The organism is Actinomycetota bacterium, from assembly GCA_014360655.1.
In the GTDB taxonomy this organism is placed as follows: Bacteria; Actinomycetota; Geothermincolia; order Geothermincolales; family RBG-13-55-18; genus JACIXC01.
Genome location: JACIXC010000011.1, coordinates 1 through 57,671, shown reverse-complemented (window position 1 = coordinate 57,671; position 57,671 = coordinate 1). Strand labels below are relative to the sequence as shown.

The window sequence follows — 57,671 nt, the reverse complement described above, 5'->3', positions numbered from 1 at the left end:
CCGCCGCCTCCTCGAGCAGGAGGAGCAGCTCCTCCGCCCCCAGGTCGGCAACGCTTAGAAAATCCCTTCCCTTGAGAACCACTTCCCTCACCTTTTTTCTCTTTCCGATCCGACCTCTCTTCTTCCTGATATGACCGCCCTCAAGATCTCAGCAGCTCCTCCAGCACGGCGACGAGGCCGTCCACCTCCCGGGTGGAGACGGAGAGGGGCGGCAGGAAACGCAGTATCCTCTCCCCGATGTTGTTCACCACGTATCCCCTCTCCAGGCAGGAAAGGGCCACCTGCGCGGCGTCCTTCCCCTCCAGCTCCACGGCGAGCATGAGCCCGAGACCGCGCACGTCGGCCACGCATGCGGCCTTTCCCTGCAGCTCGCGCAGGCGTGCGATGAAATGCCGTCCCACGCGCGCGGCGTTCTCCACCAGTTGTTCCTCTCGCAGCACGGTGAGCACGGCCAGCGCTGCGGCGCACACTACCGGGTTACCGCCGAAGGTGCTCCCGTGATCCCCGGGCGAGAAACCCCTGGACACCTCCTCCGTGGCCAGCAGGGCTCCGATGGGCAGGCCGCCGGCCAGCCCCTTGGCCACCACCATCATGTCGGGCAGCACCCCGAACTGCTCGTGGGCGAACAGGGTGCCCGTCCGTCCCATGCCGGTCTGCACCTCGTCAAGGATGAGGAGCGCTCCCTTTTCGTTGCAGGCTTCCCTCGCCGCCTCGAGGAAGGAGGGCTCGGCCACGTATACCCCTCCCTCTCCCTGCACCGGCTCCAGCAGCACCGCGCACGTGCTTTCGTCCACCGCGTCCCTCAGGGCATCCTCGTCGTTGAAAGGGACGTGCACGAAACCTTCGAGCAAGGGCCGGAAAGGCTCCGCCTTCTCGGGCTGACCCGTGGCCGCGAGGGAACCGTAGGTGCGCCCGTGGAAGGACCTCAGGGCGGAGATGACCTTGTAGCGGTCCTCGCCGCGCACCGTGCGCATGTACTTCCTGGCCAGCTTGATGGCGGCCTCGTTGGCCTCAGTGCCGCTGTTGCAGAAGAAAACCCGGTCGGCGAAGGTGAGGCGCGTGAGCATCTCCGCCAGCTCGGCCTGGGGCAACGTATGGTAAAGGTTGGAAACGTGGATGAGCTGGGACGCCTGGCGGGCCACCGCGGCGATTATCTCGGCGTGACAGTGACCTGCCACGCAGGGCCCGAGCCCGGAGACGAAGTCCACGTACTCCTTCCCCTCGTGGTCCCAGAGCCGGGTGCCGTGCCCCCTGACGAAGAGAACCGGCAGTCGGCGGTAGGTCGACATGAGGCATTCAGCGTCCGTTTTCTCAACCCACTCCAGGTCGTACATCAGATGCTCCTTCTTGTCCTGGTTCCCTCTATTCCTGTTCGGTTCCCGTTCGTCCTTAGCCTTTGTCGCCGTTCGTCTTTAGCCTTGGCAGCCGTTTGGCTTTCACGGTTCCCTTTTACCCTCTTCCTGTTCTTACCAGGTCCCCGTTCCGTCCGGGCTCCCGTCTCGCATCACCCATCCGACCCCGCGCGCACCATGGTCCCTATGCCGGCATCGGTGAAGAGCTCCAGGAGAAGCGCGTGTTCCACCGTGCCGTTGATGATGTGGGCCCGGCGCACTCCCGCGCGCACTGCCTCCACGCAGCTCTCGAGTTTCGGCAGCATGCCGCTGCTCAGGATGCCGCTTTGCGCCAATTCCCCGGCCTCCGCCACATCCAGTTCCGGTATGAGGCTCTTCCTGTCCTGCAGGTCACGGTAGATCCCGTCCACGTCGGTAAGGTAGATGAGCTTGTCCGCCCGCAGGGCTCCGGCCAGCGCCCCCGCCACCAGGTCGGCGTTGATGTTGTAGCTTTGGCCGGACTCGTCCACCCCGATGCTCGCCACCACGGGGATGTACTCATCCCGTATGAGGTTGTGCAGTATCCCCGGGTTGATCTTCTTCACCTCTCCCACGAAACCCAGGTCCACGTCCCCCTTTTCCGCCCGGTGCCGGCGCTTGGCGGCGATGATGAGGTTCCCGTCCTCGCCGGACAGGCCCACCGCGAGGGTGCCGTGCCCGTTGATGAGGGACACGATCTCCTTGTTCACCTTCCCCACCAGGACCATCTTGGCCACCTCCATGGCGGCGGCGTCGGTGACCCGGTGGCCGTCCACGAACTGCACCTCGAGCGAGAGTTTCTCCATGTACTCGCTCACCTGCGGCCCACCGCCGTGCACGATGACCGGGTTGATGCCCACGTAGCGCATGAGCACGATGTCGGAGGCGAAGCTCTCCTTGAGCGCCTCGTTCTCCATGGCGTTGCCGCCGAACTTCACCACCACCGTCTTGCCGTAATATTCCTTGATGTAGGGGAGCGCCTCCATGAGCACCCTCGCCTTTTCCTTGGCCGCTTTCATCTCCTTCTCCTTTGGGTCGCCTTTCACCACCCGTTTCCTCGTGCGCCTCTTCCGCCGACTGCCGCCTCAGGTGTGGTACTCCGCGTTTATCCTCACGTATTCGTAACCGAGGTCGCAGGTAAGTACCTCCTCCTCCGCATCCCCCCTGCCCAGGTGAATGTCCAGCTCCACCTCCTCGGACGACATGACCTTCTTCAAGCCTGCCTCGTCCGCGTGCACGGGATGTCCGCCCCCGGCAACCTCCAGGCCGCCGAAGAGGACCCTTACACCGGCCTCGTCAAGGTCGCGTATGGCCGCTCCCAGCGCCTGCACCACGCGCCCCCAGTTGGGATCACGGCCGAAGAACGCCGTCTTCACCAGGGGGGATTCCGACACCGCCCTGGCGGCCAGCAGCGCTTCCTCCAGGTCGCGCGCCCCGTGCACGCGCACCACGATGAGGCGCGTGGCCCCCTCTCCATCCCTGACGATGGCGCGCGCGAGGCGAGAACAAACGGGCAGGAACGCCTCCGCCACCTCCTCCGCGCCCAGAGATACCCCGGACCTGCCGCTGGCCATGGCCACCACCATGTCGTTGGTGCTGGTGCACCCGTCCACGGTGATGCGGTTGAAGGTGCGGTCCACCGCCCTGCGCAGGCCCTCGGCGAGCTCCGGAGGGGATGTCTTCGCATCGGTCGTCAGGAAGGCCAGCATGGTGGCCATTTCGGGACGGATCATTCCCGCCCCCTTGGCGATGCCCCCCACCGTGAAACCGCCGAAGCTCACCGCCGCCTCTTTGGGGCCCTTGTCCGTGGTCATTATTGCCTTCGCCGCCTCGTGGCTGCCATCGCGCTTCAGGCCGGACGCCGCCGCCCGGATGCCTCTGTTAATCTTTTCCATATCCAGGTGACTCCCGATCACCCCCGTGGAGGCCACGGCAACGTCTTCCGCCGGGATGCCCAGGCATTCCGCCGCCAGGGCCGCCATGAGGGCGGCGTCTTCGCGGCCGCGTTCGCCCGTCCAGGCATTGGCGTTGCCGCTGTTGGCCACCACCGCCTGCAGGTAACCGTCCTCCAGGTTCTTCATGGTCAGCAGCACGGGGGCCGCGCGGAACGCGTTGCGGGTGAAGACTCCCGCCGCGGGACAACGTTCCTCGCAGACGATTAGGCACAGGTCGAGGTCGCCGCTCGCCTTCAGGCCGCAGGACGCCCCAGCGGCCAGAAAGCCCTGCGGTGCGCACACCCCGCCTTGCTGCTCAAGATGATCCACGGTCATGCTCCCGTCACCAACTCTCTTCACCGGGCCTCTCTTTATTCACCGGGCCTCTCTTCGGCGCGCCAAACAGCTCTCAGGGAAATATTCCCAGGGCCCCGAGCCCGGTCGCCTCCTCGTATCCCAGCATGAGGTTCATGCACTGCACCGCCTGCCCGGACGCCCCCTTCACCAGGTTGTCGATGGCCGCGGCCACGGTCAGCGTCATCCTCGCTTCGTCCAGGTGCCATCCCAGGTGGCAGTAATTGCTGCCCGCGACGCACTTGGTCTCGGGAAAGCGGCCCCTCTCCAGCAAGACGACGAACGGGGAACCGCCGTAGAACTCCCGGTAGGCCTCCTCCACCTCCCGCTCCGTGATGCCGCCCGCCGTCCGCACGTAGCACGTGGCCAGGATGCCGCGGCTCATGGGCACGAGATGGGGCACGAAGACCACCTTCACCTCTTTCCCGGCAAGGGCGCCCAACACGTTCTCGATCTCCGGCATATGGCGGTGGGAGCCCACGCCGTAAGGCTTCACGCTTCCCTCCGCCTGGGCGAAATGCGCGGCGAGAGAGAGGGTCCTGCCGGCGCCGGAAACCCCTGACTTGGCGTCGATGACCGCCCCTTCCAGGTCGTATCCCCGTGCGACCAGTGGCGCCAGCGCCAGGAGGGCGGCAGTGGGGTAGCAGCCCGGAACGGCGACCAGGCTCGCACCCGCTATCTTGTCAGCGGCCAGCTCCGGCAGTCCGTAGACCGCCTCCGCGAGAAGGCTCGGCGAGGTGTGGGCGATCCCGTACCATGATTCGTAGAGCCCGGGATCCCTCAGGCGGTAGTCCGCCGAGAGGTCCACCACCCTTGCGCCTCCCTCCAGAAGGGAAGGGACCACTTCCATGGCCTTCCCGTGCGGAAGCGCCACGAAATGGAGGTCGGCCGCCTCCAGCGCCTTGGCGGCGTCGAACTCCTGGAAGTCGAGGCCGCCCAGGGGATGCAGGTGGGGATAAAGGTCAGCTACCTTATTCTCTGCATAAGTATGCGCTGTTATGTAAGCAATCTCGATATGCGGGTGCATGAAGAGGATGCGCATCAATTCAGCGCCTGTATACCCGGATGCGCCTATGATTCCTACTTTCACGATTATCACTCCCATCTACATTATATTGCATTATAATGCATATTTATGTCCTCATGTCAAGCCCCAGCCATGGATATGCGAGCTTACGTCATGTCAATGCCCGTGTCTCTTATTCGCTCTGCCCAGCCTGTCGAAGGCGTAGGTGATCAGCATATATCCCGGGTTGAGGCGGGAAAGCTCCTGCCAGCCGTAACGCGGGGAGGGGGGCTGAGAGGACCTCTGCGCCTTTGCCCGGGCTTTTCTGCCGTTCTTCACGGAGAAGGTTATCGCCATGTCCTGGTCCATGTTTATCTTGAGGGGGATGGGCATGCCGGTTACGGCCAGGCCCAGGGCGATCTCGGGGGAATACCCCTGGGCCAGCCAGCCCTCGTCCCCCATGTAGGTCCTGCCAGAGGGGTCGGAGTTGTACACCGGGTCTCCTCCGCAGTAGGCGTAGGGGAGCCTTGCCTGGGGGTCCTGCGCCTCCCCCATCTCCGGGTCGGGGGAGAGGAAGGAGGAGGAGCAGGGGTCGTACCAGCGGGCCTGCATGTTGTAGAGGGAGGTGGCGGGGTCCAGGTAGTCGTCCTGGAAGAGGAAGGGGGTGCCTTCTTCTGAGTATCCCTCCTCCGTCTCCCCGTAGGGGGAGTAGGCGTAGGCCCGGGTGGGGTTCCCGGCCCGGTCCAGGAGGGCCAGGACGTCCCCGCGGGGGGAGCGGAAGGGGTGGGTGGTCTCCGCGGGGTCTTTCGTGTGGTCGGTCTGGGCAAGGCGGGTGCCGGAGGGGTCGGAGAGGAAGGGGCGGCGTTCTACCATCCAGTCCCCTCTGAACGTGAACGCGGGCGACCGAAGCCCTGTCCTTCCCTCCCCACTCTCTTTCCATGGACTCTATCCTGCCACAGGGGTCGCAGGATTGGGATGCCCATTTTGCTTTCCTGCCGTGATGAGCATTGACGGCCTTAATCCTTCCTGCCCTTGTAGATGCTTCCGCTTTCCCCCACGGCAAGAATCTCATCCTCGCTTAATGCTTTTATTCCTATCAGGGACTCGTCGCACTCTTCCTGTATGCTCCACTCCCTTCCATCGAAGAAGAGGATGGGGCATTGCTTGCCAAAGGCGTTGCCGCAGCTCGCCCAGACATGTTTTTCGTCCAGCGCATGTATCCCCGTGACCACCATGGTCCTGGGCAGTTCCAGCTGCTCCTCCCAGGACGAGCCGTCGAAGAAGAATATCCTGGTTATCTCCGATTCCGTGTCGTAGAGGGCTGCCCATGCGTGACTTTCATCAAGCGCATGCATCCGTGCGTGGGATATAAAGAATCTCTCATTGGGGAAATGCAGCCTCTGCTGTTCGCTCCAGGAGGAACCGTCGAAGTGATAGATCATCCCGCTTTCGCTGACCGCCCAAGCGTCGTCAGCATCCAGGGCATAAATGCTTTGAAGCCGCTCGGCTGACTCAAACTGCTTTGACCACTCCGACCCATTGAAGAAATAGATGCCTTTTCCGGCCGCCCAAACGTGATTCTCATCTAAGACGATTACGCTTATCAGCCCTGATTTATCTTGAGTTTCAAATCTCATCTGCCAACATTGCCCGTCATAAGAAAATATCCTTCCTGGGTATAAGCCTTCTTCTAACTTGTAGCTTCCTACAGCCCAAATGTTGGGCACGTCACAGATATATATATCGGTTAACATTGAACCTTCAAATGAATACTGTTTATCCCACCCTTTGCCATTAAAGAATGGTGCTTTTGAAAATAAGCCATTTACCTCATCCACCCAATCGATGGCCCAGATATTGCTTTCGTCAAGAATCGATATATCAACGAGGCTTAACCCCTGGTTTTCAAGCACCTTTTCCCATGTATAGCCGGAAGATTTCTTTCCTAATCCCCCGCATGCCGCCATCGCCGTACAGGAATAAGCAAGGATGAACATAAGGATGATTGCAATAAACCTTCTATCCCTATTCATATAAGACATCATCAGATCACCCCTTATCTCAATCAGTCCAACTTGCCCTCTTTATAGAACACCTTAAAGAGTTCAGATGCCCAATCGGCGGTAACACTGAGCACAGTATTTTCAAAACGTCGATACACGGGGTCGTTGAAAAGCACTCCGCCTGTACTGGGGGAGTCTCCAAGCGTGCTTATTTGTGCGGCTGCTTCCTCCCACCTATCTTTTTCCACCACCGCATAGTTCAGGAGTTGTGCTGCTTGCATCATCTTGCGCAGAGTGGTGGGCCCGTAGGTGATGTTCACGGCCCGGTGGGTCAGGGTGGACTCTACCCACCTTGCGGGAGTCATGGCTTTACGGAACAGCCAACCCAAAACAGGTGTTCTACCCGCCCAGGATTCCTCGGTAAGTTGCTTTATGTCGTATACCTCCCGCATCATGCAGAACTCGGTTATGGCCCCGAACTTCTCTATGTCCAGCTCCTGGGTCATCGGGTTGTAAAAGGAGCTGACAAGGATCTTCTCCTGAAAGGAAAGCATGGTGAAATTGACTCGCACTCTATTCAGGAATGTCCCCTTGCCGCCGGCGATGTTTGCGAGGAACTCGGGTATGGTCTCTCCCCCCTCCTTTTCAACCCCAAGAAGCTTGAGGAAGGGGTCCAGCCTTTCTCCCCTTCCCGTGCCCAGTGCCCACATCCATATGAAAGACAACTCCGCTTTTCCGAACCTTCCCGCTATCTCGTTGGGTATGAAGGGGGCGTTTAGTTGTTCCTGCGTGCGAGGCTTCACATCTATCAGGGGCCAACCGGACCTCTCCGCTTTCTCCTCCGCCCTTCTCCTGTTGCCGAGGAGGCCGCCCAGAAAGGAGCCTTTCCTTCCGCTGCCGGGCTTCAAGAGGATGGCGAGCATGAGGGCCCGGTTCTTCATGATCATCCCGGCCAGGGCGGGGTTACGCATGGCCAGGGCGAGGTCCCTGGGGGTCTTTCCTTCCGGGTCGGAGTTGTACACCGGGTCTCCTCCGCAGTAGGCGTAGGGGAGCCTTGCCTGGGGGTCGGAAGCCTCCCCCATCTCCGGGTCGGGGGAGAGGAAGGAGGAGGAGGCCGGGTCGTACCAGCGGGCCTGCATGTGGTAGAGGGAGGTTCCGGGGTCCAGGTAGTCGTCCTGGAAGAGGAAGGGGGTGCCTTCTTCCGCGTATCCCTCCTCCGTCTCCCCGTAGGGGGAGTAGGCGTAGGTCCGGGTGGGGTTCCCGTCCCGGTCCAGGAGGGCCAGGACGTCCCCGCGGGGGGAGCGGAAGGGGTGGGTTCTCTCCCCGGGGTCTTTCGTGTGGTCGGTCTGGGCAAGGCGGGTGCCGGAGGGGTCGGAGATGAAGGGGCAACGTTCTACCATCCAGTCCCCTTGAACGTGGACGCGGGTGACCGAAGCCCTATCCTTCCCTCCCCTCTCCCTTTCCATGGACTCTATTCTGCCATAAGGGTCGCAGGAGTGGGAGAGGGAGGAGGTGGGCGTCCCCTCCCCCGCGGGAGCAAGGGGGAGGGTGAGGGGGCGGGAGCAGGGGTAGTACGAGTAGCAGCAACACTTTGCTCTTTGGAAAAGCTAGAATACAAGGCGCTCATTTGGGTGGCACTATCTCAAATCTGCGATCGTATTCCGAATACGATATGTCCAAATACTGCACATAGCTGTCATCATAGGCTTGGTCAAAATATCTAATCGGGTAGTCTTCCACTATCAATCTCCTTAGGAGATAGTCTCTTTCATCAATATAGAATTTTGCGAGCAGATAACCGTTGCGAACATCCACTAAATCATGGGGCATTTTAGCGTTAATTACATAGCAATTTACACCTTCTAAGTTTTCTACTCTTTCAAATTCTGCTTCTTGGGCCATCTCTAATAGTTTCAGCTCGGGGAAAATGTCATTGTCTTCTGCTATTGAAGTTTCGATCCTTTCGTCACCATAACGCACATATTTCTCTTTCCCGAAGCGCCATACCTCAACAATATCATCGGGGTAGATTGGCCCCTCATGCTCGTAGACAGTATGGCTGGTTTCTGGAAAGGTCCTATATACTTCTGATTTCTTCTGAATACCTATATCTCCATTACTTCTGAACCATTGTTCACTAATGATTTTCATACTCTTCTTTTCTCTCATGGCATCAACGCATTTTAACAATATATCCTCTGTTGATACTTGAGCCTCATTGCTTAAATCCTGATGCTTGGAGCAACTATTCATTAGCGCCATGGGTAAAATAACCATAACTATCGCCAAGAGGACAGGGATTCCCCTTTTATGCCACTTTATTCTCATCTTATCAACCTCCGTTATTGATCAGTTTACCCTCAACAGCGAGCCATCGGGCTGTACGATGAAACTGGGGTTCTGTGACATCTTCTCCTGCACCCCTGTTTCGTCCGGGGTGAAGCTTGGCGGATAGGCATAGGCGACAACATTCTTAGGGTTGCCGTAGGGGTTTAGGAAATCCTCCAGGCCCTGGTAGACGATGATACGCGTCCCGGGGGGCAATTCGTAGGCATAGTCGGTTTCGCGCGGGTATTGTTTGAAGGGTTCCTTGGTATAGGTATCGCTGGGGCCCATAGGGTAATGAGTTATTTCGGCGTCTGGGGTAATTTCGGCTAAGAACTTATGCCACCCCTCCTCGGCGCGTAGAAATAGGGGCACCAGGCGATGCCCACCGGCTGGAAATAGGTGACGGCATAACCGACATCCTCGATGGCGGAAGCTCCCACATCGAGTGCACCCTGGTAAAGACCTACCCCCGCTGCAAATACTGCGACTACGCCCTTAGCGATTGCCGAAAGGAGACGGAGTGATGTCCTCCAGTCTCGCGAGGAGGTGTTCACGGGAACCGACTTCCATTCCGTGTAGGTGTTGGGGTAACTTTCATGTTTCGGCTCGTTTTCAAAGAACCAGGGATCATGCCAGAAATACCGATCGTAATCGGGTTCAAATATCGTCCGCTCGCGCGGACCAATATACGTCCCTTCCGGGTTGGGGGCAGCAGCGCTCTTTCCCGCTCTCTTTTCAGCTTTTATCTTGTTTATCTTCTCGCGTACGGCCTGTGCCAGCGGGCGCTTGTTGCCTTCGCTTTGGCCCATGAGCATGGCGGCAACTGAAGAGTATCCCAGGAGCGCGGCGAGCCTTCCCAGGGGGGTCTTGTTGATCTCATCATCCTCGTCCCCCATGTAGGTCCTGCCAGAGGGGTCGGAGTTGTACACCGGGTCTCCCGCGCAGTAGGCGTAGGGGAGCCTTGCCTGGGGGTCCTGCGCCTCCCCCATCTCCGGGTCGGGGGAGAGGAAGGAGGAGGAGCAGGGGTCGTACCAGCGGGCCTGCATGTGGTAGAGGGAGGTCTCAGGGTCCAGGTAGTCGTCCTGGAAGAGGAAGGGGGTGCCTTCTTCTGAGTATCCCTCCTCCGTCTCCCCGTAGGGGGAGTAGGCGTAGGTCCGGGTGGGGTTCCCGTCCCGGTCCAGGAGGGCCAGGACGTCCCCGCGGGGGGAGCGGAAGGGGTGGGTGGTCTCCCCGGGGTCTTTCCTGTGGTCGGTCTGGGCAAGGCGGGTGCCGGAGGGGCCGGAGAGGAAGGAGAAGAGGAGGGCGCCGGGTCCCTCCCCCTCCGGGTCGTAGAGGGCCGCGGTCTCCCGGGTGAGGGCGAAGGGCAGAAGGAGGGTGGAGGAGGAGGCGCCGTCTTCCCTCTCCTCCCTTGCGAGCATCCTTCCCAGGTGGTCGTAGGCGTAGGAGGAGACCCTCTCCGTGCCCCCGTCCCCGGGGGTGGCGGCGGAGACCAGGCGGGAGAGGCCGTCCCAGGCAAGGGAGGAGATGCCGCGCTCGCCCGAGGCCGAGACCATCCTCCCCGCGGGGTCCCAGGAGTAGTCGGTGAGGTGGGCGGCCGGGTCCGAGGGACGGTATTCGAAGGAGAGCCTTCCCGCGGCGTCGTAGGCGTAGGCGGTCACGACGGGGTCCCCCGCCGGCGGGGTCTCGGTCTTTCGCGACAGCGGCCCCCGGGGGTCGTAGGCGTAGGAATAGTCGGGCATGGCGGAGGGGCCATCCGCCCCCGTGAGCCTGCCCAGGCGGTCGTAGGCGTAGCTCCCAGAAAGCTCCGGAGAAGAGGGGGCTTTGCTGTGCTCATCTCCTTGTGCCTTAATCCGTTCCCTATGAATTCGATATTCTTCCCCTAAGCTCTGTATATATTTTCTTTGCAATATCCTGATTATCAAATGCAAATGATAGTCGGTTCCCATCAGTTGTGCAAATGCGCAGTCGCGGCGTAAAAGGTTTTTGGTTATAAATCTTCGATACGATCAAAGGAATAATTAGGCCAAGCTTATACCGCACGGCAACAATGTCTTCATAATCTATATAATCCATTTCCTGGTATTCGCTATAACGTTTTGCCAGCCAAAGAATAATAATCTGCGAATTAGTGATGCAAACAAAACAGCGTTTTGGCCCTCGCCAACCCATCAAAGTAGCATATCCTTGACTTAATATTATGGATGTGTCCTTCAACTGTATAGATACATATTCCCTGAGCTTAGCTTCCTCGCTCTCGATCTTGACCTTCTGCATGCTTTATAGCACCACCTTATCATTAAATATTGCGGGTTGACGATATTATCTCTCTAACTCATCAAGATGTCTAGGATTTCCACGCCATCCAAGATCAAATCCCCATGTTGCTCCACCGCTCACGATGATACCCGTGCATCCATCTTCGTAGGTAACGAATTCCACACCTCCGCCCGCGAAATATCCGGCATGCATACTTTGCGCCCTTATGATCTTCTTCTCAGGATATGGATCATACGAGGCCGTAAAGGATGCACCTGGAACGCTGGCGCACCATGCCATGTCAGTATCCCAACCTCTATGTGATATGTTGATGTTGAATTCCACAAATCCGAGGTTAGCGGTCAGGTTGAGCGATAGCCTGCCTGACCGCCAAGCACCTACGAAATCCAGGTATGGGGTATCGAAGGCCCCTTGTTCGGCCTCGTGGAAGACCTGCACGTAGGCCTCCTGCATGGCCCGGTTCATGTTCGTGCGGGAGAGGAAGTACCTCAGGTCCTGCTCGGTGAAGAGGTGGGATTCCCCCATGTCGATGACCATGCTATGTACCTTGCCAAGGCGACCGTCTTCCACGGCTTCCTGCAGTTGGGAGAACATGTGCCTCTTGAACGACAAGGGGTCTATCCCCGCCGCCGTGAGGCCGGCGATTGTCTGCTCGGAGAGATCGGAAGGCCGGGCGAGTCCTGTCAGGGCGGCTGTGGCCTTTGCTAGGGCTTTCCTTATGTTGCGCTCCTGCGTCTTCCTTCTGTAGTAACCGCTCATGGTCTCCCCGCGCCCGGCGGTATATTTCCGCAGGAACGAGGTGGGTGCCCAGGTGATCATCCTGCCCGACTCGTCCTCGCCCTCGATGAGCCTCCTGCCCGAGGGGTCGGAGTTGTATACCGGGTCTCCCGCGCAGTAGGCGTAGGGGAGCCTTGCCTGGGGGTCGGAAGCCTCCCCCATCTCCGGGTCGGGGGAGAGGAAGGAGGAGGAGCAGGGGTCGTACCAGCGGGCCTGCATGTGGTAGAGGGAGGTCTCAGGGTCCAGGTAGTCGTCCTGGAAGAGGAAGGGGGTGCCTTCTTCTGAGTATCCCTCCTCCGTCTCCCCGTAGGGGGAGTAGGCGTAGGTCCGGGTGGGGTTCCCGTCCCGGTCCAGGAGGGCCAGGACGTCCCCGCGGGGGGAGCGGAAGGGGTGGGTGGTCTCCCCGGGGTCTTTCCTGTGGTCGGTCTGGGCAAGGCGGGTGCCGGAGGGGCCGGAGAGGAAGGAGAAGAGGAGGGCGCCGGGTCCCTCCCCCTCCGGGTCGTAGAGGGCCGCGGTCTCCCGGGTGAGGGCGAAGGGCAGAAGGAGGGTGGAGGAGGAGGCGCCGTCTTCCCTCTCCTCCCTTGCGAGCATCCTTCCCAGGTGGTCGTAGGCGTAGGAGGAGACCCTCTCCGTGCCCCCGTCCCCGGGGGTGGCGGCGGAGACCAGGCGGGAGAGGCCGTCCCAGGCAAGGGAGGAGATGCCGCGCTCGCCCGAGGCCGAGACCATCCTCCCCGCGGGGTCCCAGGAGTAGTCGGTGAGGTGGGCGGCCGGGTCCGAGGGACGGTATTCGAAGGAGAGCCTTCCCGCGGCGTCGTAGGCGTAGGCGGTCACGACGGGGTCCCCCGCCGGCGGGGTCTCGGTCTTTCGCGACAGCGGCCCCCGGGGGTCGTAGGCGTAGGAATAGTCGGGCATGGCGGAGGGGCCATCCGCCCCCGTGAGCCTGCCCAGGCGGTCGTAGGCGTAGGCGTAGGTCCCCGAGGCGGGGTCGGCGGTCTCCATGTGCCTCGTCATGGTCACCACTTTACCGTATGCGTCGTAGGAGTAGGAGAGGGAGGCGGAGGGGGAGGCCTCCCCCCGCGGGGTCAGGGACACGGAGGAGGGCCTCCCGTCCAGGGTGTAGGTCCAGGCCATCTCCCCCGCCTCCCCCGGGAGGGAGAGGGCCTGGAGCAGGCCGCGGCAGTCGTAGTGGAAGCGGTAGAAGGAGCCCTGCGGGCCCTCGGCGTGGGCCAGGCGTCCCTGGTCGTCGTAGCCGTAGGAGGTGGTGCCCGCGGGCAGGGTAACGGAGGAGAGCGCCCCTCCCTCGGTGTAGGAGAGGGTCTGCGAGTAGGTCTTTCCGCCCATGGCGAAGGTGAGGGCGCGGGGGCGGGAGCAGGGGTCGTAGTCGGAGTAGGAGAGGGTGACCCCGGAGGGGCAGGAGACGGAGGTGAGCCTGCCGTAGTCGTCGTATTCGTAGTCCTCCTGCGCGTATCCCCCCGCCCCGTCCGAGAAGGAGCGGGTGTCCACCTCCCCGGTGGGGAGCCAGGTGAGGGAGAGGGAGGAGACGATGTCCGGGGCGGTCGCCCCGTCGGAGACCACGCTCGCGGTCATCCTCCCCTCCCGGTCGTAGGCCATCCTGGCGGCGTAGGGGTGGGTTTCCTCGTCGTAGAGGGGGTCGCGGGACTCGGCGAGCAGGCCCAGGCGGTTGTAGGCGTAGGTCCAGGCGTTGCCCGCCCCGTCGGTCTCCCTGGTCATCCTCCCCGCGGCGTCCCAGGCGTAGGTGACGGTGATGTCCTCCGCGGGGCCGGGGTGGGAGACGACGGCGAGGGGGTGGCCCAGGCCCGAGTAGGTGATCTCCCTGACCGGGGTGGTATCCGTGGCCAGGGAGAGGGAGAGCATCCTTCCCGCCCGGTCCCTTTTGTAGTTCTTGACGAGGACGGTGTCCCCGTCTATGGGCCGGGCCTCCGCCGTGAGGTGGTCCAGGAGGTCGTAGGAGAAGGCGGCGGGGCGGCCCGCGCTCGCGGCGTCCCACTCGGAGACCTTTCTCCCGAAGATGTCGTAGGCGAAGTAGCGGGGCTCCATGGGGTTCCCCTGGCCGTTGTAGCCCCGGCAGGTCATGGTCTCGCGCGCCAGGTCGTCGTAGGCGTGGCAGGTCACGGCGGTGGTGTCCTCGTCCACCCTGACCGTCTCGCGGGTGAGGAGGCCCCGCTCGTTGTAGGTCCTGGCGGCCTCCCCTCCCGCGGCGTCGCTTACGCGCGCCACCCTCCCCGCGGCGTCGTATTCCCTCCTGGTCCAGGCGTCCGGGGCGGGACCGTGGGAGGTCTCCACCCTCAGGTTGTCGCCGTCCGCCTCCCCGTACTCGCCGATGGCGGTCCAGATCTCGCGGGCGGGGTAGCCCTCGGGGCGCAGGGTCCTTTTTATCTCCCTTCCCCGCTGGTCGATGAGCATCTCGGTCAGAAGGCCCTCGGGGGAGACGACGGCGTGGGAGACGGCCGCCCCCGCCCCCACCACCTCGTATTCCCAGGCGTGGGAGGTGACGGCGTTTTCGCCCTCCAGCTCCTGCGTAACCCGCAGCTCCCGGGAAAGGCCGTCGTAGGCGTAGGTGGTGAGGGTGCCCTCCCAGGATGCCCCCGAGCCATATGGGGCGCGGGAGGAGGCCTTCCTCCCCGCGGGGTCGTAGGCGTATTCCTCCAGGGTGAGGTCGCGCAGCATGGGCTCTCCCTGCCCGTCCCTCTCCCCCAGGTCCACGCCCCTCGCGGTGACCTTGAGCAGCCTCCCCGCCAGGTCGTACTCCTTCACCTTCTCCGCCGTGTCGGGCTCCCTCAGGGAGACCTCGTTGCCGCAGCGGTCGTAGGCGCGGAGGGTCTCCGCCACCCCGCCCTCGTAATGCCTCTTCTCCGAGAGGAGCCTTCCCAGGGGGTCGTAGAGGTAGTCCACGGCCTTTTTCAGGGAGGGGTTCTTCTCCTCGTAGGTCTCGGCACGCTTGGCGTTGGCCCCGTAGGAGTAGGAGGTGAGGATGGGCGAGGAGGGGTCGTCCGGGTTGGGGCGGGTGACCATAACCTCGCGGGAGAGGGCGTCGTAGGCGTGGGTGGTCACGATCTCCCCGCCCTCCCATTTCTCCACTATCTCGCCGGTGAGGTTCCCGGCAAGGTCGTAGGAGTAGCGCTTCACCGCGCCCGAGGGGTCAGTCTCCTTCACCACCCTTCCCGCAAGGTCGTATTCCCTGCGGGTTCCGGGGCCGGAGCCGGGGGGCCTTTCCAGGGTGCGGTTGCCGGAGGGGTCATAGGCGTACTTGGTCACCACCTGGCGCGTCTCCAGGGTCCCGTCTCCCCGGGCGTAGGTCACCTGCTCGAAGCGGGCTGTCTCGCGGAAGAGGGAGTCGTAGCCGTAGACGCTCTTGTTCACCTCGGCGCCTCCCACCACCAGGCACTCGTATGCCGGCAGGCCGTTCAGGTTCCAGGCGTAGCGGCGGCGCTCCAGCTCGCCCGAGATGAGGGCGCCTCCCTCTCCCAGCTCCCTGGGGCCCGTGGTCACCTTCTCGTGGAGCCTCCCCGCCTGGGTTCCTCCCCCGTGGTAGGAATAGGAAACGGTGAGCTTCTGCGAGGAGTCGTCCACGACGAAGCCGCTCCCGGAGAAGTGGCCCAGCTCGGCCGAGGTCTCCGCCGCCGTCTGCCCGTCGTAGAAGAAGGTGGTGGTCCTTTTCTCGTAGTAGACGGTGCTTCCCTCCCGGTGGTGGGAGAGGTATTCGCATGCGGGCTTGAAGCGGGATATCCCCTCGTTCACGTAGGAGAGCCTTCGCTCCTGGGCCTCCGCATCATTGCGCCACTTACGCTCGAGGGTCATCCTGCCCTGGGGATCGTATTCGTAGGTGACAAGGGAGCAGATCACGTCTGCCCCATCTCTGACCGTCTCGGAGGCCAGGTCCCCTTGGGGGGAGAAGGCCCTCTCGGTGACCTTGGCCACCCTGTAGACGCCTCCGTCCTTCAGGTACTCGATTATGCGCGTGGGCTGCCCCAGGAGGTTGTAGTCCTCGTAGCGCACCTCCTTCATGCCCAGGTTGCATCCCCGGTCATAGGTGCCCGGGTCGTAGGAAGCCGCGGGGATAGCGTACTCCGTCTCCGCAAGGCGCCCCAGCTCGTCGTAGATATGGCGGTTGACGTAGTAGGCGGACCCGTCGAGGCTGTTCACCGAGGCCGCATGGGGGCTTCCATATTCATGCAAATGAGCAGTAAAGAGATCATGCCTATCTCCCTGTATCTTGCAAGAAAGGGTGGCTGGCCAAATATAAATATCTCATGCGGATTCAGGCAGCTTTCTAGACTCTCGGAAAACCGCTACCGATCCAGCAAGAATTGCTAGCGTACCAATATACATGAAATAAAGCCCTAATCCGGTATCAATTGTCTTATCGATAACCCCTGCAGTCCAGGCCACCGTTTCAACAGTGCCAGCAATCGCAAGAAGGATTGAGAGGAACAAGAAGCCTAGGGCAAAGTATTTCGAAATCCTTACATTCTGCATGTATAAGGACAAAGCAGAGAGAACCACGAGAAAAAGCAATATTGCCACAAGGATAAAAAGGGCTTTCGCATTGTTCAAGAAACTGCGCGGTTGGCCATAGAAATCATATTCTATTGGAATCACCGCCCCGATAATTATTAAAAGGACCCCCATTGCCGTCATCGCAAGCCCCTTCTTGCTTCTTAAGGAATCACGGGTTGACCGGAACCATGCATTTGCATCTTCTTTCATGGCAACCTCCCTTGTTAAAATATTATGCCAAGTTTGTATTGCCTCATCAGGCTTTGCTGTAACTTTCAGGCAATAGTGCCTTGTGCGTTTTCAAGAACGTACCAGAATCTGGATGCTCTTCTGCTTTCTTCTCTACAGAAATATGTGCTTACGTTCCCATTACCCCCTGGGCAGAACTTCGTATCCTATCTCTTCCAAACCAGCTGTTCCCTTAAAATTTATACCTTGATCCCAAGAATACAAGTTGTATGAATAGATGCGGAAGGGCATATCTTCGGGTGTCACTTCTATGATATAGGAATGGTAATTGGCCCGCCCGCTGATATCTCCAGGTGGTACGATGCGTGTTCCGGGATCAAGGGGGGACATTTCGTACCTTCTCCCTTCCCTGGTTACGACATCCGTATGCTGAAGCACCTCCACATTGCCATAGGGGCTGTGGGATCCCCCTCCAGGCTCAGTGCTGGTTTCCACAACGAGCTTTAATGAGCTGCTTGCACTTTCATACATCAGCGTGGCTCTGTAAGTAAATCTTCTGCCGAGTGGAAATACCCTGTAGCTTCGGAAAATACTCTTAAATATATCTGTTGCGTATTGGTACCATTTATATTGTGTATTTACAATTCCTTCCTTCACATAGGGATCTCCGAGATTAATTGTTACCGTTTTGTCGCCGGAGGAGTAAGTGACAAATACAATGCCCCTTTCGTCCTTGCATATACCGGTTGTTTTCTCCTGGCTGGGTCTTTCGGCATTTCCCAAGATTCTTTCCGGAAGTCCCGGGATATTCCGCAGAAACTGCGTTTCGATGTTGTTTGCTTGAGGACCGCCATTGGATCTTGCCGCTTTCTCCTCCGCCCTTCTCCTGTTGCCGAGGAGGCCGCCCAGAAAGGAGCCTTTCCTTCCGCTGCCGGGCTTCAAGAGGATGGCGAGCATGAGGGCCCGGTTCTTCATGATCATCCCGGCCAGGGCGGGGTTACGCATGGCCAGGGCGAGGTCCCTGGGGGTCTTTCCTTCCGGGTCGGAGTTGTACACCGGGTCTCCTCCGCAGTAGGCGTAGGGGAGCCTTGCCTGGGGGTCGGAAGCCTCCCCCATCTCCGGGTCGGGGGAGAGGAAGGAGGAGGAGGCCGGGTCGTACCAGCGGGCCTGCATGTGGTAGAGGGAGGTTCCGGGGTCCAGGTAGTCGTCCTGGAAGAGGAAGGGGGTGCCTTCTTCTGCGTATCCCTCCTCCGTCTCCCCGTAGGGGGAGTAGGCGTAGGTCCGGGTGGGGTTCCCGGCCCGGTCCAGGAGGGCCAGGACGTCCCCCCTCGGGGAGCGGAAGGGGTGGGTGGTCTCCCCGGGGTCTTTCCTGTGGTCGGTCTGGGCATGGGCTTAATATTCTTTTTTTGAATGGAAACCCTGGCCCTTTACCACCTCGCATGCTCATCGACCACCCGGTGAGGGGCACACGATCAAACCGCTCAGGTGGCCTCTCCGCGCCCAGGCCTCCTGGAAGTCAACGCCATGTCCCGGTTACATGGACCGCTTCCTTGCAGGTAACACGGTGGGCGCGTGTGTTCACGCGGCGGTTTCACCGGTATGAGCGGCTTTCTTTATCGTGATATGGCTTCGTCGCTTCGCTCCTCGCCACGAGAGAAGATGGCGTCCACGTTTCATTGCGCAGATGACTTACGTGACGCGGGAGCGTGCTTGTGGGAACATGGGCCGGTTTGCCGGTCAAGCGTGGTCTCCTCAACGGTGAAGGTGGTAGCCCCCTGCGTCATCCCGGCCCGAGCGAGGGCCATGTTCCCCGGGGCGGGATCAGCCCCCGCGCCGGGAAGCGGGGATGCCGCACAGCGAGGCGGTGACCCGCAGGAGGACGTCCTGCTCCCCCAGGCGGCCCGTCTTCATGTCGTACTCCGCCTCGATGAGCAGCGTGAGCGCCTCGCGCAAACGCTCCTCGTCGAAGGTGGCGGACTGCGGGCGTAGTTTCCTTTCGATCACCCACTGGCGACTGCCCGTGAGGTCCATTCGTGAGGCTATCTCCTGGTCTGTGCGTCCCTCCTCCCGCAGGGCCCTGTAGAGCAACAGGCGCAGGAAATGGGCTTCCAGGGCGTAAAGCACGTTCCCCGCCCTCTCCCCCTGCTGCAGTAGGCGGCGCAGGATCTTCAAGGCCTGGTCGGCATCCCCCACCGCCACCCTGTCCACAAGCTCGTAAACGGTCCTCTCCGCCGAGGGCGAGACCAGGGACACCACCTCGTCCAGCTCCACCATGCCGCGACCCTCGTGAAACAGGGATATCTTCTCCACCGCGGCCTCTATGGCCATCAGGTCCTCCCCCAGCGATTCCAGCAGGTAGGAAAGGGCCCTGCCGTTCACGCGCAATCCCCTCTCCTCGAAGCGGCCCTTGATCCAGAGGGGGATCTCCCTGCGCGAGAGGGAGGCCTTCCTCACCCTGCCCCGCTTTCCCACCTCTTTCACCAGGGAGGAACCGTCTTTCAATCCCACGCCCACGAGGATGAGCGTCGCGCTCTCGGGTGGATCCTCGAGGTAGCGGACCAGGCTCTTGATCTCCGCGGGAGTCAACCTCTGTGCCTCCTTCACCACCACGTACCTCCAGCCGGAAGCGAAGGGCAGGGTCTCGGCGGCGCGCAGTGCTTCCTCGAGCCTGTCCTCGCCGGCCCGGAAGAAATCGAGGTTGAACTCGGGGTCTACCTCCTTGCCGATGCGCGCGAGTACCTTCTTCAGCTCCTCCTCCACCAGCAGGGCCTGGTCGCCGTAGATGAGCAGGGCCTTCCCCTTATCCATGAAGCTTTCTCCCGTTAGTTACCATATAATTCCATGTAACCGATTCCCGGGAGTAACCCGTGGGCCACTCCTTCGGCCACGCGCGACAGGACCTTCCCCGGTTCCTCCCCCACCGGCAGGGCCCGCTTCCCCTTAGTTGAGCGGGGCCTTCCCTTCGCGGCAACGGCCGCTTACGATTGTCGCCTCCACGGGGCCACGCCCCGGGCCGGCATAACGCCCTCAGGGTCCCCTCTCGCACTCCACCCAGTATCCCCTTCCTTCCCCATCCACACGAATAACTATATCACCGCGCTCATCGGTGCGATAAACGTCGCACCCCAGGCGGCGCAGGGCCTGCAGCGTCCCGGAGGCGGGATGGCCGTAGGGGTTGTCGGCTCCCACGCTGATGACGGCAACGGAGGGGCGCAGCAGGCGGAAGAACTCCTCACCCGTCTCCGCGTAGCCCCCGTGATGCGGCACCTTGAGCAGGTCGCAGGATAAGCTCCCGGGAGGGTTCCCGCGCATGAGGTTCTCCTCTCCCGCCTCCTCCACGTCGCCGGGCATCACCGCCTCCAGTCCCGGAAGGGATACCTTCAACACCAGCGAGCGGTCGTTGAGGGGAATTTCCGCGTCCGGGGGAGAGGGCGGTGCCATGGCCTCCAGCCTCACCTCCGCCAGCTCGAGGACCATGCCCTCCGACATGGGGCGCGTGGGCACCCCCATCTCCTCCGCCCGGGCAAGGAATCCCGCCTCCGCCGCCTCGCCATCCGCGAGGGGCGGGTGCAGGACCAGACCCACGCCGCACACCTTGAACGCCGCGCCCAGCCCGCCCGCGTGATCGGCCTCCGGGTGGCTCACGGCGATGACGTCAAGGTACCTTATGTCCCTCTCGCGCAACTCCTGCTCCAGCCTCCACTCGTCCTTCCCACCGTCCACCAGCACGGTGGCGCCCGACTCCGCCTGGATCAGGGCGGAATCCCCCTGTCCCACGTCGAAAAAGGTTATGCTGGCGCCGCCGGCCGCGGCGTGCAGGGGCAAATGCAGGTGCAGCCCCGCGAACAGGGCGAGCGAGACCAGCGCCACCAGCAGGACCCGTCCCCGACGCCTGATCTTTCCCTCCGCCAGGAAAGCCGCGAGAAGCGCTGGATAATAGAGGAGCATCCAGGCCGCGTTGAAGGAAAACAGGCGCACCATGGCCCAGCGCTGCCCGGCGACGACCCGCGCCACCAGCAGGGTCCACCTGGCAACGGGGTAAGCCGCCAGCATCAACAGGCGGGCCAGGGGCATCCATAACCAGGAGAACAGCGTCCCGAGCAGCGAGGCGCCCATGAGGAGGGGGAGGAGGGGGAGCACCAGGAGGTTGCTCAAGGGGGCCAGGAGGGACACCTCACCGAAGGAGTGGAGCAACACCGGCGCCACCGCGAGCTGCGCGGCCAGGGTAGTGGCCAACACCGCCGCAAGCGGGGATCCGCCCGATGCCACCAAGCCTCCAAGGGGCCGGAAGAGAAGCACCACGCCCAGGGCGGCCGCGAAGGAGAGCTGGAAACTGGTGGAGGTCGCGATGTTGGAGTCCCGCAGGAAAAGCACAAGCGCGGCCGACCCCATGGCGGAGAGAGAATCGTAATCCCGTCCCAGCAGAAAAGATGCCCCCGCCGTGAGTGCCAGAAGCGAAGCCCGCAACACGGGGACGGACAAGCCGGTGGCCAGGGCATAGGTCAGTAGCAGGGGCAGGGTAAGGAAGAAGGCGCCCCTCCTTGAGGCGGAGAGCTTCCTCCATGCCCACAGAAGCCCCGCCACCAGCATGCCCACGTGCAGGCCCGATGCGGCGCAGACGTGGATGAGTCCCGAGGCGCGCAGGGAAAGGAGGTCGCGCGAGCCGAGGCCGTGGTAGTCCCCGAGCACCATGCCCCTTGCCAGGGCGGCTTCCCCCTCCGGGAGGGAGACCGTTACCTCCCCCACCCGCCCCCGGAAGGCCAGGGCCGCGCGCAGGAGTAGGCTCGCACGCGTTCCCCTGCGCTCCACCGACTGCGCCCAAAGGGTCCCCGATATCCCTCCACTGACGGTGTCGAAGATCCTCAGGTAGCCATGCGCCTCCACCACGTCTCCCCAGCGCGGCGCCTCCGCACCCTGATCCGGGAGGTGAAAGAGGTAGCGCTCCCCCTCGCGGGCGAGGGCGCTTTCCCCGCTTTCCTCCACCCGCAGCACCATGACCTCTCCGCTGGAGGAACCACGATTGCCCACCTCAACGTGCCCGGTCAGGGTGACGTAACCCGATTTCCCGCGCCTGCCGTCCAGCCTCGAGCGGTCGCGGAACCCTACCGCCACCCCCACGTGCACCAGGAGGAGCGCGAGGAGGAGGAAACAAAGGGTCTTGCCATGCAGCCGCGCCACCGCGGCCAGGAGGAGCATAATAACGGATGGTAATAATATCCAGATGAAGTCAATGCCGCCCGCATTGCCCACCGCTCCCCCCAGTATGAGCGCGGAGGCGAGCACCAGGAGCCTGGCGCGGTAGAAAAGTTCCCGAGGCGTGCACGTCCCCCGCATCTCCCCCGTTCCCCAGCCACATGTAAAAAGAAAAAGCCGCTCTCGCCGCCGGAGAAAGCGCCCGCGCGCTTCCCTCCTAGATCTCCACCAGGTCCCTGAGCTCGGCGAATTTCTTTTCGCCGATGCCCGATACCTTCTTCAAGTCCTCGACGCTCCTGAAACCGCCGTTGTTCTCGCGGTAGGAGACTATGCGCTCCGCCAGGGTCGGGCCGATGCCGGGAAGTTTTTCCAGCTCGTCCGCGTCCGCCGTGTTGATGTTCACCTTGCCGCTCGACTTGCCTCCCTCGCCCTGGGTCGACCCCCCGTTCTCTCCCTTGCGGGGAACGCTTATCTTCTGGCCGTCCTGCACCGGTTGGGCGAGGTTCAGCGCGTCGAGGTCGGCTTCCGGGAGCGGCCCTCCCGCCCCCTCCACGGCATCCAGCACCCGGGCCCCTTCCTGCAGCCGCACCACGCCCGGCCGTGCCACTGCCCCCGCCACGTGCACGGTCAGGACGCGGGGTTCCGCGGCCGCTTCCTCCCCCGCCACGTGCAGCTCGCCACGTGGCCGCGGCGCGGGGCGCAGGAGGAAAAAGCCCCCCGCCAGCACGCCCACCGCCAGCACGGCGATGAAGGCGAGCTGCCAGTGGGGCAGCGCGGACAGCCTGTCAAGGAGATCTGCGATCTTCTCCAGCATGCTCTGAAGTGCTTTCGATACGGTCTGCGGAAAATGGGTGAACCCTCAGCCGGTGACGATGTTCACCAGCTTCCCGGGGACGACGATGATCTTGGTGACCTGCCTGCCCTCGAGGTGGCTCTGAACCCGCATGGAGGCCAGGGCGACGCGTTTCATCTCCTCGCTGGGCATGTCCGCGTCCACCTCGATGCGGTCCCTCACCTTCCCGTCCACCTGGGCCACCAGCGTGATGCGCTCGGACCTGGCCAGCCGGGGATCGTACTCCGGCCACGGTTGCGTGTGCACGCTGAACTCCCCTCCCAGTTCCTGCCAGAGCTCCTCGGCGATGAAGGGGGCGAAGGGCGCCAGGAGCAGCACCAGGGAGCGGATGGCCTCGTGACCCTCGAAGGTGTTGAAGGCGTCGGGTGATTCCTCTATCTCCCTGTAGAGGCCGTTGGTGAACTCCATGATGGCGGCTATTGCCGTGTTGAAGGCGAAGCGCTCTATGTCCTCGGTGACCTTCTTGATGGTGCGGTGGGTGAGGTGGGAGAGGCGCTTGAGCACCTGGGCATCCTCCGGGACGGGCTGCGTCTTGAAGGTGAGCACGTCAAGGTAACGATACACCAGCCTCCAGACGCGGTGCAGGAAGCGATGGGCTCCCTCGATCCCCGCATCGCTCCATTCCTTGTCCGCCTCGGGGGGACCCAGGAAGAGGATGAAGAGCCGCAGGGTGTCCGCGCCGTACTTCTCGATGAACTCCTCCGGGGTGATCACGTTGCCCTTGGACTTGCTCATCTTGGCCCCGCCCAGGACCACCATGCCCTGGCACAGCAGGTTGCTGAAGGGCTCGTCGAAATCCACCAGCCCCAGGTCCTTGAGGACCTTGGTGAAGAAGCGCGAGTAGAGCAAGTGCATGATGGCGTGCTCCACGCCCCCGATGTACTGGTCGACGGGCAGCCAGTAGCGCACCGCCTCGGGGTCGAAGGGCCGTTCTTTCTCCCGCGGGCTCGCGTAACGGATATAGTACCAGGAGGAATCGACAAAGGTATCCATGGTGTCCGTCTCCCTCTCCGCGGCTCCCCCGCAGCGAGGACAGACGGTGTTCCTGAACTCCTGCGAGCGCTCGAGTGGAGAGGGGCCCTCGAAGATGAACTGCACGTCCTCCGGCAGGAGCACGGGAAGGTCCTCCTCGGGCACGGGGACCGTGCCGCAGCGCCCGCAGTAGACGATGGGGATGGGGACCCCCCAGTAGCGCTGGCGCGAGATGAGCCAGTCGCGCAGCCGGTAGTTCACGGTCCTTCTCCCCCATCCCTTTTCCTCCAGGAGATCGGGCACCCCGCGCACCCTGCCTTCCTCGCTGTCCCACCCCTCGAAGGGGCCGGAGTTCACCATGGTGCCGGGATCCACGTAGGCCTCCTCCATCTCGTCGGGATGCAGCTCCCCTCCCGGAGGCTGGATGACCACGCGGACGGGAAGGCCGTACTTGCGCGCGAACTCGAAGTCCCTCTGGTCGTGGGCGGGCACCGCCATCACCGCTCCCGTCCCGTATTCCATGAGCACGAAATTGGCGGTCCACACGGGCACCTCCTCCCCGTTCACGGGGTTGACGACGTGCGCCCCGATGAAGACGCCGTCCTTCTCGCTCTCCAGGGAGGTGCGCTCGATGGCGGAGACGCCGCGCAGCCTCTCGCGGAAGGCGGCCACCTCCGCCTCGTAGGGAGTCCCCCGCGTGAGCTCGTCCACCAGGGGATGCTCCGGCGCCAGCAAAAAGAAGGTGACCCCCCACAGCGTGTCGGGCCTGGTGGTGAAGATGGGTATCTCCCGGCCGCTTTCCTTCAGGCGGAAGACCACCTCGCATCCCTCGGAACGCCCGATCCAGTTGCGCTGCATGGCGAGCACGTTCTCCGGCCAGCCCGAGAGCTGCTCCATGTCGGCCAGGAGCCGCTCCGCGTACTCCGTGATGCGGAAGAACCACTGCGAGAGGGCCTTCTGCTCCACCAGGGTGTCGCAACGCTCGCAGCGCCCGGATACCACCTGTTCGTTGGCAAGCACGGTGCGGCAGCTCGGGCACCAGTTGGCCCAGGCCAGCGCCTTGTAGGCCAACCCCTTCTCGTAGAACTTCAGGAAAAACCACTGCGTCCAGCGGTAGTATTCCGGGTCACAGGTGGCCAGCTCGCGGTCCCAGTCGTAGGAATAGCCGAGGCGCCGCAGGCCCTCCTTGAGGAGGGCGATGTTGTCCCAGGTGTACCTGGCGGGATGGACGCCCGAGCGGATGGCGGCGTTCTCCGCGGGAAGCCCGAAACCGTCCCAGCCCATGGGATGAAGGACGTTGACGCCGCACCGGCGCAGGTAACGCGCAAGCACGTCGCCGAGGTTGTAGTTGGCCACGTGGCCCATGTGCGCCGGACCGGAGGGGTAGGGGAACATCACCAGGACATACTTCTTCTCCCTTCCCGGCTCCTCCACGGCGCCGTAGAGGTCGCTTTCCTCCCAGCGCTTCACCCACTTCTCCTCCAGGCGGGCGAAGTCGTATCTCTCCTCCATGCTCACCTCTCGCCGCAGTCTGTCTCGTCAAACCTTTACAGCCCCCAACGCCCCGATCGCCTCCCGTGCCGCCGCGGGCCGTCTAAACGATACGTTAATTTATGCGGCGGACCGGCGCAAGCGGTTGCGCGCCTGCTCCCTTCCCGCGCGCCGCCATTATAGTACAGTTATATATCTTGTGCAATATATCACATGTACGGGAAATGGGCCCCGTGCGTGTTTTCCCGCCGCCGTCAGGCGCCTCCCGCCGCCTGCCCGCCACCGTCATCCCCGGGCAGCTCCCCGCCGTCGTAGACCACAATATCGGCGACCTCGAGGGGTGTCTTTCCTTTACCATATATCCCCAGCAGGCGGGCGGCCTCGGCGAGGTCGCCGGGACTGGGGGAAGCCCCGCGCGGGAAGGTCCTCAAGAGGGCGGTGGGGCCGGGCCTATCCCTTTCCCTGCACAGGACGTCGCTCGGTAGGGCCGTCTCCTGCAGGAGCAGGTTCTCCTCGTGCCTGCGCCCCAGCACCAGCAACGTCTTCCCTCTCCACACCTGCCGACCCAGCTTGATCAGCTCCACGTCCCGGCGGTCGCACTCCGGGACCCTGCCCAGGAGCTCCCGGAGGCGGGAGCTGAAGCCGGGGTCGGTGAGCAGGCAGCCCCCTGCGGGCGTCTCGTACTCCCGTATCCCCCAGGCCTCGGCCAGCTCCATCTGGCGGCGGCGCGAGCGCCCGCTGATATCCAGCATTTCCTCCCGCCGCACCCAGCCCTCCCGTTCCGGCAGCGTCTCGGGAAGGAGGCGCGCCGATAGGGGGCGCAGCAGGAGCTCCCCCGCTCCCGAGGCGCTCGCCACCAGGTCGAGCGCTCTGCGGTTCTGCGATTTCGGCCTCTCACCCAAGACCTCGCCCGTGGCTATGAAGTGGGCTTCGAGCTCCCGCAGCATCGCGAGGGCCTGCGCCACCATGAGGGCGTGGCAGTCGATGCAGGGGTTGAGGTTCCTCCCGTATCCGAAGCGGGGCGCCTTCACCACCTCCAGGTGCGGCCCGGTGATATCCCTGACCACCAGGGGAAGGCCGAGGTATGCCGCGGCCTTCTCCGCCTTCGCGCTCCCGAAAAAGGGGCTGGTGAAGGCGATGCCGACCACCTCGACGCCGCAACGCCGCAACAGCTCCGCGGCGAGCATGGAGTCCAGTCCCCCGGAAAGAAGCACCAGGGCCCTGCGGCCGCCGCGTCCCGCTCCACTCTCGCCCATGTCCTCGGCACCTCCAGCACTTCACCGGCGACCGGCGGTCTTACCCGCTCGCTCCTCATTGGATGCGCCGCGCAGGCCGGCCCCGCCGTCCGCGGCGTTCCCGCCTTATCCGCGTCGCCCCCGATCGTCGCCCCTAATTATCGCCTTTTGGCCGCGCATGGTCGATAGCGGGTAAGCGATGGTAAGATGGCATCATGGACGATGAGATCCACCTGGTCGATAACGTCGATTACAGGGACCTTTTCTCGCGGTCCCTCACCCTGGTGGGAAAGGGCGCGTCCATCCGGAACTCCCTGGAATCATGCGCGCGGGAGAGGTATCCCCTTGCCTACAGGGACGTCCTGGACGAGGCGCAGTGCATTCTCGAAAGGCTGAAGGAGGAGAGGGGATGGGGCACGCTGCGCGCCCTGCGCGAGCTGGCGGAAGACGGTGAGCTGGTCGAGGCCCTGCGCGCCAGGAGGGTCACCCCTTCCGGCCCGAACCGGGGCGGCACGGGCCGATCGGAGGTCATCGCCAACTTCCCGCGTGTCTTCTCCCTCGCACAACGCAAGCGCCAGGCCGGCTTCTCGCTCGAGGACGCAATTGACATGGCGGTGCGGGAACTCTACCCGCAGACCCACCGCAAGGTAAGGGAGGCGGCCCTTGCCCACGTGCGGCAGGCGGCGCGCAGGCTACGGGTGCACGAGCTGCGCGCCCTGCGTGAGCTGGCGGAAGACCCGGAGCTGTTCCGCGAGCTCTGCGAGGGAGGATGGGAATGACCGCGGTGGAGCCGCGGCAAGGACGCGGCGGCTCCTTCCCGCCCCCCGGGATTCTCACTCGTGGTCGTCTATCTTCTGTATCAGCTGCAGGAGGAAATCGACGTGACGCGCCCGCTCCTCCAGCCTCTCCTCGTACGAACGGTCGAGCACCCTCCTTATGGCCTGAACCAGCTCACGCGGATCGAAGGGCTTGGTCACGTACTCGTCCGCCCCCCGCCTCCATCCCTCGAAGATGTCCCTGTCTTCCGTCCTCGCCGTGAGCATGATCACGGGAAGCCTCTCCGTCTTCACATCCCCCCGCAGCCTGGCCAGGACCTCGAAGCCGTCCATGCCCGGCATCATGATATCCAGGAGGACGACGTCGGGGGGGTCGCCGTTTATGCTTTCCAGGGCTTCCTTTCCGGAAAGAGCCTTGCGAGTCTCGTACCCCTCGAACTCGAGAACGGTGGCGAGGAGGTTTACCATGGTCGCGTCGTCGTCTACGATAAGGACCTTCTCCGCCATACGGCCAACCTCCAAAAGACAGATTCCTCACGGTTATTTCTCGTCCGCAACCTCCCCCCGGCTTTAGCGTCACCTCCGGCGGATCTCCCGGCCCGGCATCGTTCCGGGTAACCACCGCGGTCCGCATCCACTCCGCCCACGGTCACGGGACACCTCGCGGGCTTCCGGCAAAGGACGGTTACGGCCTTCCTCCCCGCCCGCCCGATTCTTCCATCCTGTGTTAACCTAATGTGGTCAGGGATAACGCGAGGGAAGGGGTACGAGTATGATCGCACTGCTTTTCGCCACGCCGAAGGAGGCCTCCATCGTCTCGCCTCCGCTCCCCGAGCCGGTTTCCTGCGACTCCCCGCGACACATGCGGCTGCAGCGGAGCGAGTTCGCGGGCGAGGAGGTAATCGTGCTCACATGCGGCGTGGGCAAGGTGGCGGCCGCCGCGGGGACCATGCTCCTCCTGGAAAGGTACCGGCCGTGGGTCCTGCTGGTCTGCGGCACCGCGGGAGCGCTTACTCCCCGTACCGGGGCCGGCGATCTTGTGCTGTCCACCGCGCTGCTGCCCGGTGACGTGGGAGTGGCGCACTCCGGCGGCTTCGGGAACACGGGCCCGGGAGTCTACGAGGAGGGGCGCGTGGCCTTTTCCCCCACCTTCACCTCCCCGCATTGGCTGCTCGAGCTCGCGGCGGACGCCGCCCGGGCGGCGGGCCTTCCCTTTCACCTGGGTCCGGTCCTCACCTGCGACCAGGTGGTCCTTGACCCGGAACTGCGCTCCCATCTTGGGGAAGTCTTCCAGGCGCTGGCCGTGGAGATGGAGGGAGCCGCAGCCGCCCAGGTGGCCATGCAGGCCGATGTGCCCTGCATGGCCGTCCGCGCCATCAGCGACGAGCTGGGACACGATTTCGTGGGCATGGAAAAGCTCCTCCGCTACCGGGGCCAGTCCCGGCGTAACCTCTGGGAGAAACGTTTCCACCTATCGGTCAGCGACCCCGGGGTCATCTCACGGGCGCAGGAGCTGCTGCGGGGCAGGGACCTGGCGCTGGCCAACCTGGGGCGTTTCCTGGAGACGTTCCTCCCCCTGCTCTGCGGCCGCGGTCCCGAAGACACGGATGCGGTAAGCACGCATGCGGATACATGAACGTCCCGGGGGTCACGCGTGTTAGGGGGTCGCAACGCGATTATCTTCCGGAAAACATGCCTGTAGGTGCGCCCCGAAACGCGCGGGGTGGAAAACGCGGCGGCCGACCCTTTTCCCGTGCAGTTCCGCGGCCGCGCGATACGGGCGTCCGATAACGCTCCGGCCGACAACCCGCGCGCTCCCGCAGGCAGCCGCCCGTGACGTCGGCGCCCCCGGCGTGGCTACTCCTCTCCGCCATCCACGGCATCGCAAAGCGGAACGGTGAAGTAGAAGGTGCTCCCCTCGCCCGGCGAGGAGTCCGCCCACACGCGACCGCCCCACCCTTCCACCAGCCGCTTCACGGTGGAAAGGCCTATGCCCAGTCCCGGTTCCCCCCGGTTGGAGAGACGGCGGAAGGGCTGAAAGACCTCCTCCAGGTCCCCCTCGTCGATGCCAACCCCGTTATCATGGAAGGAGAAACACGCCATCCCGCCCTCCGGGCGCCATCCCACCGCGATGCGCGGATGCGGGTTGTCCCCTCCGTATTTCAGGGCGTTGTCGAGGAGGTTGGCGAAGACCTGCTGCAGCCGGTCGGGGTTAGTCCTTACGCGCGGGAGGTCCCCGGCGACCTCCACCTTCACCCCTCCCCTTTCCAGGTCGAGCGACCTCTCCGCCAAAACCTCCCCCAGCACCTCCCCGGCATCGGCCGTTTCTTCGCCGCCCGCTGTCCCCGCCCGCGCGTAATCCAGGAGGGATCTGGTCATGCGCCGCATGCGCTCCGCCGCCTTCTCAATGCTCTGCAGGTATGCCATCCCCTCCTCTCCCAGGGATTCGTGGCCCTTCTCCTGCAGCAGTTCCACGTAACCCTGGATGACCACCAGGGGGGCCGTAAGGTCGTGGGAGATGGTGTGGGCATAGGCCTCCAACTCGCGGTTCTTCTCGTGCAGCTGCCTCGTGCGCCGCTCCACCGCCTCCTCCAGATCGCGGGCATGGGCGGCGATCTCGCCCCGGAGCCTTCTCTGGCGGCGGCTCAAAGCGGCCACCGCCGCGCCCACCGTCAGGAAGGAGGCGGAGCGTGCCAGGTCCGGCCACAGGGCTTCCTCCACCCCGCCGAGAAGGTGGGTCACCACCAGGGCCAGCGTGAGGATGAGGGCGACGGCGTATCCCCTCCAGTCCCACCACATGGCGCCGAGCACGATGGGAACGTAGAAAAAATGGGTGAACACGATATCGCTGCGCCGCAGGAAATGGAACCAGTAGAGGAGGAAAAAGCATACGGCGCACAGGGCAGACACAAGCGGGAGGCGCAGCCTTCTTCCAACGATCTGCCCGAAAGCGGCCGTCTTGCGGGCGGCGTTCTTTTCCAAAAGCCCATTCCCCTCATGCGCGCATGGACGGGTTACCTGCGGGAGGATTTCCCGCGCGGCCGGCGCCTTTCGTCCCCCTCCCCGTGCCGTGCTTCCCCGTGCGGCCTTGCTTGCGCCCGAGGTCAACTGCGTCGCGCGGGAGCCGCTACACAATATTTGTACGCGAGGAAAGGGCTCCGTTTCAAGTGCCGCCCCACTTCGCGCATCCCCGATCCGCGATCACGACCCGTACGCGAGTGCGGACCTCGTTTCAAGTGCCGCCGGCATGATATCCGCACGAGAGGGAGAGCGGGACACGCTACCATCACAACCGCCCACGCGAGACCCTTAAAGCGGCTGCCGTGACGCGCGCAACGCCCCCCGGGCGGTCCCTTGCCCGGCAGCCCCATCGCCCCGGCCGGGGGCGCCGGGGCGCCTAGCGCTTCCCGGGCGCCTTCTTCGCCGTGACCTTCGTCGCCTTCTTCCCGGCCGTCCGCGCCTTTCCCGCCGCGGGCCCCTTCACGCTCCCCCGGCCGACCCCAACCGTCCGCGGGCAGCGCTCCAGGAGCCAGGACGCCACCCGCGGCGCCAGCTCCTTCTGGGAACGCGAGCTCACGTAGATGCCGATATGTCCTCCGGGAAAGCTGTACAGGGTCTTGTCCTCGCTCCCCACCAGGTCGTTCAACGGGAGGGAGCAGGCGGGCGGCACCAGGTGGTCCTCGGTGGCGTAGATGTTCAGCAGCGGCATGGTTACCCTCTTCAGGTCCACGCGCCTGCCGCCGATCTCCAGCTCGCCCCTAACCAGCTTGTTCTCCTGGTAGAGGTCCTTCAGGAACTTGCGGTACGCCTCCCCCGCCTGTGCGGGGCTGTCGAAGATCCACTTCTCCATGCGCACGAAGTTTGCCACCGTGGCCGGGTCGTCCAGGTTGTCCATGAGGCCCACGTACTTGTCCACCATGAGCTGGAAGGGCTTGAGCATGAGAAAGCCCACGTTCATGAACTCGCCCGGGATGATGCCCATCGTGTCCACCATGTTGTCGATGTTCATGTACCTGCTCCACACGTTGAGTAGGCCGTCCGTGGTGTGGAAATCTATGGGGGTGACCATGGTGATGAGGTTGCGTATCTTCTCCGGGTAGAGGGCTGAATAGATGACGGTGAAGGTGCCTCCCTGGCACACCCCCAGCAGGTTTATCTTCTCGCACCCCGTGCGCTCGCGCACGAAGTCCACGCAGTCGTTCAGGTAGACGTCGATGTAATCGTCCAGTGTGACGTAGCGGTCACCGTGGTCCGGGTATCCCCAGTCGATGATGTAGATGTCCAGCCCCTGGCCCAGCAGGTTGCGGATGAGGCTGCGGTCCGACTGCAGGTCCATCATGTACTGGCGGTTTACCAGTGCATAGCAGATGAGCAGGGGCACCTCGCAGCGCACCTCGCCTCCCGGCAGGTAATGGAAGAGCTGCAGCTTGTCCTCCTCGAAGACCTTCTCCTTGGGGGTGGGCTCCACGTCCACCTCGGGGATGGAGGTGAGTATCTCGGCGCCCTTCACCAGCTTGCGGTTCACCTCCTCAAGCTCGCTCAGGAAAAAACTGGGATCGAGGAATTCCCGGAACATGATCATCCCTCCCCCGCGGCGGGCTTTTCCCCGCCCTTCAACCCGCCCAACTCCCTCTTCAGGAGCCTCACCTCGCGCTTCAGCCGGTCCACCGTCCTGTAGAGATAATCCATCTCCGTGCGGTTGGGGAAGGGCAGCTCCTTGGTGGCTTCCTCCACGTAAGCCCGGAAGGCGGCCCGGAACTGCATGCCCTTGTCCACCAGCTGGCCCAGGAGGCGCGCGAACTCCTCGCTGCGGAAGAGCTCCACGTAGATGTCCTCGTTGGTCTGCCACCATAGGCGGTAAAAGTCGCGGAAGGACATGGGTTCGCCCCCGCCCTTGCCTTCCATGTCCGCCAGGCGTTCCTGCAGCTTCTCGAAGCCCATGGCCCCCGCCCCCTGCAGGTAGGCGTAGAACTGCGCGAGCACGATGCCGAACTCGTTGAGGGAATCCATGGTCTTGGTATATTTCTCCATGGATTCCCGGTAGTAGCCCATAACGGGAGCCCGCAGCAGGCGGCCGAAGCTCTCCTCGTAGGCCCTTCTCCACTCCTCGTACACCTCCACCGCCTCCCGCGGCGAGGGTTGTTTCATGTTCACACCCCTCGACGCCATGCGCTGCGCGAAACCCGCCCAGGGCGCCCAGAGGTGCAGCATGAAGCCCCCGGCCGTGAGGGGTATATCCCCGCTGTAAAGCTCGGCGATCCACCGCAACTGCTCCGGCAGGGCGGGGGCGAACACCTCGTTCACGATCTCGCGGTACCTCTCCCCCCACCTCGCGAGCAGGTCGCGCACGGCCTCGGGGTCGTAAGCGCCGCCCTCGCCCGCCGCCTTGCGGTAGTCCTCGTACATCTGTATCCAGAGCGAATGGAGACGGGAATAGACCTCGGCGCCGTGGAACATCCTGGCAAAGGTCTCCGGTCCCACCCCCGACGCGGGCGGGACGAACCTGTCCACCATGTCCCGCATGTTATCCATCCAGCGCCGGTATATGGAGAGGGCGTCCTGCGCCGAACCCTCTCCGCCCCCTTCGCCGGCGCCGGGCCGGCCGGAGAACCAGCCGGATAGCGCAGCTCCCCAGCTCTCCATCCACGCCCGGTAGGCCTCAGCCTGCATCTTCTGCCACCTGCCCCAGGCATCCGTCCAGTCGAACGGCGCGGGACCCTTCTCTTCCATCTTCTCCTCCTCACCCCCGACCCGGGACCGACACCGGCGCGGGACGCCGGTCACTGCTCCTTCCCCAGGATCTCCTCCATCTTGCGCAAACCGTCCTCCAGGTTGCGCCGCACCTCTTCCCGCCCCTTGCGCAGGTTCTCCAGCCATTCGGCGAGGACCTTCTCGCCCTCCTTCTGCAGGTCCCCGCTCTGCTCGAGGAACATCCTCCACATCTTCTCCATCTGCTCCTGCAGGGAGGAGATGGTGTCGAAAGACATGCGCATGGCGGTACGCATCCCCTCCAGCATCATCTTTTGCATCATCTTGGGATCCATTTCTCCCCCTTTCCTCCGGCGGACAAAGCCGCTGACCACTCCATATATATTCGGCAGTAACCTCGGTTTGTTTAGACTCTTTCCCGGGCTTCACGGTCCCTGCGACATCCTTTAGATATGATTCCACCGCCCGGCCCGGCGCAAACACGAGCAAGCTGCACCCGGGAGCCCCTCTCCGCGCATCCGCCGGGCCCCGCTCCCGCCCCGCGTCATTCCCCGCTACCACCCCGCATCATGTATACTATGGCCCAAGCCGGGTCTATGACCCAGGCCGGGTTGCGAGGACGCATGAGAAGGGGTGAACGGACGATGGGAAAAAAGGGCGTGAGGGCGAGCGCTCTCTTTCTCCTTTGCGCGGCGCTCTCTATCTTCCTTCTTGCCGGCTGCGGAAGCGCATCGGATGATTCCTACGAGAGGGAGATCCACGAGCTGAGCGAGCGCCTCTCCGGGAAGCTGCAGGATGTCGTCGCGGGGATAGCCCGTGAGGACCACGCGGAAGAAGGAGAGCGGGCTGCAGAAGCATGGTCGCAGATGGCCGACCTGCTCGAGGAGGGCGCGCGGGAACTCTCGCACGTGAGGGTCCCTGCGGGACGCGAGGAGCTGCAATCCAGCCTGCTGGAACTCTTGCGCAACCTCTCCGGCGCCTGCCGCGAGGCGGCGGACGCCCTACTCCCCGCAAGCGGTGAACACGGCGAGGAAGCCGCGTCCGCGCACGGCGAGGAAAGCGACGGCGAGAATGCCGGGGAGGGCGCCGCGGAGCACGAGGGCGAAACGGAGGCCGACCACGGAGCGGCGCCGGAAACGGAGACACAGGTGCCGCCGCAGGAGAGCCACGGCCACTGACGCCCGTTCCGGCCACGATCCTCCCGTACGACCGTGCCGCGGGCTGAAAAGAGCGCGAGGCCTCCGCCGCTCGTGTCGTGACGGTCCCGGCGCGGCGGACCCGCTGTCGGCGACGCCGCGGCACGTCACAGGCGAGCGGCACCACCACCTGCCTCGTATTACTTAACGCACGCACGGAGGGCACCGGGGGCTGCAGGCCGTGCCTGTCGGAAACGTTCTCTCCCGCGGGGTATAATGTGGGCGGCAGTATCGACAGCGGAGGATGGAGGAAAGGGGTACAAGATGAACGAAGAGGACCTCTACCAGCAGCTCGCCACCCGCGTGCTCATGCCCCAGAGCAAGCTCATACCCGAGCTCTTCCGCATGATCGCCGACGAGGAGGAGGCGCGAACGCTTCTTGCCACCCCGGGTACGGCGGAGGAGCTGGCGCAGAAACTCGGGGTGGACGCGGGCGAGATGGAGGAAAGGCTTTCCGTCCTCTTCCGCAAGGGCCTGGTCTTCAAGTCGCAAAGACCGGAGGGCACCGTATATCGCATGTGCCGCGACATAGCGCAGTTCCACGACGCCTCCATCCTCTGGCCGGAGGCGCCAGAGGAGTATCACCGGCTCTGGAAGCGCTTCATGGCCGAGGAGTGGCCCGAATTCGCACGCATGGTCTCGCAGTTGCTGCCGAAGCCCTTCTCGCGCGTGATCACCGTGCAGCAGCCGGTGGATGCGCGCTCGCGCATCCTTGCCTTCGACGACGTGGAGGCGATCATACGCGGCGCCGGAAGGCTGGCGGTGACCAAGTGCACCTGCCGCCTCATCGACGGAAAGTGCGGCAAACCCGTCGAGGTATGCCTGCAGGTGGGGAAGGCGGCCGAGTATACCCTGGAGAGGGGCAGCGGCCGCGAGGTGGACGTGGATGAGGCGTTGCGCATCATCCGCGAGGCCGAGGAAGCCGGCCTGGTACACGTGACCATGAACCGGTCCAAGGATTTCCATTTCATATGCAACTGCTGCGACGACTGCTGCATGTCCTTCACCCTCATCTCGAAGGGCATAAACCTCTGCGATCCCAGCCGTTTCCAGGCGCAGGTGGACACGCAGAAATGCAGCGGTTGCGGTACCTGCCTGGAGCGCTGCTTCTTCGACGCCCTCTCGCTCGGCGGCGAGGAGGGGGCGCAGGTGAGCGTCGTGGACCCGGAGAAGTGCATGGGGTGCGGGCTGTGCATGGTCACCTGTCCCGAGGAGGCCATCTCGCTGGTGGCGGTTCGCGAGGAGGGCTTCGTCCCCCAGGGATGATGCCCCCATGGCACTCCCCGTTTCGTAGGCCGGGAAAGATAGAAAGAGGGGGCGGGATTCCCCGCCCCCTTCTCGTGCGTCCGTTTCGTGCTTACGGGTTGAGCCACACGGCGGCGTTGGTAAGGCAGTACTCGCCGCGCTCCTTGGTGGAGGCCCGCACGATGATCTTGTCGTCGGATTCCTTCCACATCTCGGTGACGATGGTCTCGCCCGGGAAGACGTGGCGGCTGAAGCGCACCTTGATGGCCTTGAACTTCTTGGGATCGTCGCCGCAGAACTCGCGCAGCACCGCCCGGCCGACGAAACCGAAGGTGCAGAGCCCGTGCAGGATGGGCTTATCGTACCCCGCCATGGCCGCGATGTTGGGATCGATGTGCAGCGGGTTGTAGTCGCCCGAGAGACGGTAGATCATCGCCTGCGTGGGCAGGGTGGCCTCCTCCACCACCTTGTCGGGCGCCCTGTCCGGAGGCTCGTTGCCGGGCTCGGGGCCGCGCTCGCCCCCAAAGCCGCCCTCACCGCGGATGAAGGTGCCGAACTTGTTGAAGAAGATCACCTCGCCGTTCTCGTCCACCGTGTCCACGTCCAGCTCGATGAGGGCTCCCTTGGTCTTGTCGTAGACGGCGGCGATCTTCGGCTTGGAGGTCAGGCTGCCCTGCACGGGGATGGGATGGCGCCGCACCTCCATGTACTGCTCCCCGTGGAGGAGCATGACCAGGTTGATGTCGATGCCCTCCACGCCCACCAGGCCCATGAGGGCCGGGAAAGGCGGTATGACGCCGAAGGTGGGCAGCACCTCGAGCCCGTTCTCGTAGACGAACTTCAGCTCCTCGGGCCGCAGGCCCGCTCCCACTCCCAGGGCGTAGAGGATGACGTCCCTGGTGGTGTAGTTGTAAGCGAGGGGCGGCAGCTCCTTTCCGATTACCGACAGGTCGATAGGCATGTTTTCAACCCCCTCTCTCTACGCTTGCCTTCACGCGCCACGCCCGCTTCGCGTCAGCCCAGGTTCATCTTGGCAAGGGCCTTGGCGGTCTGCTCGGCGGCGTTCTCGAAGGTGGTGCCGCCCTCCAGGGTGACGATCTTGTCGATGTTCTCGTCGATCATCTCGAGGGTGATGGGCTGCGAGATGTCGAAATAGACGCCCGGGCCCTCGATGAAGGCGGTGCGGCTGAAGTACCCGGCACCCGCGGTGAAGGTATAACCGGAGAAATTGCAGTTCTCGGAGCAGGCCCACACCACCATGGGGGCGACGTACTCGGGCTTCAGGATCTCGACGATGTTGGGAGGAAGCACGGTGGCCGTCATGCGCGTCCCGGCGATGGGGACGATGACGTTGGCCTTGATGTTGTACTTCGCACCCTCCTGCTTGAGGACGTGCGTGAGGCCTATGATGCCCATCTTGGCGGCGCCGTAGTTGGCCTGGCCGAAGTTCCCGTACACGCCGGCGGCGGAGGCGGCGGAAACGATGCGGCCGTAGTTGTTGTCCCTCATGTAGGGCCAGGCCGCCTTGCAGCAGTAGAAGGACCCGTTGAGGTGGACGGCCATGACCTTCTCGTAGTCCTCGAGCTCCATCTTCAGGAAGCTCTTGTCGCGCAGGATGCCGGCATTGTTGATGAGGATGTCGATGCGCCCATAGTTGTCGATGGCGGTCTTGATGATGTTCTGCGCGCTCTCCCAGTCCGCCACGCTGTCGAAGTTGGGCACGGCCTCCCCGCCGGCGTCCTTGATCTCCTGCACCACTTTCTCGGCGGCGGTGGTCCCCGAACCCGTGCCGTCCATGGCGCCGCCCAGGTCGTTGACCACCACCTTGCAGCCGCGGCTGGCAAGGAGCAGGGCATATTCCCTACCCAGGCCGCCGCCGGCCCCGGTCACTACTGCGACTCGATCGTCAAATCTTACCTCCGACATAAACCCTCTCCTTTCCTTACTGCGGGGGACGCGCCCCCTGGACCCCGACTTCGCACTCTCATGCACAGGCGTGCGTTAAACGCCCGGGCTAGCTCATCCCACCCGCTACCGCCATGCGGCAGAAATGGCTCCCTGTGAGCTCCATATGATTATATACCGCATGCCCTGCGGGCCACCAAGCGGCGTTCTTCACGGCTCGCCTCCCGGCTTGCACGGGCTCGGCCGTCGATGCCGCATAAATAATAACATATTTCCGCGGGGAACAATCTCCGCGCGGCCTTTTCTCCCCGACGGCGCCACGCGCACCGCCACGTGCTTTCGCCCCCGACTTGCCATGCATGCAGACTTGGAAGCGGGGGCCCTCCGCCGCCGTTCTGCGCGGCCCGGTTACCCGCACCCGGCAGATGCATCATAATAGGGGGTGAGGAACAGAGACGGCAACGGTGAGGTGAGGCACGTATGCGACCGGCTGGAGGCACCTTTCTCGGCACGTTCTTGTCGCTCTGCCTCTCCCTTCTCCTCGCCGCCGGCTGCGGCGGGGGCACGGGAGGCGAAGCGGTCCCGGTTGAGGGAGAGCCACGGGCGGCGGAGGCCAGGGCGATCCCCATGCAGACCCTGGCGCAGGGAACCGCAAGCGAGTACGGGCGTTTTGACCACCAGAACCAGGAGGACGAGGCCCCGGAATGCGTGGTCATCGGCGGGGACGAGGAGCTCCAGAACCTGCTCTACCTGGCGGGCCTGCAGCTGCCGGAGCGGGACGTGGACTTCGAGCGCTACCTGGTCCTGGCGGCAATGCAGGGGGCGAAGAACAGCGCCGGATACGCCATTTCCATAGCGCGCGCCGAGCAGCTCGGCGGCGAGGTGCGCGTGGAGGTCGAGGTGAGCGAGCCCGAGGAGGGGGCCTTCACGGCACAGGTCCTCACCAGCCCGTACCATCTCGTCCTGGTGGAGCGCGGCGCCTTCGACCCCCGCGGCGAGCTCGTCTTCGTCTTCACCGACAACCACGGCAGGACGCTCGCGAGGTCGAGCACGGAGGTCTGAGATACGGGTTTTGACCCTTGCACAGTGCGGTGGTTCAGCCCCCGTGACCGCCGCGAGGGCGAAGTTGCGCGAGGGAGAGGCTTGCGCCGTCACGGCCGGGCGCCGGCGCCGCGTCGCGCTTCGATGCGGAGCGTGTCCAGTCCGCCCCGCGTCGTGCCGACATAATAACCGGCGCCGACGGAGCGACGCGAAGTTGATGGGTCCATCCGGAAAGGAGAGGAGGTTTTCGAGATGTTGTGTCCCCGGTGTAACCAGGATAACCCGGAGAGTGCGGCGTTCTGCCGTTTCTGCGGACAGTCACTGAAGGACGCTTCCGCCTCTGCCGCGGCCGCGGCTCCCGCCGCATCCGCGCCGCCGCCGGCGGCAGCCGCGCCGTCGCCGTCCGCCGTTCGCCCCGAGCTCGCACCCACTTCCCTCGCGGCGCTGGTCAAGGAGTCCATGGAAGTGGAGAGCCCCAACGCCTTCAACCTGCAGAGCAAGAAACTGTTGCGCGTGAACATGGCCGCCTGCGGGGGGCAGGTGCTGGCCAAGGCCGGTTCCATGATCGCCTACCAGGGGCAGATAAGCTTCACGCGCCAGGGCAGCGGCGGTATTGACAAGTGGGTGAAGAAGGCCATTTCCGGCGAATCCTTCACCCTCATGCTGGCCCAGGGCACGGGAGACCTCTTCCTGGCAGACGCCGCCAACGACATCGTGCTCCTCTATCTCAACAACGAGTCCATCACCGTGGAGGCCCTCAACCTGCTGGCCTTCACCCCCAGCATCTCGTGGGACATCAAGATGATAAAAGGTGCCGCAGGGATGCTTTCGGGCGGTCTCTGGACCGTGGAACTGCAGGGCACAGGCTACCTCGCCCTCATCTCCAAGGGAGAGCCCATGACCCTCAGGGTCACCCCCGACCAACCCACCTTCACGGACCCCAACGCCACCATCGCCTGGTCGCAGAGCCTGAACCCAACCATACACATGGACGCCAACCTCACCAGCCTCAAGGGGATATTCGGCTCCACCCACGGCGAGCTCTTCCAGCTCGCCTTCCAGGGGGATGGCTACGTGGTGGTGCAGCCGAGCGAGGAAGCCCCCAAGACCAGCCTGCAGCAACCGAAGTCCGGGGGCAGCGGACCTGCGGGAGGCATCCTGGGAGGCCTGCTCAAGCAATAGGCCTCGAGAGGCCGCCCGCGCAGCGGGACGCCCATCGGGTCGGCGGGCGACGCCCCGGATTCCGTCCCGTCGCGCGTTATCCCGCGGTATCTCAAGGCGGCAAGGCGGGGCTCCCAGGGGGCGAGTCCCGGGGCCGGCGGGAAATCATCGCCGGAGGGAAACCGTCGCCGGAGGGAAACCGTCGCCGGCGGGAAAACCCTACCGTCGCCGTCGGGATATCCCCACTTGTTGTGCGTCATGGCGCAAACATAAAATGAGCTCATACAATTCTCGTGAGATAATTCGGCTGCGGCGCTTTCTCATGCGGCCAGGCAGGCCGTGACGCATCGCGGGCAGGCACATCCGCGCCCGCGCGGCGTGAAGGGAGGGAGAGGCATGGAGGATGCCATCAGGCTGGCCGGTGATATCCTGAACAGCCACCTCGAGGAATGGAGGCGGGCGGGAGGTCGCATCGTCGGCTATACCTGCGTGGCCACGCCGCGGGAGATCATGGACGCGGCGGGCATACTCCCCTACCGCATAAGGGCCCTGGGCAAGCCCGAGCGCGAGCTCGCCGACGCTTACCTCTCCCGCTTCAACTGCGGCTTCTGCCGCGCCTGCCTGCAACTGGGCCTCGACGGCACCTACGACTTCCTGGACGGCCTGGTGGAGAACAACGGCTGCGACCACCTGCGCGGCATGTTCGAAGACTGGCAGTACGCGAAGGATCCCGCGTTCTTCCATTACCTGCGGGTTCCCCACACGGTCAGCGAGGAGGCGCTGGAGTTCTTCGCGGAGGAGCTGGAGCTCTTCCGCGAGGCGCTGGGACGCCACTTCCAGGTCGATATAAGCGACGCTTCCCTCGCGGAGGCCATGGAGAGGAGCAACCGCACGCGGGAAAAGCTGCGCGAGCTCTTCTCCCTGCGCGAGGGGGAGAGGCCCGCCCTCACCGGCAGGCAGGCCATGGCCGTCATCCTCCTCGAGTCTTCCCTGCCGCCGGCGGTGTTCGAGGACTACCTGGCGCGATTCCTGGAAGAGAGCGAAAGGAACGAGGTCCGCGGCTACCGCGCCCGCCTCCTGCTGGCCGGCAGCGCCACGGACGAGCTGGCGCTGGTGGGGGAGATCGAGGACGTGGGGGGACTAGTGGTGAGCGACGCGCTCTGTTACGGCACCAGGGCTTTCTGGAACCTGCCGCGCCTCGCCGGCGACCCCATTCACGCGCTGGCCGAGGCCTACCTGAAGCACCTTCTCTGCCCCCGCATGTTCGACGACTACGCCACGCGCCTCGACTACGTGTTGCGTACGGCGAGGCGGGCGCGCGTGGACGGGGCGGTCCTGGTGCATAACAAGTTCTGCGACCTGCACGGCGTGGAGAACGTGCGCCTGCGCCTGGACCTGGAGGAGGCGGGGATACCCGTCCTGGTGCTGGAGAAGGAGTACGGGTCGGGCGCCGACCTGGGGCGCATACGCACGCGCATACAGGCCTTCCTGGAGAGGATAGGGGGATGAGAGAGATGGCCAAGGGTGGTCCCACGACGTCACGGAGGGGAGCGGAAGGGCTCTTCGAACGGGTGGAGAGCCTCGTGGAGGTGGCCATGCAGCTTCCCCGCGGCATGTCGGACGAGGAGGTGGAGGGGCTGCTCAGGGTGCTGCCCCCGGACACTTCCCGCTCCATGCGCGCCCTCCTCTGCCCGCGCTTCCGCGACGTGAGCCTGGACTTCATCGCGATGATCGGGGAATGGGTACAGGAGGTGCGGCGGGCGAAGTCCGAGGGGCGCAAGGTGGTCCTGGTGCCCTTCAACTTCCCTCCCGAGATAATCTACCTGTTCCGCAACGCCATCCCCCTCACCAGCGAGGTCATGACCACCCTGGGGGTCTCCGTGCTGGAGGGCCAGGGCGAGAGGTACTGGGACTATGCCATGGGCCTGGGGATCCCCGATTACCTCTGCTCCTCCTCCACCATAGAGCTGGGGTCCATCCTCACCGGGCGCGACTTCGAGCCGGACATCATCGTGCAGTCCGCGCCCGGCGCCTGCGACGCCAACTCCAAGATCCACGAGTTCGTCTCCCTCCACATGGGCATCCCCCAGGTCATCCTGGAAAAGCCCACCGAGGCCACCTCCCGGGGAAGGGAGCTGCACCGCCGCTACTTCATGGCCTTCATGCGCCGCCTGGAGGAGATGATCGGCGAGGAGCTGGACGAGGGGCGCATGCGCGAGGTGCTCGAGGAGGCCAACCGCGCCAGCGACCTCTACTACGAGCTCTACGACCTCAAGAAGTTCTCCCCCTGTCCCGTGCCCAACATCTTCTCCATTTTCACCTACGGCACCCGCTTCACGCGCTGGGGAAGGCCGCAGGCGGCGGAGATGATGCGCTCCATGGTGGAGCTGTCACGCCGCCGCCGCGAGGAGGGGGCATACCCGGCACCGGAGGAAGTGGCACGCTGCATGTGGCTTTACATCGGGTATTACTTCGACTTCCTCGGCTTCTTCAACTGGATGGAGGAACGCGGCATCACCTACCTCAACGACATCCTCTCCCTCTGCCAGCCACGCCACGTGGATACAACAAGCAAGGAGAGCATGCTCGCCGGGCTGGCGGAGGCCTCGTTCGAATATCCCATGACCAGGCAGATGGGCGCGGACTCCATGTCCCTCTCCTGGATAGAGGACATGTCCCATTTCATCCGCGACCTCAACGCCAACTGCGCCATCTACTCGGGACACCACGCCTGCAAGCAGACCTGGAGCATCGTCAACCAGGTGCGCAAGGAGATAACCCGGCGCACGGGCGCTCCCGTGCTGTGCCTGCAGGGGGACTCCTGGATACGGCGGATGACGCCCACAAGCGTGCTGCAGGAGGAGATATCCTCCTTCGTGGACAACGTGGTCACGCGGCGCAGGCGCGCGAGGGAAAGGCCGTGAAGGTGCGCTTCTTCGCGCCGTACGCCCTCATGACACGCCGTTCCGCGTGACGATAAAATGTAGGGGGGAGCTTTCGGCGAGAGCAAGGCCATCGGAGGTGAGGGATGAGGTTCGGAGGCATAGACGTCGGCTCCCTGACCGCCCAGGCGGTGGTGGTGGAGAACGGCAGGATAACCGGGAGCAAGAGCATCGGGGTGAGGCCGAACCCGGTGGAGTCGGCGGAGACCGTCCTGGGCATGCTCCTATCCGAGCTGGGGCTGCGGCACCAGGACATCTCCTACATCGTGAGCACGGGCTACGGCAGGGAACAGGTACAGGCAAAGGGGCTCGCCCACGCCAACGTGAGCGAGATCTCCTGCCACGGCGTGGGCGCCGTGTGGCTCCTGCCGGGGGTGCGCACCATCATCGACATCGGGGGCCAGGACGCCAAGGTCATCCGCATGGACGCCTCGGGCGAGCTCAAGGACTTCGTGATGAACGACAAGTGCGCGGCCGGCACCGGGCGTTTCCTCGAGGTCATGTGCCGCACCCTGGGCATCACCCTGGATGAACTGGGGACCCTTTCCCTCAAGGCACGCAACCCGGTGGGGCTCTCCAGCCGCTGCAGCATCTTCTGCGAGACGGAGGTCCTCCACTACCTGCAGCGCGGCACGGACAAGGCGGATATCGCCGCCAGCGTCAACCGGGCAATGGCGGAGAGGGTCGCGGCGCTGGCCCGCCGCGTGGGCGTGGAGCCGGAGGTGACCATGTCCGGGGGCGTGGCCAAGAACGGCGCCGTGAAGTCGGAACTGGAGCGCATCCTGGGGGTAAGGATGGTGCCCTGCCCGGTGGACCCGCAGATCGTGGGCGCCCTGGGGGCGGCCGTGCTCGCGCGCAAGATGGGAGGGGAGAGATGAAGACGCTGGGCTGCGACATCGGGAGCCTCTTCTCCAAGGCCGTCGTCATGGACGGCGAAAACCTCCTGGCCTACAGGATCGTGGAGACCACGGGCAACATCGCCGACGAGATAGAAAACCTCATCGAGGAGGTATGTCGCGAGGCGGGCGTCAGCCGCTTCAACCTGGACGGCATCGTGGGCACGGGGAGCGGCGCGGAACTCCTGCAGGACGCCGATTTCCTGGAGGACGAGATCGCCTGCATCGGCTGGGCCGCCCGCTGCTTCCTTCCCGACGTGGAACTGGTGGTGGACATCGGGGGCCAGAGCATCACCTCCCTGCTCCTCAACGCGGACGGCGAGGTCGTCGACTTCATGCGCAACGACAAGTGCGCCTCGGGGTCCGGGCGGTTCCTGGAGGTGATGGCGGCCGCGGTGGGTGTCCCGGTGGAGCGCATAGACGAGGAGGCTTCGCGCGCCGCGAAACGTGTTTCCATAAGTTCCCAGTGCGGGGTCTTCGTCGAGAGCGAGGTCATAACGCACGTCAACAACGGCGAGTCGCCGCAGGACATCGTGGCCGGGTTGTGCGACGCCGTGGCGCGCATAGTCACCTCCCAGGCCCGCCGCTTCGGCATGGGGAACCGTTACACCTTCACCGGCGGCGTGGCCAGGGTGAGGACGGTGGTGGACCTGGTGCGCGAGCGCATGGAAGGCGAGTACCAACCCTTCCCGCTGGACACGCGCCTGGCGGCGGCGGTGGGCGCCGCCCTGCTTGCGGAAACGGAGTGAAGTGGGACTCTTCGCAGAACCCCTGCAGGGGATACGCCGCTTTCTCGAGGAAAAATATTCCATGGGGCAGGCCGTGGAATACCGCTACACCCCCGCGCTTCCCCTGGCCTCCTCCCCCCAGGTGATCCTGAGCGAGGACACCGGGCTGGAGCTCGGCAACCCGGGCACGGCCTCCCGCTCCCTCCTCCTCTGGGACGACGAGCAGGGGGTGGTCGACGGGCGCATCACCCTGGTGGGCCCCGACTTCCCCGCGCTGCGGGCGCGCGCCGTCCCTTTCGCGCAGGTGGTCATGGTGGAGGGCGACTTCCGCGACGAGTACGAGTGCTACCGCGAGCTGCGCGACGCGACCTATAACCTTGGCCTGCGCGGCTTCATGACCCGCATCTTCCCGGGACGGCAGAGCATATGGTGCCGGGTGAGCAAGGAGGCCCTGGCCCGGGGTTTCAACGCGCGGATTCTGGGAAGCGCCCTCATCCGCGCCCTCAAGGCGCTGCCCTACGTGAGCGGCGCGGAGGTGCTCCTGGTGACGTCATCCCGGGAGGACATCGAGGGGCTGTCGGCGGCGGCCGACATGGTCATGGACATCGTGCAGGCCCTCATCAAGATGTACGAGGAGATGAACTTCGACTGCGATACCTGCGAATACGTGGAGGTCTGCGACAGCGTGGTGGAGCTGCGCCGCATCCGTGACCGCCTGCAGGCGGAGCGCGGCGGCGAGGGGGGCGGCAGGTGAGCGGTAAACGGGTCCTTGCCGTGTGCGGCAAGGGAGGGGTGGGAAAGACCACCGTCTCCGCGCTCCTCGCGCGCGAACTGCGCGCGGACGAGCGCCACAGGTACCTGGTGGTGGACGCCGACCCCGCCGTGGGGCTGGGCATGGCCCTGCGCCGCTTCCCGCGCCTCACCGTGAACGATATGCGCAGCGAGCTCATCGACGCGGTGCGCGAACGCGCCACCGACAGCGTCGACCTTGCGGCCTCCATCGACTACAAGATGATGGAGATAGTGGAGGAGGACGGGAACCTCGCCTTCCTCTCGGTGGGAAGGCCGGAGGAGGAGGGCTGCTACTGCCAGCTGAACACCCTGCTGCGCGAGGCCATCGAGACCCTCTCCTCCCATTTTCACCTCACCCTCATCGACGCGGAGGCGGGTGTGGAGCAGGTGAACCGCCGCGTCATGCGCTCGGTGAGCCATCTCCTCCTGGTCAGCGACGTCACCGTAAAGGGCCTGCGCGTGGCGGAATCCATACGCGAGGTGGCCGCGCAGGCGGTCGCCTACCGCAAGCTGGGACTGCTCCTCAACCGCGTCGGCGACGAGGAGGAGGCCGCCCGCCTGCTCTCCTCCAGCGACCTGCCCTTCCTGGGGTATGTCCCGGAGGACGACACGGTGAAAGACCACGACGCCCGGGGCGCCGACTTCCTGGAAATCCCCTCCTGCCCGGCCCTGCTGGCGGTGCGGCGCTGCGTGCTGGAGAGCGGGTTCCTCGACTGAGGGAGCCCCTCCCGCCTTTTCCTCCCCAGCCCCATCCCTGCCCGCTTCCCCTACATCTTTCGCCCTGTTCCGCCTCCATACGCCCCGCGTTCCCTTCCCTTCCCGCTGTCCCCGACCACGGCGCCCGCGTACGAAAAGGCGGCGCGCCGGGTGCGCGCCGCCCCATGCTGCCTGAAGCCCGGCTATTCCATCTGCATCTTCTGAAGCTGCATCTCGCGCAGGGCCTTCTTGTTGACCTTGAAGACCTCGGTGAGCGGCATCTCGTCCACGAAGACCACCTCACGCGGCACGGCGTACTTCGCCACCTTCTCCTTGAGGTAGTCGATGTAGTCCTCCTCGCTGACCTTTCCCTTGTATTCCTCCTTCAGCTTGACGAAGACCCACACGCGCTCGCTGCCCTCCCTCTCCGGGTCGGGCACCCCTATGGTCGCCGCCATCTCGGTGGCCGGATGGTCGTAGAGGATGTCGTCCACCTCCCGCGTGTAGACCTTGTAACCTGAGACGATGACCATGTCCTTGGTGCGGTCCACGATGGCGAAGTACCCGTTCTCGTCCATCTTCACCACGTCGCCGGTGTGGACGAATCCCTCCTCGTCCAGCCCCTTTCCCGGCTCCGGCCAGTAGCCCAGCATGCGCTGCGGGCCGCTCAGGAGCATCTCGCCCACCTTTCCCTCGCGGTAGAGTTCCTCGAAGGTGAGCGGGCGGCCGCTGTCCACCTCCACCACCTTGACCACTGTGTCCGGCAGGGGTATGCCGATGGTGGCCCGCCTCTCCACCACGCGGGTTTTCTCGGACTTGCGGGACCTCTTGGCCAGCAGGCTGATGATGCCCGTGAACATCTTCCCGAAGCCCTTGGGGCCGAGGAGCTTGGCCTGGGCCCTGGTCAGGGCGATGCTCACCGGGTTGAAGAGGACGACGTTGAGTATCTTCACGCCCTTGCGCCCCCCCATGACGCGCACGTTGGTGGAGACGTTGAAGTGGGTCACCGGGGAGAGCTCGGAGAGGCCGTAACCCTCGGACACATACCCCCCGCCGCTGGACTCCTCGAACTTCTCCTGCACGTTCGGCGGCAGGGCGGCCGATCCCGAGATGCCGATGACCCTCGCGGACTTGATGTCCTCCTCGAGCATCTTCATGAACTGGGTTGGGACCCCGAACTGCAGCACCGGGTTGTACTTGCGCATGATCTCCAGCATGGCCTTCACGTCCCGCGGGTCGGGGACGATGAGCATGTTGGCCCCCATGCCTCCGATCATGGTGTGCATGATGCAGTGCCCGTAGCTGTGGAAGAAGGGCAGTCCCATGATCACGTTGATATTCCCCTTGAGAACCTTGGTGACCGGCCCGAAGACGGCGATGTTCTGCAGCACGTTGGCCACGATGTTGCGATGGGTGAGCATGCACCCCTTGGGAAGGCCGGTGGTCCCGCCGGTGAAGAGAAGGGTCTCCAGGTCGCGGGCGGGATCGATGTCCACGCGGGGAGGCTGTGGCCTGGCCTGCTCTATCAACTCGCTCATCCACATGACGTCCGGCAGGGCGCCGCGCGGCGACGTTGAGCTGGAATAATCATCCAGCTTGGTGATGATGATGTTCGGCGCGGACATGAACTCCTTGAGGTATTCCGCCATCGCCAGATGCTCCTCCAGGCAGATGACGGCGCGCGGGGAACTCTCCTGACACTTGTGGGCCAGGGTGTCGCGCGCCTCCAGGAAGCTGCAGGGCACGTGCACCGCGCCGGCCTTGGAGATGGCGGCGTCCGCCACCACGAACTGGATGGATGACGGCAGGAGGGTGATAACCCGTTCCCCTTTGCCCACGCCCATGTCGGCCAGCGCGTTGGCCAGGCGATCGGCGTGTTCCTTGACCTCCGCGTAGGTCATCTCCAGGCCGAGCTGCACGCAGCCCATCTTGGGATGCTCCACCGCCGCCTGGTCCAGGAAGCCGTGCGTGGGGATGTTCGGGTAGGGTTCCAGCGTGTGCGGTATGCCGCAGAGGTCGTATTCCTTGAACCACGGGTATTCCATGAGCGCAACCCCCTCCTTCTTTTCTCAAGCGGCTTCACCGAACGGCCTTAGTACCCGCATCGGTGAGCCCTTCGCACCTCCGGCCGCTCTCTCCTCCATCAATATTTATACATATTCTACGATTATGTTCGCTTGCAAGCAAGCAACGGACCGCGACCTCCCCGGGCTCCCCTTGCAGTAGGGCCACGAGGTTCGGGGGATCGCCGGCTCGCATCGCCTCGCGGCCGACAGCCCTCCCTGCTCCTGATCCTTAATACGAGAGGATGCGCGATACCATCCGTGCGCCACGACACGAAACGACTTCCGGCTGACGCGTCAATACTATATTATCGCTCTTCCCGCAGCGTCAACTCGGACCGTGGATGTGGTCGCAGGATGAAGGTCCTGCAAAGTGGGGTTCCCATGGGATATGCGCGAGCGTCGCCGCCGCGGCGTGCCCTTCCCGCCGCGCCCTCGCCTCAGGGCAACAACTCCTCGCTTCCCTGCAGGTTGTAGATGGAGATGGTGGTCCCGGACGCCTCCCCGCGCAGCCCCACCAGCACCATATTGCCGCCTTCCCTTCTGCTCCAGGTGGCCGTGGACTGGCTTTCCTCGAGGAAAAGGGGCTCGCCCAGCCTTTCACGGTACCAGGCGAGCACCAACCCGAACGGGTCCTGCGTGCGGAACTCCCCTCCAACGGTGGTGAACTCTCCCTCCGGGGCGACACCGCTGACGCTGCCGCCGCTTTCGGGGACGTAAGCGGCCCCGGGGTAGATGGGAGCCCCGAGCTCATCCTCGCTGGGCGCCTCCTGGTATACCTGGTAGGAAACCTCCCCCTCGCCGACCTGCCCCTCCCCGGCGGCCTCATCCGCTGGGACATCAACGCCTTCCCCTTCCGCTCCCTCCCCGGAGGATGGCGCGACCTCTTCGCCTCCCTCTCCCGGCGTCTCCTCCAGAGCGGCATCCTCGACGGTCCCGTCCTGTTCCTTCTTCCCCCCGCAACCCGGGATGAAAGCGAGCCAGGTCGCCATCAGGAAGAGGACAAGGAGGCAGACTATGACCTTGCCGCCCTGGCGTTCGCTCGCACGCATCGGTCCTCCTTCCTCCCTTCTTATCATCAACGCTGCCGCCGTCTTCCCATCACGCATGGATCGTAACCCGCGCGCCTCCGGCCTCCAACGCCCCGTCCGCCCACCCGTCCCGCATCACGTCCCGGCACGGCGGGGGCCGCGGTCACCCGGCCAAGCGGACGGACGTCATGCACACGCGTTCACCTCGTTCGCCCTAAGGGCTCAGGGGTGCGGAGGTGCTGGAGATGATGATCTTCACCCCGACGTCCTCCCCCTGGATGGAGACGGAGACCACCCTGCCTCCCTCGACCTTGCTCCAGTTCGCCTCCCTCGCCTCGCTGTCAACGTAAAGGGGTTCGCCGAGTTTTCCCTTGTACCAGGAATGGACCTTGTCGAAGTCGTCCCTGGTATCGAATTCCGCTACCAGCGAGCTGTATTCTCCCTCCGCGCTGCTCCCGGTCACCGAGCCGCTGCCCTCCTCGTTGAACTCGGCGCCGGGATAGATGGGAGCCCCGAGCTCCTCTTCGGAGGGGACCTCGGTCGCCTGCTCGTAGGTGGCCTCGCCCTCCCCCGTCCTGTAGGTTATCTTTCCTCCTCCCTCCTCGCTCACCTCGACCCTGCCCTCGGGGGTCTCGAGGGTGGTCTTCTTTTCTCCGCAACCCACCAGCGCCACCATGCCCGCGAGCAAGCCCGCGGTGAGCAGGAGAACCGCCGCTCTCTTCAATTTATCTCCTCCTTTCGGCCCATGCCTCCGCCATCCCCGTCCCGGCTTCCTCCAACGACCATCCCTGCTTCCGATTTCCCATCTTAATCATGACGGCTTCGCCACCTCCCGTCCACTTCCACCGGGCCCCCGTGCGCTCCGCGCCCGCGACCGGCCTACCCTCACGTCGGGGCATTCCGCTCAAGCCGCGATGCCGTGCCGCTTGCCGTTCCATGAACGAGGACCGGGAAGGTTTGCCGCCTTTCCCTTCCGTATCGCACCCTCGTCGCCGGCATTGCCGTCAAACATGAACGAGGACCGGGAAGGCGTTCCCGCCTTTCCCGGTCTCCTGCTGGTGGAGCCGACGGGACTTGAACCCGTGACCTCTACCATGCCAAGGTAGCGCGCTCCCACTGCGCCACGGCCCCTTTTCTTCGCCTCAGGAGAGGCCCTTATGAAGTATAAATACTGCGCCGGAAAGCGTCAAACGAAGCTCGCCGCCGGGGATGGCCTTGCGCCCGACCCGGATAGCGCCCCCAGAAAAGGTACGGCACCCGCGTCTACCACGCTCCGCCGCTCTCTCCCTTTCCGCTGTCCCGAGACGGCCGCAACCCTCCTCAGCCGCCGGAAGCCGACCGTTCCCCTTCCATCTCCCAGTCGACGAGGGGGGCGTCCTTCCAGAGCCTCTCGATCTCGTAGTAATCCCTTTCCTCCTGCCGGAAAATGTGCACCACGATATCGAGGTAATCGAGGAGGACCCATCGCCGGTGTTGTTCTCCCTCCCTCCTGGCGGGCTTGACGCCCCTTTCCGCCAGCCTCCTCTCCACGGACTCCTGTATGCTCGCCACCTGGCGGTCCGTGTTGCCGCTGCAGATGACGAAGTAATCCGTGAGGATGAAGACCTCCCTCATGTCCATGACCAGGACGTCGCGCGCCTTCTTGTCATAAGCGGCCAGGGCCGCCGTGACGGCCATCTCCTTGCTATCCGCCTCTTGCCACCTCCTTCAGGCTCACATTGACTGCGCCGGGGTCCAGCCGCGCGGCAGTCTCGTATCCTTGCGCCTTTTGTAAGGGCCCGCACATGCAGGCCCATACCTAAGATTAGCACAGCGTGCCGACGCCGTCGCGCAAAGACTCACTGCGCCATGTCGCGACCGGCTATGATCACCAGCTCGGGGCCGGGGCCGCCTTCCAGCCTCACCTCGTCGATGGAGAGCAGGACCCCCAGGTAACGGGCGTATGACCTCGCCCGCTCGTCGGCACTGCGACAGATGATGAGGCTCGCGTCATGGCTGAAGTCGTTAACCTCCACCCCGTCAACAACCACCTTGGCGTTCCCGCCCGTCCCCGCCAGGGGCACTCCAAGCGATGAAAGCCTCTCCCCGACCTTTCTCCCCAGCTCGGGAACCCCGCAACCGTTGAGCACCTCGACACGGGGTACCGCGCGGCAGGGGAGGTCCTCCTTTCCCATGTCCACGGCCGCCTGCAGCATGGAGGAGAGGTAGAGGGCGTCCTTCTGCGGGGAAGCGGCGGTCGGGGAGAGCCGCAGGGCCCCGTCACCGAGAAAGCGCTCATCCGCAAGGCGATCCCCTCCCCGCAGGGAAAACTCTTCCAGCGCAGCGGGCAGGTATGCTTCCGCGCGCTCCCTCGCGGCGTAATAGCCATCCCACTCCCCGCCACGATCCGCGGCGAGCAGGTACGAGAGCAGGCGGTCGGCGTCCCGCACCTTCTGGCCCGCGAATAGGAGCTGCGTCCCTCCCGTGAGGGGATCGGCGAAGAGGGTGTCCTCCTGCAGCGTGAGCGGCGGAAGGTCCATCTCCTGGAGTATCTCCACCGCCCTGCGGAACGAGCACAGCACCAGGTAATCCACATCGGTTCCGGTCATGTTCTGCACCGTGGAACGCAGTATGTCCTCCCCGCCTTCCTCCCGCAGCACCGCGCTCAACCTGGTCTTCTCTCCCCGGGCGTTGTACGCCACCGCCTCCCCGGGTACGAAAAAGAGGCTTACCGAGCCCGCATCCCAGCGGTAGCTCGCCAGGCACAGTCCCAGCAGGGTCCCTGACGTTGCCCCGTCCTCACCGTATATCCCCAAGAGAACCGATACCTCGCCGGAGAGGGCCTTGCCCGAGCCGGGATGGGTGAAGAAAAGGTAGGGCGGCTCTCCCGCGTCGGCGCTCCCTCCTCCGCCCCGCAGCCTTTCCCTCACCCAGGAGGCGGCGGCGCGGGCCGCGTTTATGTAGGGGATGTCCCAGGCGGCGCCCACCGCCAGGACGATCACCGCCACCACGACCGCCAGCAGCAGCAGCCGGCGCCTGCCGCGCGCCTCCTTCTGCCGGAGGCGGGCCAGCCGCGAGGGTTTTTCCTTTTCCCGCCCGACGTTCTCCCTTACCTCGTTCACCTCTCCCTTGACGGCCGCCTCCGCCGCGCGGCCTTACGCCCGCGGCGTCGTTCACCCCTCACGAAAACGCACCCGCGCGGGGCGGCGGAATGCCCCTCACCTGTAGAACCCGTTCTTCTCGATGAACTCCCGCACTCCCTCGGGGACCAGGTAGCGTATGGACCTTCCCTCGCTGACCCTCCTGCGGATATCGGTGGAGGAGATGGCCAGAGCGGGGATCTCCATCACCCGCACCCCGGGGCCGTCGCTCGACGCGTCTCCTCCCAACCCGGGCAGGAGCTCCTCCAGCCTGCTCAGGTCGTAACCGGGCCGCGTGGCGGCGATAAGGGTGCATTCCGCGAGGATTCTTTCCGGTTCCTTCCAGGTAAGTATTTCCAGCACCGCGTCGGCGCCGGTGATGAAGAAGATGCCGGTGTTCTTCCCGTAGATCCGGTGCATCTCGCGCACGGTGTCAATGGTGTAGGAGGGACCGGGGCGGTTGATCTCCAGGCGCGAGACCTGGAAGCCGGGGTGGGAGGCGGTGGCGATCACCGTCATCAGGTAGCGGCTCTCCGCGTCGAGGTTTTTCCGGTCCTCCTTGTGGGGAGGATGGCCGCTGGGCATGAAGACCACCAGGTCCAGGGCGAACTGCTCGCGCGCCTCCTCCGCCGTGACCAGGTGCCCGTAGTGTATGGGGTCGAAGGTGCCCCCCATGACGCCGATGCGTTTGACGCGCAGCCTACCCATCTCAGGACCGCACCTGCCCGTCGCCGTAGATGACGAACTTGCTCGAGGTCAGCTCCCGCAGGCTCATGGGGCCGCGCGCGTGCAGCTTCTGCGTGGAGATGCCGATCTCCGCCCCCAGCCCGAACTGGCCGCCGTCCGTAAAACGCGTGGAGGCGTTGACGTACACGTCGGCGGCGTCGACCCGCGCGACGAAGCTTCTCGCCGCCTCGTAATCGCGCGTCACGATGGCTTCCGAGTGCTTGCTCCCGTAACGGTTGATATGGCCGACGGCCTCGTCCACGTCCGCCACCACCCTGACGGCCAGTATGAGGTCGAGGTATTCCTCGTACCAGTCCGCCTCCGTGGCCTCCTCGACATCCGGCAATATCTCCCTGGTGCGCGGGCAGCCGCGCAGCACCACCCCCCGCTCGCGCAGTTCCTGCGCCGCGCGGGGCAGGAACTCGTCCGCCACCGCCTCGTGCACCAGCATGGTCTCCATGGCGTTGCACACCCCCGGCCGCTGGCACTTGGCATTGACCACGATGCGCAGGGCCATGTCCAGGTCCGCCGAGGCATCCACGTACGTGTGGCAGTTGCCCACTCCCGTCTCGATGACGGGGACCATGCTCTCCTCCACCACGGTGCGGATGAGACCCGCTCCGCCCCGGGGAATGAGCACGTCGAGGTGATCGCGCATGCGCATGAGCGCCTTGGCCGTCTCGCGGTCCGCGTAGGGCACCAGCTGTATGCAGCCGCCGGGGAGGCCGGCCGCCTCCGCGGCCGCGGCGATGACCTCGGTGAGGATGCGATTGGAACGGAAGGCCGAGGAGCTGCCGCGCAGTATCACGGCGTTGCCGGACTTCACGCACAGCCCCGCGGCGTCCACGGTGACGTTGGGCCGTGCCTCGTAGATGATGCCCACCACGCCCAGGGGAACCCTCACCTTCTGTATCTCGAGGCCGTTGGGCAGCCTCCAGCCGGAGATGATCTCCCCCACCGGGTCGGGAAGGGCGGCGACCTCCAGGAGGCCCGTGGCCATCTCCTCTATGCGCTTATCGTTGAGGGTAAGCCTGTCCATGAGGGCGGAGCTCATGCCGCTCTCCCTCCCCGCCGCTCGGTCCTCCTCGTTGGCAGCGAGGATTTCCTTGCGCCGCGAGCGCAGCGCTTCCGCCATCTCCACGAGGGCGCGGTTCTTGCTCTCCGTGTTCACCACCGCCAGCTTGAGGGCGGCTTCCCTGGCGCGGCGTCCCATCTCCTCCAGGACCTGCACGGGATCCTCCTGGAGGCCCTGCGCGTCCTCCGCGGCCATCGCGGCCTTGCCTCTCTCCTGACCCTTATGCGCTGACATCTCCTCCGTCCTTTCCGCTCTCCTTACCTTCCATGACCACCAGGTAATCACGGTGGATGACCTCCTCGCAGGCCTCCCCCAGGAGGGAGGTGGCCTGGTCGGTGCGCAATCCCTTCACCCGCTTCAAGTCAAGGGAGGAGAGCCCGCAAAGGCCGCGCGCGATCCTCTCCCCCCTGAGGTCCAGCACCTCCACGGGGTCCCCCGGGTTGAAGTCACCCCTGCACTCCACCACCCCCGCCGGCAGAAGGCTCTTGCCCCCTCGCAGGATGGCCTCGCGCGCCCCGTCGTCGACGACCACGGACCCCCGCGGGCTGGCGCCGAAGGCTATCCAGTGTTTCTGCCCGCGCATCCTCCTCGGCGAGGGGTGGAAATAGGTGCCGATCCTCTCGCCGCGCAGCAGGCGCGCCAGCACGTCTCGCTCCCTGCCCGCGGCGATAATCACCCCGACCCCGGCCGCGCTGGCTATGCGCGCCGCCTCCAGCTTGGCGGCCATGCCCCCGCTGGAGTGCTCCCCACCCGCCTTGCCCGCCGCCTTGAACATGGCGGTGGTGATGTTCTCCACCTCGTGGATGAGCCTCGCACCGCCGTCTTGCCTCGGATCCGCGCTGTAAAGTCCCCCGACGTCGGAGAGCATCACCATGAGATCCGCGCCGGTGAGCACCGCCACCAGGGCCGCGAGGCGGTCGTTGTCCCCGAAACGTATCTCCTCCACGGCCACGGTGTCGTTCTCGTTCACCAGGGGGACGACCCCCTGCTCCAGGAGCCTGCGAAAGGTGTTGCGGGCGTTCAGGTACTGGCGGCGGTGGGCGAAATCGTACTGCGTGAAGAGCACCTGCCCGACCAGCAGGCCGTGGGCGGCGAAAAAGTCCGCGTAAGTCCTCAGGAGCAAGCCCTGTCCCACGGAGGAGGCGGCCTGCAGGGAGGGGATGTCCCGCGGACGTTCCTTGAGCCCGAGGAGCTCCACCCCCGCGGCGATGGCCCCCGAGGACACCAGTATGACCTCGTAACCTTCACCGCGCAGCGAAGCGAGCTGCTCCACCAGGTTGCGCACCTGGCCGCGGTCCAGCCTGCCCGAGGCGTCGCTCAAGGTGTAGGTCCCCACCTTGACCACCAGGCGCCTTATGCGCGGGAGCTTCCTCTCCCCCGCATCGTCACCGTGCCCTCTCTTACCCGATCTCATCACCATTTCCATTATCTTCCTATCGAAGGCGGGACCGCGAGGCGCCGGTGCGAGCCTGCCTGTCCCTCTTTTTACCATCATTCTACCTCCGGTGGTGTGCCACCTGCACGCCGCGCCGCGGAAGGGGCCCGCCGCAGCGCCCCCTCACCTCCCGGGAAGAAAATCGAAGACGCGGTCACCGATGATGACCGCGTCGCCCTCCGCGGCGCCCGCCTTGAGGAGTTCTTCCTCCACGCCCATCCTTCTCAGGCGTTCCTGCACGTAGGCCAGCGCGTGCGGGTTGGAGAGGTCCATCCTGCGCACCAGGCGCTCCACCTGCTCGCCCACGACACGGAAGCCCATTTCCTCCCGTATCACCCTGAAACCGGGTTCACGCTCAGGGGAAAAGGAATAGACGACCCTCTCATCCCGTTCCCCGCATACCGCTTCGCCGCGCGCCTTCTCCACCATCCCGCCCAGTCTCCACATGAGACCGTCCACCCCCTCCCCGGTCAGGGCGGACACGGCGTGGAACTCCCAGCCGCGCTCCACCGCCGCCCGCCTCGCCTCCTCCAGGTAGGCCGGGTCGGCGACGTCGATCTTGTTCCCCGCCACCACCTGCGGCTTCTCCACCAGGCGGGGGCTGTATTCCCGCAGCTCGTCCAGTATCGTCTCCAGGGCCGCGGCGGGAGGCGTCGTCGCCGCCACGGAGACGTCCAGCAGGTGCAGTAGGACGGCCGTCCTCTCCACGTGCCTCAGGAAACGCAGCCCCAGGCCCCTGCCCTGGTGCGCGCCGGCGATGAGGCCGGGAAGGTCGGCCATGACGAAGCTACCCTCCTCTCCCAGGCTCACCACCCCGAGGGCCGGCTCGAGGGTGGTGAAAGGGTAGTCGGCTATGCGCGGCCTGGCCGCAGATACGCGCGCAATGAGGGTGGATTTTCCCACGTTGGGGAGACCGACCACCCCCACGTCGGCGAGAAGCTTCAACTCCAGGCGTATCCACTTCTCCTCCCCGCGCTCCCCCTTCTCCGCGAAATCGGGGGCACGACGCGTGGAGGTGGCGAAAGCGGCGTTTCCCCTTCCCCCGCGCCCCCCCGCCGCAACCACAGCCTCGCTGCCCGCGAAGGAGAGATCGGCGAGGAGACGCCCCTGCTCGTCCCTCACCTGGGTGCCGACCGGGACCTGCAGGACGAGGTCCTTGCCGTCTGCCCCATGGCGGTTGTTGCCGGAGCCGTTGCGCCCGCTTCCGGCACGGTAATGGCGCCGGCGCGTGAATTCCACCAGGGTGTTGACGCTCGGTGACGCGCGCAGGATGACGGATCCTCCCCTGCCGCCGTCACCCCCGTCGGGGCCTCCCAGGGGACGGTACTTCTCGCGGTGGAAGCTAACGCAGCCGTGACCGCCGTCACCGCCTCGTACGCGTATCTCAGCCTCGTCGATGAACAAGCCGACACCTCACCTCGCCCGGCGCGGCCGCGCCCCCATCGCGACGGACAATAAAAAGGCCCGGCTTAGCCGGGACCCGGGAAGCCCGCGGGAGGGCGGCCGCCGCCACGCCCGCCGCAAGCGCGCCTCAACCCGTGGGGATCACGCTGACGTAATGGCGGTCGCCGGAGCGGTGGTACTTCACGTAACCGTCCACCTTGGCATAGAGCGTGTAATCCTTGCCCACTCCCACGTTCTGCCCCGGCTTGACCCTGGTCCCCCTCTGGCGCACGAGTATGGCCCCGCCGCTCACGAACTGCCCGCCGAAGCCCTTGATCCCCAACCTCTTGGAATGGCTGTCGCGCCCGTTGCGGGAACTTCCCACGCCCTTCTTGCTGGACATCCCTCACTCACTCCCCTCGGGGGTTTTCTCCTTCTCCGCCTTACCTTCCAGGTCCTTCCCGGCCGCTCCCTTCGCCTCCGCGGCTCCCGCCGCTTCCTCCTTGGCGCCGGGTGGCGCGGACCCGGCCTTCTTCTTCCTCGCCGTTCCGCGCGGACCGCCGCTTATCTTCTCCACCAGCACCTCGGTGAAGGGCTGGCGGTGTCCCTTCTTGCGGTGGTATCCCTTCTTGGGCCGGTACTTGAAGACGATTATCTTCCCCGCCTTGCCGTGCCGGACGACCGTCCCCTCCACCCTGACCTTCTCCGCGTCCTTGCCCGCGAGCACCTCACCCGCTTCGCCGGCCAGGAGCACCCTCTCGAAGACCACCTTTTCGCCCTCGGGAACGTCGAGTTTCTCCACGCGGATGAGCGATCCTTTCTCCACGCGGTACTGCTTGCCGCCCGTTTCTATAACTGCGTACATCCTGTTTACCTCCAGGGCAATATTATACGGCTGCGCCGGGGTAATGCAATCGCCGCCCCCTCACCGTCTCCCAGGGGCGGCGTCTCCACTGTGCGGGAAGCCCGGTGCCCGGCGTTTCCCCTGGCCGTCTTCGGCGCACCTCCGCCGCATCAGCCCTTCTCGGGGGCTCCACGCACCCGGAGGCCCGGCACAGGGAGATAGGTTAGCACGCCGCGTACGGGAAACACAAGGGCTGTCCTGGTTCACTACATGGTGAACACATCATCCCTATCCTTGCTCTCCTCCATCCACGCCTTCAGGAACTCCATGGGGGTGAGATAACCCAGGCTCTGGTGTGGTCTCACGTAATTGTACACGTAATTCCATCTGCAAAGGATCTCGTTGAGC

General features: G+C 64.5%; 50 protein-coding genes, 1 tRNA gene and 1 pseudogene (1 of these 52 running past the window's edge). 12 read left to right on the top strand and 40 right to left on the bottom strand.

The annotated features are described in order from the left end of the window. The 20 genes from argF to H5T73_08690 form a co-directional block, all read right to left on the bottom strand. Window positions 1-91 carry the start of an ornithine carbamoyltransferase gene (gene argF, locus H5T73_08785; GenBank protein MBC7247861.1) on the bottom strand. 842 nt of this gene lie to the left of the window's left edge, so only the first 91 of its 933 coding nucleotides appear in the window; it begins with the start codon at window positions 89-91; its stop codon lies off the left edge, out of view. A gap of 49 nt (window positions 92-140) precedes the next feature. Then, on the bottom strand, window positions 141-1,334 hold the full coding sequence (locus tag H5T73_08780) for an acetylornithine transaminase (protein MBC7247860.1): 1,194 nt from the start codon (window positions 1,332-1,334) through the stop codon (window positions 141-143). Between the two features lie 170 nt (window positions 1,335-1,504). Further along, complete coding sequence (gene argB / locus H5T73_08775) at window positions 1,505-2,389, bottom strand: acetylglutamate kinase (protein MBC7247859.1); 885 nt, start codon at window positions 2,387-2,389, stop codon at window positions 1,505-1,507. A 66-nt stretch (window positions 2,390-2,455) separates the two neighbouring features. Beyond that, window positions 2,456-3,640, bottom strand: a complete 1,185-nt coding sequence (argJ, locus tag H5T73_08770) for a bifunctional glutamate N-acetyltransferase/amino-acid acetyltransferase ArgJ (GenBank protein ID MBC7247858.1) — start codon at window positions 3,638-3,640, stop codon at window positions 2,456-2,458. Between the two features lie 73 nt (window positions 3,641-3,713). Further along, window positions 3,714-4,751: an N-acetyl-gamma-glutamyl-phosphate reductase gene (locus H5T73_08765; protein ID MBC7247857.1), complete on the bottom strand. Its 1,038-nt coding sequence runs from the start codon at window positions 4,749-4,751 to the stop codon at window positions 3,714-3,716. A gap of 90 nt (window positions 4,752-4,841) precedes the next feature. After that, window positions 4,842-5,537 (bottom strand): RHS repeat-associated core domain-containing protein, encoded by a 696-nt coding sequence (locus tag H5T73_08760; protein ID MBC7247856.1) that lies wholly within the window; start codon window positions 5,535-5,537, stop codon window positions 4,842-4,844. A gap of 143 nt (window positions 5,538-5,680) precedes the next feature. Beyond that, window positions 5,681-6,709, bottom strand: a complete 1,029-nt coding sequence (locus tag H5T73_08755; GenBank protein ID MBC7247855.1) for a hypothetical protein — start codon at window positions 6,707-6,709, stop codon at window positions 5,681-5,683. A gap of 20 nt (window positions 6,710-6,729) precedes the next feature. Beyond that, a complete protein-coding gene (locus H5T73_08750; protein MBC7247854.1) occupies window positions 6,730-8,067 on the bottom strand; it encodes an RHS repeat-associated core domain-containing protein in 1,338 nt (445 codons plus the stop codon). Between the two features lie 223 nt (window positions 8,068-8,290). After that, entirely contained in the window at window positions 8,291-8,995 is a 705-nt protein-coding gene (locus H5T73_08745) for a hypothetical protein (protein ID MBC7247853.1), read from the bottom strand. Between the two features lie 21 nt (window positions 8,996-9,016). Beyond that, window positions 9,017-9,283 (bottom strand): hypothetical protein, encoded by a 267-nt coding sequence (locus H5T73_08740; protein ID MBC7247852.1) that lies wholly within the window; start codon window positions 9,281-9,283, stop codon window positions 9,017-9,019. Window positions 9,284-9,321: 38 nt separating this feature from the next. Further along, window positions 9,322-10,734: an RHS repeat-associated core domain-containing protein gene (locus H5T73_08735; protein ID MBC7247851.1), complete on the bottom strand. Its 1,413-nt coding sequence runs from the start codon at window positions 10,732-10,734 to the stop codon at window positions 9,322-9,324. Window positions 10,735-10,852: 118 nt separating this feature from the next. Further along, complete coding sequence (locus tag H5T73_08730) at window positions 10,853-11,269, bottom strand: hypothetical protein (protein ID MBC7247850.1); 417 nt, start codon at window positions 11,267-11,269, stop codon at window positions 10,853-10,855. Window positions 11,270-11,314: 45 nt separating this feature from the next. After that, the gene (locus H5T73_08725) at window positions 11,315-16,246 is read right to left on the bottom strand and encodes an RHS repeat-associated core domain-containing protein (GenBank protein ID MBC7247849.1); all 4,932 of its coding nucleotides are present in this window, start codon (window positions 16,244-16,246) and stop codon (window positions 11,315-11,317) included. Window positions 16,247-16,318: 72 nt separating this feature from the next. Further along, a complete protein-coding gene (locus H5T73_08720) occupies window positions 16,319-16,777 on the bottom strand; it encodes a hypothetical protein (protein MBC7247848.1) in 459 nt (152 codons plus the stop codon). 159 nt (window positions 16,778-16,936) lie between these two features. Further along, window positions 16,937-18,073, bottom strand: a complete 1,137-nt coding sequence (locus H5T73_08715) for an RHS repeat-associated core domain-containing protein (GenBank protein ID MBC7247847.1) — start codon at window positions 18,071-18,073, stop codon at window positions 16,937-16,939. A 504-nt stretch (window positions 18,074-18,577) separates the two neighbouring features. Further along, window positions 18,578-19,564, bottom strand: a complete 987-nt coding sequence (gene holA, locus H5T73_08710; protein MBC7247846.1) for a DNA polymerase III subunit delta — start codon at window positions 19,562-19,564, stop codon at window positions 18,578-18,580. A 219-nt stretch (window positions 19,565-19,783) separates the two neighbouring features. Next, window positions 19,784-22,090: a ComEC/Rec2 family competence protein gene (locus H5T73_08705; protein ID MBC7247845.1), complete on the bottom strand. Its 2,307-nt coding sequence runs from the start codon at window positions 22,088-22,090 to the stop codon at window positions 19,784-19,786. A 76-nt stretch (window positions 22,091-22,166) separates the two neighbouring features. Further along, window positions 22,167-22,763, bottom strand: coding sequence for a helix-hairpin-helix domain-containing protein (locus tag H5T73_08700; protein MBC7247844.1), 597 nt, complete (start codon window positions 22,761-22,763; stop codon window positions 22,167-22,169). A gap of 45 nt (window positions 22,764-22,808) precedes the next feature. Then, entirely contained in the window at window positions 22,809-25,286 is a 2,478-nt protein-coding gene (locus H5T73_08695) for a leucine--tRNA ligase (protein MBC7247843.1), read from the bottom strand. A gap of 233 nt (window positions 25,287-25,519) precedes the next feature. Further along, the gene (locus tag H5T73_08690) at window positions 25,520-26,521 is read right to left on the bottom strand and encodes a tRNA 4-thiouridine(8) synthase ThiI (GenBank protein ID MBC7247842.1); all 1,002 of its coding nucleotides are present in this window, start codon (window positions 26,519-26,521) and stop codon (window positions 25,520-25,522) included. A gap of 194 nt (window positions 26,522-26,715) precedes the next feature. Between H5T73_08690 and H5T73_08685 the strand changes: the two genes are divergently transcribed. Then, window positions 26,716-27,279: a hypothetical protein gene (locus H5T73_08685; GenBank protein ID MBC7247841.1), complete on the top strand. Its 564-nt coding sequence runs from the start codon at window positions 26,716-26,718 to the stop codon at window positions 27,277-27,279. A 54-nt stretch (window positions 27,280-27,333) separates the two neighbouring features. On the opposite strand, the gene H5T73_08680 is transcribed toward H5T73_08685, so the two are convergent. Then, window positions 27,334-27,783, bottom strand: coding sequence for a response regulator (locus H5T73_08680; GenBank protein ID MBC7247840.1), 450 nt, complete (start codon window positions 27,781-27,783; stop codon window positions 27,334-27,336). A 265-nt stretch (window positions 27,784-28,048) separates the two neighbouring features. Here H5T73_08680 and mtnN point away from each other — a divergent pair, with 265 nt between their 5' ends. Then, window positions 28,049-28,912 carry a 5'-methylthioadenosine/S-adenosylhomocysteine nucleosidase gene (mtnN, locus tag H5T73_08675; protein MBC7247839.1) on the top strand — a complete coding sequence of 288 codons (864 nt, stop codon included), beginning with the start codon at window positions 28,049-28,051 and terminating at the stop codon, window positions 28,910-28,912. Between the two features lie 221 nt (window positions 28,913-29,133). Here the strand turns inward: mtnN and H5T73_08670 are convergent, their stop codons facing one another. From H5T73_08670 to H5T73_08655, 4 genes are all read right to left on the bottom strand, one after another. After that, window positions 29,134-30,258 carry a HAMP domain-containing histidine kinase gene (locus H5T73_08670; GenBank protein MBC7247838.1) on the bottom strand — a complete coding sequence of 375 codons (1,125 nt, stop codon included), beginning with the start codon at window positions 30,256-30,258 and terminating at the stop codon, window positions 29,134-29,136. A 415-nt stretch (window positions 30,259-30,673) separates the two neighbouring features. Further along, entirely contained in the window at window positions 30,674-31,852 is a 1,179-nt protein-coding gene (gene phaC, locus H5T73_08665; GenBank protein MBC7247837.1) for a class III poly(R)-hydroxyalkanoic acid synthase subunit PhaC, read from the bottom strand. A 2-nt stretch (window positions 31,853-31,854) separates the two neighbouring features. Further along, a complete protein-coding gene (locus H5T73_08660; GenBank protein ID MBC7247836.1) occupies window positions 31,855-33,006 on the bottom strand; it encodes a hypothetical protein in 1,152 nt (383 codons plus the stop codon). Window positions 33,007-33,056: 50 nt separating this feature from the next. Continuing rightward, window positions 33,057-33,320: a hypothetical protein gene (locus H5T73_08655; protein MBC7247835.1), complete on the bottom strand. Its 264-nt coding sequence runs from the start codon at window positions 33,318-33,320 to the stop codon at window positions 33,057-33,059. A 309-nt stretch (window positions 33,321-33,629) separates the two neighbouring features. Between H5T73_08655 and H5T73_08650 the strand changes: the two genes are divergently transcribed. Beyond that, a complete protein-coding gene (locus H5T73_08650) occupies window positions 33,630-34,163 on the top strand; it encodes a hypothetical protein (protein MBC7247834.1) in 534 nt (177 codons plus the stop codon). 282 nt (window positions 34,164-34,445) lie between these two features. Continuing rightward, on the top strand, window positions 34,446-35,447 hold the full coding sequence (locus tag H5T73_08645; GenBank protein MBC7247833.1) for a 4Fe-4S binding protein: 1,002 nt from the start codon (window positions 34,446-34,448) through the stop codon (window positions 35,445-35,447). 91 nt (window positions 35,448-35,538) lie between these two features. Here H5T73_08645 and H5T73_08640 read toward each other — a convergent pair whose 3' ends face one another. Both H5T73_08640 and H5T73_08635 read right to left on the bottom strand, forming a co-directional pair. Further along, window positions 35,539-36,387 carry a MaoC family dehydratase N-terminal domain-containing protein gene (locus H5T73_08640; GenBank protein MBC7247832.1) on the bottom strand — a complete coding sequence of 283 codons (849 nt, stop codon included), beginning with the start codon at window positions 36,385-36,387 and terminating at the stop codon, window positions 35,539-35,541. A 53-nt stretch (window positions 36,388-36,440) separates the two neighbouring features. Continuing rightward, window positions 36,441-37,352 carry an SDR family oxidoreductase gene (locus H5T73_08635; protein MBC7247831.1) on the bottom strand — a complete coding sequence of 304 codons (912 nt, stop codon included), beginning with the start codon at window positions 37,350-37,352 and terminating at the stop codon, window positions 36,441-36,443. 459 nt (window positions 37,353-37,811) lie between these two features. On the opposite strand from H5T73_08635, the gene H5T73_08630 reads away from it, so the two are divergent. From H5T73_08630 to H5T73_08595, 8 genes are all read left to right on the top strand, one after another. Beyond that, entirely contained in the window at window positions 37,812-38,393 is a 582-nt protein-coding gene (locus H5T73_08630; protein ID MBC7247830.1) for a protease complex subunit PrcB family protein, read from the top strand. Window positions 38,394-38,831: 438 nt separating this feature from the next. Further along, the gene (locus tag H5T73_08625; GenBank protein ID MBC7247829.1) at window positions 38,832-39,554 is read left to right on the top strand and encodes an AIM24 family protein; all 723 of its coding nucleotides are present in this window, start codon (window positions 38,832-38,834) and stop codon (window positions 39,552-39,554) included. 375 nt (window positions 39,555-39,929) lie between these two features. Then, window positions 39,930-41,042, top strand: coding sequence for a 2-hydroxyacyl-CoA dehydratase (locus H5T73_08620; GenBank protein MBC7247828.1), 1,113 nt, complete (start codon window positions 39,930-39,932; stop codon window positions 41,040-41,042). Then, a complete protein-coding gene (locus tag H5T73_08615; protein ID MBC7247827.1) occupies window positions 41,039-42,457 on the top strand; it encodes a 2-hydroxyacyl-CoA dehydratase in 1,419 nt (472 codons plus the stop codon). The genes H5T73_08620 and H5T73_08615 overlap by 4 nt, the downstream gene beginning before the upstream one ends. Before the next feature lie 104 nt (window positions 42,458-42,561). Continuing rightward, window positions 42,562-43,353, top strand: a complete 792-nt coding sequence (locus H5T73_08610) for a 2-hydroxyglutaryl-CoA dehydratase (protein MBC7247826.1) — start codon at window positions 42,562-42,564, stop codon at window positions 43,351-43,353. After that, complete coding sequence (locus H5T73_08605; protein MBC7247825.1) at window positions 43,350-44,120, top strand: 2-hydroxyglutaryl-CoA dehydratase; 771 nt, start codon at window positions 43,350-43,352, stop codon at window positions 44,118-44,120. Before H5T73_08610 ends, H5T73_08605 begins: the two co-directional genes overlap by 4 nt. 1 nt (window position 44,121) lies before the next feature. After that, entirely contained in the window at window positions 44,122-44,853 is a 732-nt protein-coding gene (locus H5T73_08600; GenBank protein ID MBC7247824.1) for a hypothetical protein, read from the top strand. Next, complete coding sequence (locus tag H5T73_08595) at window positions 44,850-45,608, top strand: AAA family ATPase (GenBank protein MBC7247823.1); 759 nt, start codon at window positions 44,850-44,852, stop codon at window positions 45,606-45,608. Before H5T73_08600 ends, H5T73_08595 begins: the two co-directional genes overlap by 4 nt. A gap of 182 nt (window positions 45,609-45,790) precedes the next feature. Here H5T73_08595 and H5T73_08590 read toward each other — a convergent pair whose 3' ends face one another. The 13 genes and pseudogenes from H5T73_08590 to H5T73_08530 all read right to left on the bottom strand — a co-directional run. Beyond that, the gene (locus H5T73_08590) at window positions 45,791-47,632 is read right to left on the bottom strand and encodes an acyl--CoA ligase (protein ID MBC7247822.1); all 1,842 of its coding nucleotides are present in this window, start codon (window positions 47,630-47,632) and stop codon (window positions 45,791-45,793) included. 458 nt (window positions 47,633-48,090) lie between these two features. Beyond that, window positions 48,091-48,702: a hypothetical protein gene (locus H5T73_08585; protein ID MBC7247821.1), complete on the bottom strand. Its 612-nt coding sequence runs from the start codon at window positions 48,700-48,702 to the stop codon at window positions 48,091-48,093. 193 nt (window positions 48,703-48,895) lie between these two features. Continuing rightward, window positions 48,896-49,405, bottom strand: coding sequence for a hypothetical protein (locus H5T73_08580; protein MBC7247820.1), 510 nt, complete (start codon window positions 49,403-49,405; stop codon window positions 48,896-48,898). A 332-nt stretch (window positions 49,406-49,737) separates the two neighbouring features. Next, a tRNA-Ala gene (locus H5T73_08575) sits at window positions 49,738-49,812 on the bottom strand. A 189-nt stretch (window positions 49,813-50,001) separates the two neighbouring features. After that, window positions 50,002-50,358, bottom strand: a complete 357-nt coding sequence (gene rsfS / locus H5T73_08570; protein MBC7247819.1) for a ribosome silencing factor — start codon at window positions 50,356-50,358, stop codon at window positions 50,002-50,004. Between the two features lie 161 nt (window positions 50,359-50,519). Next, entirely contained in the window at window positions 50,520-51,782 is a 1,263-nt protein-coding gene (locus H5T73_08565; protein MBC7247818.1) for an LCP family protein, read from the bottom strand. 96 nt (window positions 51,783-51,878) lie between these two features. Then, window positions 51,879-52,508: a nicotinate-nucleotide adenylyltransferase gene (locus H5T73_08560; GenBank protein ID MBC7247817.1), complete on the bottom strand. Its 630-nt coding sequence runs from the start codon at window positions 52,506-52,508 to the stop codon at window positions 51,879-51,881. Window position 52,509: 1 nt separating this feature from the next. After that, window positions 52,510-53,739, bottom strand: a complete 1,230-nt coding sequence (locus tag H5T73_08555) for a glutamate-5-semialdehyde dehydrogenase (protein ID MBC7247816.1) — start codon at window positions 53,737-53,739, stop codon at window positions 52,510-52,512. An 82-nt stretch (window positions 53,740-53,821) separates the two neighbouring features. Then, window positions 53,822-55,015 (bottom strand): glutamate 5-kinase, encoded by a 1,194-nt coding sequence (locus H5T73_08550; protein ID MBC7247815.1) that lies wholly within the window; start codon window positions 55,013-55,015, stop codon window positions 53,822-53,824. A gap of 144 nt (window positions 55,016-55,159) precedes the next feature. Beyond that, window positions 55,160-56,440 carry a GTPase ObgE gene (gene obgE / locus H5T73_08545; protein MBC7247814.1) on the bottom strand — a complete coding sequence of 427 codons (1,281 nt, stop codon included), beginning with the start codon at window positions 56,438-56,440 and terminating at the stop codon, window positions 55,160-55,162. A 127-nt stretch (window positions 56,441-56,567) separates the two neighbouring features. After that, window positions 56,568-56,822 carry a 50S ribosomal protein L27 gene (gene rpmA, locus H5T73_08540; GenBank protein ID MBC7247813.1) on the bottom strand — a complete coding sequence of 85 codons (255 nt, stop codon included), beginning with the start codon at window positions 56,820-56,822 and terminating at the stop codon, window positions 56,568-56,570. 159 nt (window positions 56,823-56,981) lie between these two features. Beyond that, a pseudogene (gene rplU, locus H5T73_08535) lies at window positions 56,982-57,284 on the bottom strand (50S ribosomal protein L21). Window positions 57,285-57,529: 245 nt separating this feature from the next. Continuing rightward, a partial coding sequence (locus H5T73_08530) for a transposase (protein MBC7247812.1) occupies window positions 57,530-57,671 on the bottom strand: 142 nt, incomplete at its 5' end.

What these genes read in the sequence shown, in the direction of transcription:
- H5T73_08555 (MBC7247816.1), bottom strand. Translation starts at nt 53,739, where the DNA reads ATGGGACGCCGCGCCAGGGAAGCCGCCCTCAAGCTGGCGGTGGTGAAC.
- H5T73_08745 (MBC7247853.1), bottom strand. Translation starts at nt 8,995, where the DNA reads ATGAGAATAAAGTGGCATAAAAGGGGAATCCCTGTCCTCTTGGCGATA.
- H5T73_08730 (MBC7247850.1), bottom strand. Translation starts at nt 11,269, where the DNA reads ATGCAGAAGGTCAAGATCGAGAGCGAGGAAGCTAAGCTCAGGGAATAT.
- H5T73_08585 (MBC7247821.1), bottom strand. Translation starts at nt 48,702, where the DNA reads ATGCGTGCGAGCGAACGCCAGGGCGGCAAGGTCATAGTCTGCCTCCTT.
- argJ (MBC7247858.1), bottom strand. Translation starts at nt 3,640, where the DNA reads ATGACCGTGGATCATCTTGAGCAGCAAGGCGGGGTGTGCGCACCGCAG.
- H5T73_08605 (MBC7247825.1), top strand. Translation starts at nt 43,350, where the DNA reads ATGAAGACGCTGGGCTGCGACATCGGGAGCCTCTTCTCCAAGGCCGTC.
- H5T73_08550 (MBC7247815.1), bottom strand. Translation starts at nt 55,015, where the DNA reads ATGAGATCGGGTAAGAGAGGGCACGGTGACGATGCGGGGGAGAGGAAG.
- H5T73_08695 (MBC7247843.1), bottom strand. Translation starts at nt 25,286, where the DNA reads ATGGAGGAGAGATACGACTTCGCCCGCCTGGAGGAGAAGTGGGTGAAG.
- H5T73_08735 (MBC7247851.1), bottom strand. Translation starts at nt 10,734, where the DNA reads ATGCCCGACTATTCCTACGCCTACGACCCCCGGGGGCCGCTGTCGCGA.
- H5T73_08590 (MBC7247822.1), bottom strand. Translation starts at nt 47,632, where the DNA reads ATGGAATACCCGTGGTTCAAGGAATACGACCTCTGCGGCATACCGCAC.
- rsfS (MBC7247819.1), bottom strand. Translation starts at nt 50,358, where the DNA reads ATGGCCGTCACGGCGGCCCTGGCCGCTTATGACAAGAAGGCGCGCGAC.
- H5T73_08680 (MBC7247840.1), bottom strand. Translation starts at nt 27,783, where the DNA reads ATGGCGGAGAAGGTCCTTATCGTAGACGACGACGCGACCATGGTAAAC.
- mtnN (MBC7247839.1), top strand. Translation starts at nt 28,049, where the DNA reads ATGATCGCACTGCTTTTCGCCACGCCGAAGGAGGCCTCCATCGTCTCG.
- H5T73_08700 (MBC7247844.1), bottom strand. Translation starts at nt 22,763, where the DNA reads ATGCTGGAGAAGATCGCAGATCTCCTTGACAGGCTGTCCGCGCTGCCC.
- H5T73_08610 (MBC7247826.1), top strand. Translation starts at nt 42,562, where the DNA reads ATGAGGTTCGGAGGCATAGACGTCGGCTCCCTGACCGCCCAGGCGGTG.
- H5T73_08755 (MBC7247855.1), bottom strand. Translation starts at nt 6,709, where the DNA reads ATGATGTCTTATATGAATAGGGATAGAAGGTTTATTGCAATCATCCTT.
- H5T73_08690 (MBC7247842.1), bottom strand. Translation starts at nt 26,521, where the DNA reads ATGGGCGAGAGTGGAGCGGGACGCGGCGGCCGCAGGGCCCTGGTGCTT.
- H5T73_08780 (MBC7247860.1), bottom strand. Translation starts at nt 1,334, where the DNA reads ATGTACGACCTGGAGTGGGTTGAGAAAACGGACGCTGAATGCCTCATG.
- rpmA (MBC7247813.1), bottom strand. Translation starts at nt 56,822, where the DNA reads ATGTCCAGCAAGAAGGGCGTGGGAAGTTCCCGCAACGGGCGCGACAGC.
- H5T73_08650 (MBC7247834.1), top strand. Translation starts at nt 33,630, where the DNA reads ATGGGAAAAAAGGGCGTGAGGGCGAGCGCTCTCTTTCTCCTTTGCGCG.
- H5T73_08760 (MBC7247856.1), bottom strand. Translation starts at nt 5,537, where the DNA reads ATGGTAGAACGCCGCCCCTTCCTCTCCGACCCCTCCGGCACCCGCCTT.
- phaC (MBC7247837.1), bottom strand. Translation starts at nt 31,852, where the DNA reads ATGTTCCGGGAATTCCTCGATCCCAGTTTTTTCCTGAGCGAGCTTGAG.
- H5T73_08740 (MBC7247852.1), bottom strand. Translation starts at nt 9,283, where the DNA reads ATGGGCCCCAGCGATACCTATACCAAGGAACCCTTCAAACAATACCCG.
- H5T73_08660 (MBC7247836.1), bottom strand. Translation starts at nt 33,006, where the DNA reads ATGGAAGAGAAGGGTCCCGCGCCGTTCGACTGGACGGATGCCTGGGGC.
- holA (MBC7247846.1), bottom strand. Translation starts at nt 19,564, where the DNA reads ATGGATAAGGGGAAGGCCCTGCTCATCTACGGCGACCAGGCCCTGCTG.
- H5T73_08630 (MBC7247830.1), top strand. Translation starts at nt 37,812, where the DNA reads ATGCGACCGGCTGGAGGCACCTTTCTCGGCACGTTCTTGTCGCTCTGC.
- H5T73_08560 (MBC7247817.1), bottom strand. Translation starts at nt 52,508, where the DNA reads ATGGGTAGGCTGCGCGTCAAACGCATCGGCGTCATGGGGGGCACCTTC.
- H5T73_08625 (MBC7247829.1), top strand. Translation starts at nt 38,832, where the DNA reads ATGGAAGTGGAGAGCCCCAACGCCTTCAACCTGCAGAGCAAGAAACTG.
- H5T73_08645 (MBC7247833.1), top strand. Translation starts at nt 34,446, where the DNA reads ATGAACGAAGAGGACCTCTACCAGCAGCTCGCCACCCGCGTGCTCATG.
- H5T73_08640 (MBC7247832.1), bottom strand. Translation starts at nt 36,387, where the DNA reads ATGCCTATCGACCTGTCGGTAATCGGAAAGGAGCTGCCGCCCCTCGCT.
- H5T73_08635 (MBC7247831.1), bottom strand. Translation starts at nt 37,352, where the DNA reads ATGTCGGAGGTAAGATTTGACGATCGAGTCGCAGTAGTGACCGGGGCC.
- H5T73_08655 (MBC7247835.1), bottom strand. Translation starts at nt 33,320, where the DNA reads ATGGATCCCAAGATGATGCAAAAGATGATGCTGGAGGGGATGCGTACC.
- H5T73_08620 (MBC7247828.1), top strand. Translation starts at nt 39,930, where the DNA reads ATGGAGGATGCCATCAGGCTGGCCGGTGATATCCTGAACAGCCACCTC.
- H5T73_08705 (MBC7247845.1), bottom strand. Translation starts at nt 22,090, where the DNA reads ATGCGGGGGACGTGCACGCCTCGGGAACTTTTCTACCGCGCCAGGCTC.
- argB (MBC7247859.1), bottom strand. Translation starts at nt 2,389, where the DNA reads ATGAAAGCGGCCAAGGAAAAGGCGAGGGTGCTCATGGAGGCGCTCCCC.
- H5T73_08615 (MBC7247827.1), top strand. Translation starts at nt 41,039, where the DNA reads ATGAGAGAGATGGCCAAGGGTGGTCCCACGACGTCACGGAGGGGAGCG.
- H5T73_08750 (MBC7247854.1), bottom strand. Translation starts at nt 8,067, where the DNA reads ATGGTAGAACGTTGCCCCTTCATCTCCGACCCCTCCGGCACCCGCCTT.
- H5T73_08685 (MBC7247841.1), top strand. Translation starts at nt 26,716, where the DNA reads ATGGACGATGAGATCCACCTGGTCGATAACGTCGATTACAGGGACCTT.
- H5T73_08720 (MBC7247848.1), bottom strand. Translation starts at nt 16,777, where the DNA reads ATGAAAGAAGATGCAAATGCATGGTTCCGGTCAACCCGTGATTCCTTA.